58 protein-coding genes and 1 tRNA gene (2 of these 59 running past the window's edge) are annotated in these 57,462 nt (G+C 43.7%); 34 read left to right on the top strand and 25 right to left on the bottom strand.

Going from position 1 to position 57,462, the window contains the following annotated elements:
• A protein-coding gene (gene sucA, locus MST20_RS06385; RefSeq protein WP_243940885.1) for a 2-oxoglutarate dehydrogenase E1 component crosses the window boundary here: on the top strand, positions 1-1,113 show its end. Its footprint begins 1,722 nt before the window's first position; only the last 1,113 of its 2,835 coding nucleotides appear in the window; its start codon lies beyond the left edge, outside the window; it ends in the stop codon at positions 1,111-1,113.
• 14 nt (positions 1,114-1,127) lie between these two features.
• Positions 1,128-2,408: a 2-oxoglutarate dehydrogenase complex dihydrolipoyllysine-residue succinyltransferase gene (gene odhB, locus MST20_RS06380; RefSeq protein ID WP_243940883.1), complete on the top strand. Its 1,281-nt coding sequence runs from the start codon at positions 1,128-1,130 to the stop codon at positions 2,406-2,408.
• A 31-nt stretch (positions 2,409-2,439) separates the two neighbouring features.
• Here odhB and MST20_RS06375 read toward each other — a convergent pair whose 3' ends face one another.
• Complete coding sequence (locus tag MST20_RS06375; RefSeq protein ID WP_243940881.1) at positions 2,440-3,420, bottom strand: bile acid:sodium symporter family protein; 981 nt, start codon at positions 3,418-3,420, stop codon at positions 2,440-2,442.
• A gap of 214 nt (positions 3,421-3,634) precedes the next feature.
• Between MST20_RS06375 and MST20_RS06370 the strand changes: the two genes are divergently transcribed.
• A complete protein-coding gene (locus MST20_RS06370; RefSeq protein ID WP_065643858.1) occupies positions 3,635-4,975 on the top strand; it encodes a sodium-dependent transporter in 1,341 nt (446 codons plus the stop codon).
• Positions 4,976-5,201: 226 nt separating this feature from the next.
• Here the strand turns inward: MST20_RS06370 and MST20_RS06365 are convergent, their stop codons facing one another.
• From MST20_RS06365 to MST20_RS06355, 3 genes are all read right to left on the bottom strand, one after another.
• Positions 5,202-5,732 (bottom strand): stress response protein YvgO, encoded by a 531-nt coding sequence (locus MST20_RS06365; protein WP_481747886.1) that lies wholly within the window; start codon positions 5,730-5,732, stop codon positions 5,202-5,204.
• Positions 5,733-6,344: 612 nt separating this feature from the next.
• Positions 6,345-7,130, bottom strand: coding sequence for a superoxide dismutase (locus MST20_RS06360; RefSeq protein WP_243941185.1), 786 nt, complete (start codon positions 7,128-7,130; stop codon positions 6,345-6,347).
• 50 nt (positions 7,131-7,180) lie between these two features.
• Complete coding sequence (locus tag MST20_RS06355; protein ID WP_377924222.1) at positions 7,181-9,079, bottom strand: terpene cyclase/mutase family protein; 1,899 nt, start codon at positions 9,077-9,079, stop codon at positions 7,181-7,183.
• A 221-nt stretch (positions 9,080-9,300) separates the two neighbouring features.
• On the opposite strand from MST20_RS06355, the gene MST20_RS06350 reads away from it, so the two are divergent.
• Both MST20_RS06350 and MST20_RS06345 read left to right on the top strand, forming a co-directional pair.
• On the top strand, positions 9,301-9,702 hold the full coding sequence (locus MST20_RS06350) for a cytidine deaminase (protein ID WP_243940877.1): 402 nt from the start codon (positions 9,301-9,303) through the stop codon (positions 9,700-9,702).
• A 17-nt stretch (positions 9,703-9,719) separates the two neighbouring features.
• Positions 9,720-10,256: a GNAT family N-acetyltransferase gene (locus tag MST20_RS06345; RefSeq protein WP_243940875.1), complete on the top strand. Its 537-nt coding sequence runs from the start codon at positions 9,720-9,722 to the stop codon at positions 10,254-10,256.
• Between the two features lie 169 nt (positions 10,257-10,425).
• Here the strand turns inward: MST20_RS06345 and MST20_RS21245 are convergent, their stop codons facing one another.
• Positions 10,426-11,673 carry an MFS transporter gene (locus MST20_RS21245; protein WP_243940873.1) on the bottom strand — a complete coding sequence of 416 codons (1,248 nt, stop codon included), beginning with the start codon at positions 11,671-11,673 and terminating at the stop codon, positions 10,426-10,428.
• A 124-nt stretch (positions 11,674-11,797) separates the two neighbouring features.
• Positions 11,798-13,285 (bottom strand): aldehyde dehydrogenase family protein, encoded by a 1,488-nt coding sequence (locus MST20_RS06335; RefSeq protein WP_009328061.1) that lies wholly within the window; start codon positions 13,283-13,285, stop codon positions 11,798-11,800.
• Positions 13,286-13,543: 258 nt separating this feature from the next.
• Here MST20_RS06335 and MST20_RS06330 point away from each other — a divergent pair, with 258 nt between their 5' ends.
• From MST20_RS06330 to MST20_RS06315, 4 genes are all read left to right on the top strand, one after another.
• Positions 13,544-13,753, top strand: coding sequence for a DUF6501 family protein (locus MST20_RS06330; RefSeq protein ID WP_243940871.1), 210 nt, complete (start codon positions 13,544-13,546; stop codon positions 13,751-13,753).
• 431 nt (positions 13,754-14,184) lie between these two features.
• A complete protein-coding gene (locus MST20_RS06325; protein ID WP_020451808.1) occupies positions 14,185-14,529 on the top strand; it encodes a PH domain-containing protein in 345 nt (114 codons plus the stop codon).
• 114 nt (positions 14,530-14,643) lie between these two features.
• Positions 14,644-15,132, top strand: a complete 489-nt coding sequence (locus MST20_RS06320) for a TraR/DksA family transcriptional regulator (RefSeq protein ID WP_243940869.1) — start codon at positions 14,644-14,646, stop codon at positions 15,130-15,132.
• 121 nt (positions 15,133-15,253) lie between these two features.
• Positions 15,254-15,880 carry an FMN-dependent NADH-azoreductase gene (locus MST20_RS06315; RefSeq protein ID WP_145645766.1) on the top strand — a complete coding sequence of 209 codons (627 nt, stop codon included), beginning with the start codon at positions 15,254-15,256 and terminating at the stop codon, positions 15,878-15,880.
• 42 nt (positions 15,881-15,922) lie between these two features.
• Here MST20_RS06315 and MST20_RS06310 read toward each other — a convergent pair whose 3' ends face one another.
• The 4 genes from MST20_RS06310 to MST20_RS06295 form a co-directional block, all read right to left on the bottom strand.
• Entirely contained in the window at positions 15,923-16,438 is a 516-nt protein-coding gene (locus MST20_RS06310) for a DinB family protein (RefSeq protein ID WP_243940867.1), read from the bottom strand.
• 125 nt (positions 16,439-16,563) lie between these two features.
• Complete coding sequence (locus MST20_RS06305) at positions 16,564-17,019, bottom strand: YndM family protein (RefSeq protein ID WP_243940865.1); 456 nt, start codon at positions 17,017-17,019, stop codon at positions 16,564-16,566.
• Positions 17,020-17,040: 21 nt separating this feature from the next.
• Positions 17,041-17,166 (bottom strand): hypothetical protein, encoded by a 126-nt coding sequence (locus tag MST20_RS06300; protein ID WP_020451800.1) that lies wholly within the window; start codon positions 17,164-17,166, stop codon positions 17,041-17,043.
• Between the two features lie 101 nt (positions 17,167-17,267).
• Positions 17,268-17,873, bottom strand: a complete 606-nt coding sequence (locus MST20_RS06295; RefSeq protein ID WP_165427238.1) for a TetR/AcrR family transcriptional regulator — start codon at positions 17,871-17,873, stop codon at positions 17,268-17,270.
• 252 nt (positions 17,874-18,125) lie between these two features.
• On the opposite strand from MST20_RS06295, the gene MST20_RS06290 reads away from it, so the two are divergent.
• A complete protein-coding gene (locus MST20_RS06290; RefSeq protein WP_243940863.1) occupies positions 18,126-20,789 on the top strand; it encodes a phosphoenolpyruvate synthase in 2,664 nt (887 codons plus the stop codon).
• 171 nt (positions 20,790-20,960) lie between these two features.
• Positions 20,961-21,419 carry an NUDIX hydrolase gene (locus MST20_RS06285; protein WP_243940862.1) on the top strand — a complete coding sequence of 153 codons (459 nt, stop codon included), beginning with the start codon at positions 20,961-20,963 and terminating at the stop codon, positions 21,417-21,419.
• Between the two features lie 123 nt (positions 21,420-21,542).
• On the opposite strand, the gene MST20_RS06280 is transcribed toward MST20_RS06285, so the two are convergent.
• Both MST20_RS06280 and MST20_RS06275 read right to left on the bottom strand, forming a co-directional pair.
• A complete protein-coding gene (locus tag MST20_RS06280; protein WP_003182651.1) occupies positions 21,543-21,728 on the bottom strand; it encodes a type Z 30S ribosomal protein S14 in 186 nt (61 codons plus the stop codon).
• Between the two features lie 746 nt (positions 21,729-22,474).
• Positions 22,475-23,098, bottom strand: coding sequence for a LysE family translocator (locus MST20_RS06275; RefSeq protein WP_243940860.1), 624 nt, complete (start codon positions 23,096-23,098; stop codon positions 22,475-22,477).
• A 174-nt stretch (positions 23,099-23,272) separates the two neighbouring features.
• Between MST20_RS06275 and MST20_RS06270 the strand changes: the two genes are divergently transcribed.
• Positions 23,273-23,509: a CotD family spore coat protein gene (locus MST20_RS06270; protein ID WP_243940857.1), complete on the top strand. Its 237-nt coding sequence runs from the start codon at positions 23,273-23,275 to the stop codon at positions 23,507-23,509.
• Positions 23,510-23,590: 81 nt separating this feature from the next.
• On the opposite strand, the gene MST20_RS06265 is transcribed toward MST20_RS06270, so the two are convergent.
• Complete coding sequence (locus MST20_RS06265; protein WP_243940855.1) at positions 23,591-24,094, bottom strand: YoqH family protein; 504 nt, start codon at positions 24,092-24,094, stop codon at positions 23,591-23,593.
• A gap of 132 nt (positions 24,095-24,226) precedes the next feature.
• On the opposite strand from MST20_RS06265, the gene MST20_RS06260 reads away from it, so the two are divergent.
• The 5 genes from MST20_RS06260 to MST20_RS06240 all read left to right on the top strand — a co-directional run bounded on the left by MST20_RS06260 (position 24,227) and on the right by MST20_RS06240 (position 28,639).
• Positions 24,227-25,009 (top strand): alpha/beta fold hydrolase, encoded by a 783-nt coding sequence (locus MST20_RS06260; RefSeq protein ID WP_243940853.1) that lies wholly within the window; start codon positions 24,227-24,229, stop codon positions 25,007-25,009.
• A 620-nt stretch (positions 25,010-25,629) separates the two neighbouring features.
• Entirely contained in the window at positions 25,630-26,340 is a 711-nt protein-coding gene (locus tag MST20_RS06255; protein ID WP_243940851.1) for a DUF421 domain-containing protein, read from the top strand.
• Between the two features lie 125 nt (positions 26,341-26,465).
• A complete protein-coding gene (locus tag MST20_RS06250) occupies positions 26,466-26,717 on the top strand; it encodes a CotD family spore coat protein (RefSeq protein ID WP_020451792.1) in 252 nt (83 codons plus the stop codon).
• Between the two features lie 368 nt (positions 26,718-27,085).
• On the top strand, positions 27,086-28,435 hold the full coding sequence (locus tag MST20_RS06245; RefSeq protein ID WP_243940849.1) for an amidohydrolase family protein: 1,350 nt from the start codon (positions 27,086-27,088) through the stop codon (positions 28,433-28,435).
• Positions 28,436-28,483: 48 nt separating this feature from the next.
• Positions 28,484-28,639 (top strand): hypothetical protein, encoded by a 156-nt coding sequence (locus MST20_RS06240; RefSeq protein WP_243940848.1) that lies wholly within the window; start codon positions 28,484-28,486, stop codon positions 28,637-28,639.
• A 110-nt stretch (positions 28,640-28,749) separates the two neighbouring features.
• On the opposite strand, the gene MST20_RS06235 is transcribed toward MST20_RS06240, so the two are convergent.
• Together MST20_RS06235 and MST20_RS06230 are read right to left on the bottom strand one after the other, a co-directional pair.
• Entirely contained in the window at positions 28,750-29,601 is an 852-nt protein-coding gene (locus MST20_RS06235; RefSeq protein WP_243940846.1) for an SMI1/KNR4 family protein, read from the bottom strand.
• A 76-nt stretch (positions 29,602-29,677) separates the two neighbouring features.
• On the bottom strand, positions 29,678-30,115 hold the full coding sequence (locus tag MST20_RS06230; RefSeq protein WP_243940844.1) for a hypothetical protein: 438 nt from the start codon (positions 30,113-30,115) through the stop codon (positions 29,678-29,680).
• Positions 30,116-30,352: 237 nt separating this feature from the next.
• On the opposite strand from MST20_RS06230, the gene MST20_RS06225 reads away from it, so the two are divergent.
• Positions 30,353-31,555, top strand: coding sequence for a Ger(x)C family spore germination protein (locus MST20_RS06225; RefSeq protein WP_243940842.1), 1,203 nt, complete (start codon positions 30,353-30,355; stop codon positions 31,553-31,555).
• A gap of 358 nt (positions 31,556-31,913) precedes the next feature.
• Here the strand turns inward: MST20_RS06225 and MST20_RS06220 are convergent, their stop codons facing one another.
• The 3 genes from MST20_RS06220 to MST20_RS06210 all read right to left on the bottom strand — a co-directional run bounded on the left by MST20_RS06220 (position 31,914) and on the right by MST20_RS06210 (position 33,512).
• Positions 31,914-32,168: a YciI family protein gene (locus MST20_RS06220; protein WP_106071106.1), complete on the bottom strand. Its 255-nt coding sequence runs from the start codon at positions 32,166-32,168 to the stop codon at positions 31,914-31,916.
• A gap of 374 nt (positions 32,169-32,542) precedes the next feature.
• Positions 32,543-32,824, bottom strand: coding sequence for a YozQ family protein (locus MST20_RS06215; protein ID WP_106071105.1), 282 nt, complete (start codon positions 32,822-32,824; stop codon positions 32,543-32,545).
• A 409-nt stretch (positions 32,825-33,233) separates the two neighbouring features.
• Positions 33,234-33,512: a hypothetical protein gene (locus tag MST20_RS06210; protein WP_243940841.1), complete on the bottom strand. Its 279-nt coding sequence runs from the start codon at positions 33,510-33,512 to the stop codon at positions 33,234-33,236.
• A 344-nt stretch (positions 33,513-33,856) separates the two neighbouring features.
• Here MST20_RS06210 and MST20_RS06205 point away from each other — a divergent pair, with 344 nt between their 5' ends.
• The 3 genes from MST20_RS06205 to MST20_RS06195 all read left to right on the top strand — a co-directional run bounded on the left by MST20_RS06205 (position 33,857) and on the right by MST20_RS06195 (position 35,985).
• On the top strand, positions 33,857-34,249 hold the full coding sequence (locus MST20_RS06205) for a YwqH-like family protein (protein WP_065643880.1): 393 nt from the start codon (positions 33,857-33,859) through the stop codon (positions 34,247-34,249).
• 7 nt (positions 34,250-34,256) lie between these two features.
• The gene (locus MST20_RS06200; RefSeq protein ID WP_243940839.1) at positions 34,257-34,535 is read left to right on the top strand and encodes a YwqI/YxiC family protein; all 279 of its coding nucleotides are present in this window, start codon (positions 34,257-34,259) and stop codon (positions 34,533-34,535) included.
• A 787-nt stretch (positions 34,536-35,322) separates the two neighbouring features.
• A complete protein-coding gene (locus MST20_RS06195) occupies positions 35,323-35,985 on the top strand; it encodes a flagellar brake protein (RefSeq protein ID WP_243940837.1) in 663 nt (220 codons plus the stop codon).
• Positions 35,986-36,721: 736 nt separating this feature from the next.
• Here the strand turns inward: MST20_RS06195 and MST20_RS06190 are convergent.
• The gene (locus tag MST20_RS06190) at positions 36,722-37,867 is read right to left on the bottom strand and encodes a serine hydrolase (RefSeq protein ID WP_243940835.1); all 1,146 of its coding nucleotides are present in this window, start codon (positions 37,865-37,867) and stop codon (positions 36,722-36,724) included.
• 576 nt (positions 37,868-38,443) lie between these two features.
• Between MST20_RS06190 and fdhF the strand changes: the two genes are divergently transcribed.
• From fdhF to MST20_RS06175, 3 genes are all read left to right on the top strand, one after another.
• Complete coding sequence (gene fdhF, locus MST20_RS06185; RefSeq protein WP_243940833.1) at positions 38,444-41,401, top strand: formate dehydrogenase subunit alpha; 2,958 nt, start codon at positions 38,444-38,446, stop codon at positions 41,399-41,401.
• A complete protein-coding gene (locus MST20_RS06180) occupies positions 41,394-41,954 on the top strand; it encodes a helical membrane plugin domain-containing protein (RefSeq protein ID WP_243940831.1) in 561 nt (186 codons plus the stop codon). The genes fdhF and MST20_RS06180 overlap by 8 nt, the downstream gene beginning before the upstream one ends.
• Positions 41,955-42,941: 987 nt before the next feature.
• Complete coding sequence (locus tag MST20_RS06175) at positions 42,942-43,298, top strand: MmcQ/YjbR family DNA-binding protein (protein ID WP_243940829.1); 357 nt, start codon at positions 42,942-42,944, stop codon at positions 43,296-43,298.
• Positions 43,299-43,542: 244 nt separating this feature from the next.
• On the opposite strand, the gene MST20_RS06170 is transcribed toward MST20_RS06175, so the two are convergent.
• The 3 genes from MST20_RS06170 to MST20_RS21165 all read right to left on the bottom strand — a co-directional run bounded on the left by MST20_RS06170 (position 43,543) and on the right by MST20_RS21165 (position 44,281).
• A tRNA-Arg gene (locus MST20_RS06170) sits at positions 43,543-43,616 on the bottom strand.
• Between the two features lie 124 nt (positions 43,617-43,740).
• Entirely contained in the window at positions 43,741-43,917 is a 177-nt protein-coding gene (locus MST20_RS06165) for a YjfB family protein (RefSeq protein ID WP_374706248.1), read from the bottom strand.
• 229 nt (positions 43,918-44,146) lie between these two features.
• Complete coding sequence (locus tag MST20_RS21165; protein ID WP_261378973.1) at positions 44,147-44,281, bottom strand: hypothetical protein; 135 nt, start codon at positions 44,279-44,281, stop codon at positions 44,147-44,149.
• Positions 44,282-44,382: 101 nt separating this feature from the next.
• Between MST20_RS21165 and MST20_RS06160 the strand changes: the two genes are divergently transcribed.
• From MST20_RS06160 to MST20_RS06145, 4 genes are all read left to right on the top strand, one after another.
• Positions 44,383-44,904, top strand: a complete 522-nt coding sequence (locus MST20_RS06160) for a hypothetical protein (RefSeq protein WP_243940827.1) — start codon at positions 44,383-44,385, stop codon at positions 44,902-44,904.
• Between the two features lie 183 nt (positions 44,905-45,087).
• Positions 45,088-46,869 carry a DNA helicase RecQ gene (recQ, locus tag MST20_RS06155; protein ID WP_243940825.1) on the top strand — a complete coding sequence of 594 codons (1,782 nt, stop codon included), beginning with the start codon at positions 45,088-45,090 and terminating at the stop codon, positions 46,867-46,869.
• A gap of 236 nt (positions 46,870-47,105) precedes the next feature.
• Entirely contained in the window at positions 47,106-47,915 is an 810-nt protein-coding gene (locus tag MST20_RS06150; RefSeq protein WP_023855696.1) for a 3D domain-containing protein, read from the top strand.
• Positions 47,916-48,075: 160 nt separating this feature from the next.
• Complete coding sequence (locus MST20_RS06145; RefSeq protein WP_243940823.1) at positions 48,076-49,665, top strand: solute:sodium symporter family transporter; 1,590 nt, start codon at positions 48,076-48,078, stop codon at positions 49,663-49,665.
• Between the two features lie 33 nt (positions 49,666-49,698).
• Here MST20_RS06145 and MST20_RS06140 read toward each other — a convergent pair whose 3' ends face one another.
• Positions 49,699-50,664: a S66 family peptidase gene (locus tag MST20_RS06140; protein ID WP_243940821.1), complete on the bottom strand. Its 966-nt coding sequence runs from the start codon at positions 50,662-50,664 to the stop codon at positions 49,699-49,701.
• 44 nt (positions 50,665-50,708) lie between these two features.
• Positions 50,709-51,218, bottom strand: a complete 510-nt coding sequence (locus MST20_RS06135) for a GNAT family N-acetyltransferase (protein WP_243940819.1) — start codon at positions 51,216-51,218, stop codon at positions 50,709-50,711.
• 231 nt (positions 51,219-51,449) lie between these two features.
• Between MST20_RS06135 and MST20_RS06130 the strand changes: the two genes are divergently transcribed.
• From MST20_RS06130 to MST20_RS06105, 6 genes are all read left to right on the top strand, one after another.
• Positions 51,450-52,430, top strand: a complete 981-nt coding sequence (locus MST20_RS06130; RefSeq protein ID WP_243940817.1) for a hypothetical protein — start codon at positions 51,450-51,452, stop codon at positions 52,428-52,430.
• 152 nt (positions 52,431-52,582) lie between these two features.
• A complete protein-coding gene (locus tag MST20_RS06125; RefSeq protein ID WP_221660131.1) occupies positions 52,583-53,116 on the top strand; it encodes a DUF420 domain-containing protein in 534 nt (177 codons plus the stop codon).
• A gap of 161 nt (positions 53,117-53,277) precedes the next feature.
• Positions 53,278-54,486 carry a glycosyltransferase family 4 protein gene (locus tag MST20_RS06120; protein ID WP_243940815.1) on the top strand — a complete coding sequence of 403 codons (1,209 nt, stop codon included), beginning with the start codon at positions 53,278-53,280 and terminating at the stop codon, positions 54,484-54,486.
• A 14-nt stretch (positions 54,487-54,500) separates the two neighbouring features.
• A complete protein-coding gene (locus MST20_RS06115) occupies positions 54,501-54,914 on the top strand; it encodes a hypothetical protein (RefSeq protein WP_243940813.1) in 414 nt (137 codons plus the stop codon).
• A 211-nt stretch (positions 54,915-55,125) separates the two neighbouring features.
• On the top strand, positions 55,126-55,764 hold the full coding sequence (locus tag MST20_RS06110) for a papain-like cysteine peptidase (protein WP_243940811.1): 639 nt from the start codon (positions 55,126-55,128) through the stop codon (positions 55,762-55,764).
• A 51-nt stretch (positions 55,765-55,815) separates the two neighbouring features.
• A complete protein-coding gene (locus tag MST20_RS06105) occupies positions 55,816-56,802 on the top strand; it encodes a polysaccharide biosynthesis protein (protein ID WP_243940809.1) in 987 nt (328 codons plus the stop codon).
• 133 nt (positions 56,803-56,935) lie between these two features.
• On the opposite strand, the gene MST20_RS06100 is transcribed toward MST20_RS06105, so the two are convergent.
• A protein-coding gene (locus MST20_RS06100) for a lysozyme family protein (protein WP_347880855.1) crosses the window boundary here: on the bottom strand, positions 56,936-57,462 show its 3' portion. It continues 124 nt past the right edge of the window; 527 of the gene's 651 nt are visible here — the last part of the coding sequence; its start codon lies off the right edge, out of view; its stop codon occupies positions 56,936-56,938.

Here is a 57,462-nt window from a genome sequence, read left to right as displayed (position 1 = left end):
TTCGATAAGCTAAAGCGAATCCTCGAAAGGCGCGCCAAAGCGTTCGACGATGACCGAAAAGTCGACTGGTCGCTAGCAGAGGCAATGGCTTTTGCGTCCATTTTGAAAGACGGCACACCTCTAAGGCTGACCGGGCAGGATTCAGAACGCGGCACATTCGCACACCGCAACCTTGTCCTTCACGACAGCAAGACAGGGGACGAATTCATCGCACTGCATCACCTTGCAGATACGAAAGCGTCATTTGCGGTTCACAACAGCCCGCTTTCTGAAGGGTCCGTCCTTGGCTTTGAATACGGATATAACGTGTCTTCGCCGGAAACGATGGTGATCTGGGAAGCGCAGTTTGGCGACTTTGCAAACGCGGCGCAAGTGTACTTTGATCAGTTCATTTCTGCAGGAAGAGCGAAATGGGGACAAAAATCAGGGCTCGTTGTTCTCTTGCCGCACGGCTATGAAGGGCAGGGACCTGAGCATTCAAGCGGAAGAACGGAACGCTTCCTTCAGCTGGCGGCGGAAAACAACTGGACTGTAGCCAACTTGACGAGCGCTGCCCAGTACTTCCATATTTTAAGAAGGCAGGCGAAGATGCTCCTTCGCGAGGAGATCCGCCCGCTGATCATCATGACGCCGAAAAGCCTGCTGAGAAATCCGAATACCGTGTCAGAAGTGCAGGAGCTCAGTGACAGCAGCTTTAAGCCGGTCTATGAAATGTCAGGACTTTCCCATCAGTATGACAAAGTGACGCGCCTCGTCCTTTCAAGCGGTAAAGTTTCGATTGACATCAGCAGCCATTTCAATAAAATGGAAGGTGAAAAAGATTGGCTGCACATTGCACGGGTTGAAGAGCTGTATCCGTTCCCTGCAAAGCATATTAAAGCGATCTTCAGCAAACTCCCGAATTTGGAGGAGATTGTCTGGGTACAGGAAGAACCGCAAAATATGGGTGCATGGAACTATATTGAGCCTTATTTAAGAGAGATTGCTCCAAAGGACGTGAAGGTCCGCTATATTGGCAGAAGAAGACGTTCAAGTCCGGCAGAAGGAGATCCGACGGTTCATAAAAAGGAACAGGAACGCATTGTATCTGATAGCTTGACTCGCAAAAATTAAGGGGGAACTAAAAAATGGCGGAAATTAAAGTACCTGAATTAGCGGAATCAATTTCAGAAGGAACGATAGCCCAATGGCTGAAACAACCGGGAGATTATGTAGAACAAGGGGAATTCCTGCTTGAGCTTGAGACTGATAAAGTCAACGTGGAATTGACGGCAGAGCAGTCCGGCGTTCTTCAGGAAGTGCTGAAAGATTCCGGTGACACGGTTCAGGTCGGCGAAATAATCGGAACGATTTCAGAAGGCGAAGGAGAAGGAGGCAAATCAACGGCGCCTCAAGCTGACGCTCAAGAAAGCGCCGGCGCTTCGGAAGAGAAGGCAGCCTCGTCTGAAAAGACAGCCGAACCTCGCGAAAGCGCGAACGATGAGGCGGATACAGCCAAAACAAGAACAATCGCTTCTCCGGCTGCCCGAAAACTCGCCCGTGAAAAAGGCATCGATTTATCGGAGATTCCTACCGGTGATCCGCTCGGAAGGGTCAGAAAGCAAGATGTTGAATCTTATCAGAAGAACGAGCAGCCGCCAAAAGCTCAGCCTGCACCAAAACGTGAAACACAGGCGCCGGCCGCTAAACAAACCGAAGATACAGGTAAACCGGTAGAGCGTCAAAGAATGTCCCGCCGGAGACAGACGATCGCCAAACGCCTCGTTGAAGTTCAGCACACCGCCGCTATGCTGACGACATTCAACGAAGTGGACATGACGGCGGTCATGAACCTAAGGAAGCGCCGAAAAGATCAATTTCTTGAGCAGCATGATGTGAAGCTCGGATTCATGTCATTCTTTACAAAAGCTGTTGTCGCCGCGCTGAAAAAATATCCGCTCCTTAATGCGGAAATTCAAGGCGACGAGCTTGTGATCAAAAAATTCTATGACATCGGAATCGCTGTTGCTGCGCCGGATGGCCTCGTCGTGCCGGTCGTGCGCGATGCAGACCGCAAAACCTTTGCAGATATTGAAAGGGATATCGGAGAGCTTGCGAAGAAAGCGAGAAACAACAAATTGTCGCTCAACGAGCTTCAAGGCGGCTCCTTTACGATCACAAACGGAGGAACGTTCGGATCACTGTTATCGACTCCGATTTTGAACAGCCCGCAAGTTGGTATTTTGGGCATGCATAAAATCCAGCTGCGCCCTGTGGCAATTGATGAAGAGCGTTTCGAAAACCGCCCGATGATGTACATTGCATTATCGTACGACCACCGGATCGTCGACGGTAAAGAAGCGGTCGGCTTCCTGGTTACGATTAAAAATCTGCTTGAAGATCCTGAACAGCTTCTGTTGGAAGGTTAAATCAAGAAAAAAGCTTTGGCCGCATGTGCGGTCAAAGCTTTTTGTTTATCATCTGCGGGGCAGGAGAATGATTGTCATTCTTCTGCTTATTTGTTTTTTTGCCCCAATATGTCGCAAGCCATGAGCCTGAAAGGTTATGCCAGACACTGAAAACAGCACTCGGAACAGCGGAAAGAGGGGAGAAGTGCGCCGTTGCCAATGCCGCGCCGAGACCCGAATTTTGCATGCCGACCTCAATGGCTACAGCTTTTTGTGATGCATAATCCATTTTAAAGCACTTTGCCAAAACAAAGCCAAGGAAAAGCCCGAGGCCATTATGAAGAACGACGACCGCAAAAATCAACAGCCCCGATTGAATAATGTTTTCACGGTTGCCTCCGACGACCGCCGAGACGATGGCGACGATGCCGAGAACAGAGACGAGCGGAAGCACCTGCACAGCTTTTTTTACTTGTTTTTTAAAGAAAAATTGAACGATCAGCCCGGCGATAATCGGGAACAGCACGGCCTGCAAAATCGACACGAACAGCGAGCCCGGAGATACCGGAAGCCATTCTTTTGCGAAAAATAAAATGAGAAACGGCGTTAAAAAAGGCGCAAGCAATGTGGATACCGTTGTAATCGCCACTGACAGGGCGATATTCCCCTTCGCCAAAAATGTCATGACGTTTGATGCCGTTCCCCCGGGGCAGCATCCCACTAAAATGACCCCAACCGCTATTTCGGAGGGAAGACCGAGTCCATAGGCAAGTCCAAAAGCGAGCAGCGGCATGACCGTATATTGAACCATCACACCGATCAGCACATGCAGGGGACGTCTCAGCAGCTCTTTAAAATCGTCCGCTGACAATGTCAATCCCATGCCAAACATAATCACGCCAAGCAGGATGGTAATATAAGGGACGATCCAGGTGAACTGCGTCGGAAAGGCAAAGCCGAGAACCGCAAACAGAATCACCCAAATGGCGAACGTTTTTCCTGCAAATTGACTGATTTTGATCAAATAACTCATAAATCCAGCTCCTCACATCTGTAGAAAATATAACATTCTCTTATTATAATTAATATTCTGAATAATTCAATACTAGTAAAATGCCGATTTGTTTTAAATAATATTATTATGTAAACTGAAAGAAATGTTTGAAAACCTTGACGAATTCGTTTATGCTTTTTAAAATGATAGTTTGTAGCCATATGCAATTAGACCGAGAAGAAGAGGTGCTTAAGTGGAAAATAAACAAAATATATGGTCATCAAAGCTTGGATTTATCTTAGCTTCGGCCGGCTCGGCAATCGGGCTCGGCGCGATATGGAAGTTTCCTTATGTCGCCGGAACAAGCGGCGGCGGAGCATTTTTACTTATGTTTATTCTTTTTACTTTATTGATTGGGCTTCCGTTATTAATGGCGGAGTTCATTATCGGCAGAAAGACTCAAAAAGATGCCGTTGAATCCTATAAGGAGCTGGCGCCCGGCTCGCTTTGGCACTGGATTGGACGCCTCGGCATTATCACGTGTTTCATTCTGCTGTCTTTCTATAGTGTTGTCGGCGGCTGGATCATCATTTATATTATTAAAGGGCTGACCGGCGAACTGTCAAGAAGTACGGATTATGCCGGTCTTTTCGGGGAGACGATTGCAAATCCGTATCTCGTTCTTGCGAGCCAGTTTGCATTTATCATGATAACGATCCTTGTCGTTTCCAAAGGAGTCAGAAGCGGAATTGAAAAAGCGAGCAAGTTTATGATGCCTGCTCTGTTCATTATTTTTCTGCTGTTGATCATCCGTTCGCTCACACTTCCCGGTTCAATGGAAGGATTGGAGTTTTTCTTAAAACCTGACCTTTCCCATATCACAGCCAAAACGGTGCTGTTTGCGCTTGGACAATCCTTTTTCTCGCTGAGTGTCGGTGTTTCCGTTATGGTAACGTACAGCTCTTATTTATCGAAAAAAGAAAACCTTGTACAGTCGGCCGTTTCAGTGACTTTGCTCAATGTATCTGTAGCGATTCTTGCCGGGTTTGCGATTTTTCCGGCCGTTTTTTCATTCGGATTATCTCCTGATGCCGGCCCGATGCTGTTATTTAATGTGCTGCCTTCAGTCTTTCATAAGATGCCTTTAGGAATCGTCTTTTTATTGGCGTTTATGCTCTTATTTTTATTTGCTACACTGACGTCCGCATTTTCTATGCTTGAAATCCTTGTTTCTTCCTTGTCAAAAGGGGATCCTAAAAAAAGACAGGCTTTCGCTTGGGCCGGAGGAATTGCGATTTTCCTATTCGGAATTCCTTCAGCATTATCATACGGCGTGCTTCAGGATGTATCGATTTTTAATCTATCCATTTTTGATGCGGCGGATTACCTTGTCAGCAATATTTTAATGCCGCTCGGCGCTTTGCTCATCGCCGTTTTTGTGCCGCTCAAAATCCCGAAAGACGAGCTGTTTGCCGAATTGAAAGAGGGCTCTAAAATTAGCAGAAAATGGTTTGCGGCATGGCTTCTGCTGATCCGCTACGCCGCTCCGATCGTCATTATTGTCGTCTTTTTGGACGTCATTGGCGTATTCTAAGATTGAATGGTTTATAAGGCCGGACAAATCCGGCCTTTTTTTCATGCAGACAGTTTGAGTGCCGCTAATGATAAGCATCGCTTAGGCCACGGTATGATCGGTTTAATAAAGGGGGAAGGAAAAAATCAACTTTTTTCTGCGCAGACATATTAAAAAAAAGCCTGCCGGTGAATTCGTTTTTGACGATTTTACCGGCAGGCAGAAGAGGGGGATACTTTGACTTTGATTAAGGCATGCGGAATGTTACAGTTTGGCCGTTTCGATCAAACCAGCCTTTAAAGGCCCAGTTAATCCAGCCGCCGTCTCCTTGGTTTGTAAATTGTCCGCTTTCAAATACCCAAATGCCGTAAATCACGCCATGATAGTTGGCAGATCCATAAAATTTAACTCCTCTTAAACCATTTTGATAGCCTTGGCTTAAGTTGAATACCATGACATTATATCTTTGCCCTGCAGAGTAAAAAGCGGTTTCCATGCAGTTTTTGACGAAACCGCTGCGGTTATTGCTTTGAACGATAGCATCTCTAATCGAGTTTCCGATTCCTAAGAGATCGAGGCCGATGTTGAGGTTAATAGCGGAAGTTTTAAACTGTTGTTTTTCCTGGTCCAATGACTGATTGAGAGATGTGGGGATAGACATAGAAGGTAAGGTTGTAACAGCACTGTCCGTATGTTTTGATTCTTTCGCTTCTGATAAGTACGGGAGACAAGTCAAACCGAGCATGAAGGCTGTAAAGAAAGCAAACATTTTTTTCATGATTAACCCTCCTAAAATAAATTTCCATTTTTCAAAAAACTGACCAGCTGAATCAGACAAACATCGACACCTTGTTCATTTATTCCCTCCCTTCTTGTAGAATAGCTTAACGATTTTTAGAATTAGAAGAATGAGGAAAAACGACTATTTTCCAAATAAATCAAAAAATGTTCACATTTCATACTTAAGGCGCAAATTTGGGATATATTGATAGGGTATTGCGGATTCGCTTTTCCATAAGGGGATTATCATAATAACAGGTTCAAAAAGGTGTACGGATGCGGGATTTCTCTTCTGAATCCACTCAAGCATCTCCGTGTATCGGTTTTGAAAATCCTGAGAATAAACAGGAAACTTTTATACATTATCTCTTTACATATGATAGAGGAAACATGGATGCGGCATTGACAGTGATAAGGGATCGGTACTCGGCTCGATACGGCCGGTGTTGACGGCGCCTGGCGCCGAGAAGAGAAAGGTGCGAGAGAAAAAGCTCGTCCGCTTTTTGAGGCATGTCTTTTTCATCTCTGATGACGGGGAGGCCGATGTCCGGCGCAACTATCGAAACAAAACAGGACTTCAATAGTTGAAGTCCTGCCATTTGAATTTGTATCAGAAGGGCTCCCATAGAACGCGCTTTGCTGTCGCAAACCGCCTTTCAGGTTCTCTCCAGTCAACGACATTCCACCAATTATCGACGTATTTTGCCCTTTCATTTTTATATTGAAGGTAGTATGCGTGTTCCCATACGTCGAGCGGGAGAAGGGGGATCACATCCCATTGGCTCATCAGCTGATGTTTTTCTGCGATCAGAATTTCCAAGCGGTGTGAGCGAGGCGCCCAGACAAGGATCGCCCAGCCCACGCCTTCCACCTTTTTCGCCGCTTCGGAAAATTGTTCTTTAAAGGCCGAATAGCTGCCGAAAGAACGGTTAATCATCTCCAGCAATTCGCCTGTCGGCCGCCTTTTTCCTTTTGGGTGCATCGCGTACCAAAATATCGTGTGTAAATAGTGTCCGGCTCCGTGGAAGGCGAGCTCTCTTTCCCAGTGGTTGACAAGGTCGAACTGTTTGGTTTGCCTTGCTTTCTGCAGTTCTTTTTCAGCTTTGTTCAAGCCGTCGACATAGCTTTGGTGATGTTTTGTATGATGAAGAAACATAATTTCTTTTGAAATATAAGGCTCAAGGGCTGAATACGAGTAGGGTAGGCTTGGCAGGCGGTGGCCTCCGATCGGCACTGTTCTGAATGGCTGCCGGCCTGCTTGAGACGCATCACTGCGGGAGATGGCTTGATACACGGCTTCTGCCTGTTCATACCATTCCTGTTCGGTCGCACGGGGATCATCCAGTGATTGAAAAAGTTTTTCTAAATGACTTTCTAAAGAAGGATCATCTTTCATCTGGTCTTTCAGATCTTTGGCCCATGACGCTATTTTTTCTTTGTAAGCATTCAATATGTCTCCCTCATTTCCGCTTTTTTAATAAATGCGCTTGAAGCGAGCAATGAAAACACAAAAGGATAACTGTGATAGCGGATGTAGAATTGTTTCGGCAGCCCGATTCCCGTCGGGTATTCGAGTCGCTCAGGCGAGCTTTCGTGATCATCGGTGAGAAAACGAATCCCTTTTAAGATCTTAGGATCATCCGGACGCTCATATTGCAAAAGCGCCTCCAGCGCCCATGAAGACTGAACAACTGTTCCAAAGTGAAGAGGCACAAAATGCTTCACTTCACAGCTTTTGCAAGATTCTCCCCAGCTTCCGTCTTCGAGTTGGATCGATTTAAGCCAAGAGACCGCTTTTCTGACAGACGCGTGGTTGCGGGAAATCCCGACGGCTTTCATTCCGGTGATTGCGGCCCATGTCCCGTAAATAAAGCAGACACCCCATCTGCCATACCACGAGCCGTCAGCTTCCTGATGGTGATCAAGCCACCTTAGAGCGCGTCTGACCGCGGGATGGTCATCTGTCAACCGCTCTTTAAGTCCGAGCAGATGAAGAACGCGCCCGGTCAAGTCTGCAGTTGACGGATCGACCGCTGCGTCAGCGGCAGATTCGAGCGGCAGATTTCGGATGAGCGGATGGTCAACGTTTTTTTCAAATGCTGCAAACCCTCCGTCCTTGTTTTGCATGGATAAAAGCCAGGTGAGCCCCCGGTTCCAGGCAGCCGGACGCCTTTGAAACGGAATTGCTTTTAATGCCGCAGCGGTATCATCCAAATCGGGATTGTTTGTATTGATGTGTGAAAAACCCCACCCTCCCGGTGCCGCTTGAGGGTTTGAGACCGCCCAGTCCGCTTTTTTCACATGCTGTCTTTTGAGAAGGTAGTCCGCTGCCGATGAGATGGAAGAATGTTGTTCAGGTATTCCGGATTCCTGCATGGCATAGCTGATGAGCGCGGTGTCCCAGACAGTGGAAGTTGAGTTTTCCAAATGGAAGCCTTCCTCTCCGCATGATGAAATAAGGCTTTTGATTCCGCCGACTGCTTTTTTAACAACGGGGGCGTTTTTTGATATTCCCATCGCCAGCAGGCTGTAAATCATGAACATGGTCGCGCTCGCATAGCTGTATAGTGTTCCGTCTTCTTCGATTCTGTCCAGCATATATTTTTTGCCCGCTTCAAATCCGAGCTGATGGACATAAGCCGGCCATTGAAAGAGCTGTTTCCATTGCAGATTGAAAGAATAGAAGGTTCTCTCGTCAAAAGAGCGGATGTTCAGCCAGTCGAGAGGATTTTTTGACATGGCTTCATCCAGGTGCCGAAGCGAGCCGATTTGGTTGTTTTTTAAAGAGAATCGTCGATTAAACGTAATGGCCATCGGGACAAAATGAATTCTTGCGTATGTGCTGAAATGGTAAAAATGAAGCGGGAAATAGGGCGGGATCAGTAAAAATGAAAGCGGAATATAGGCTCTCGGCCATGGATACAGCCCGTTGGCAGCGAGCATCCACTTCGTCATAAAGTGCACATTCTTCAAACCGCCTGCAGCCTTAATAAAAGCCTCGGCTTTCTGCATATGCGCATCTCTCCGGTCGTAGAGCCCCGAAGCCAGCATCCCGGTATACCCCTGGACTGTCGCGGTCAAATTGCCTGCCGTTTCATCCGGATGATTGCGAAACGCACCGTCTCCGCTCTGCTTCGAACGGATTCGTTCAGCAAGACTTGCGATGAGAGAAGAGTCCTGATCGCCAAGTGAAGTCAGCATCAAAATGAAAAAGCTGTCTGTCATCACGGGCCCTTCAAAACAAAAACGCCATGACCCATCAGGTCTCTGTCTATTTTGAAGCTTTGCGAGCGTCTTTTGTCTGAAAGCTTTCACGTCTTCTAGTAAAGAACGCAATCTTCTCATCTCCTTCATTTTACTGTATTCATTCCGGAAATGTGTCATGCCAACCGGATGAAAACAGAAGAGCAGCGATTTTGAAGATGCGATGAGCATACAAGCATCCGTCAGCATGGGCATGCGTGAGCATGATCAGGAAATCATGAATATCTTCATTTACCTCCGTTCCATTATCAAGTATTGTAAAAAGAGAGACCTTAGAAACAATGTTTGGGGGATGTTGCTGAATGAATATTGAACAGATGCTGTATGACACCGCAGTCGAATTGATCAAAAAGAGGTATCCGACCGGATGGGGCGGGGCAGCCGCCATGTACACCGAAGACGGAAGAATCTTGACGAGCGTAGCGCCGGAAGTAATCAACGCTTCAACCGATTTATGCATTGAAACGGGCGCCATTCTCGAAGCCCATAAGTATCAGGCAAAAATTTCGCACTCCGTTTGTGTCGTGAGAGATGATGAACATTCCGAATGCAAGGTATTAACGCCGTGCGGGGTATGCCAGGAAAGACTTTTTTATTGGGGGCCGGATCTTAAAGCAGCTGTAACTGTACCGGATGGGCGTCTGGTCTATAAATCTTTAAAGGAAATACAGCCATACCATTGGTTTGCTGCGTATCAAATGTAGCAGGGGAGGGGCGTTCGATGTTCGAGAGCTGTAGAGTTTATCTCAGGCCTGTTGAAAAAGGCGATATGGAGAGCTTTTATAAAGCCGCTCAAAATGAAGACATCAGGTATATGACGGGCACGACACGTGAATTTGCGATGGAAGACCTTTATGAGCATTACGAGAGAATCACAAGCGATGAGACGCGCTATGATTTTGCCGTCTGCTTAAAGGAGGACGATCGTTTGTTAGGCGATCTGTCCATCGTTGAGATCGACCGGACAAATCGAAAAGCGGGGTTTAGAATCGCTTTGCACAGCCCCGCTTATTTGAACAAAGGCTATGGTTCTGAAGCGGTGCGGCTGGCCATGCAGTTTGCATTCGAAAGGCTCGATCTTAACCGCCTCCAGCTCGAAGTCTTTTCACACAATATCCGCGCGCTGAAAGCGTATGAAAAAGCCGGATTTAAAAGGGAAGGTACGGTCAGGGAGGCTCTTTATATGAATGAGCAGTACTCGGATGAAATCATTATGGGGATATTGAAGCGGGAATACGAAGAGCTGATATCCCGCTGAATCAGAAGGCGCGCAGCATGTTATTCTACTGAGCGCCGCTTTGTTCATTTGCTGAACGGCTGCAAATGCCGCCGAAAACAGGCCGCCGGCAATCGGCGCCATTGTCATCGAATAAGCCTCTTTTATTTCTAAAACGATCACTCCAAATATACCGTTGATGAGAAAAGCTTCATCCTTCTATTTCCTCTTTCGTGTGCTGCCTTGCAGACTGGCTGTACGTTCTCACATCCCGTACGAAAAATGTGACAGCGGCTGTTCCGGCATATAATACAGCGGCAGCGATAAATACGCTTTGCACTCCGATCAAGTCAGCCAAAGCCCCCATAATGGCGATAGTTAAGACAGACCATGCAGTCAAAATGGTATTTTTGGCGGCGGTGACCGGTGCGCGCTCTTCATCTGTCAACGTATCCTGAAGGATAACCGTCTGGCTGACGTCTCTTACTTGATAAAGCGGACCCATCATGATACAGAGGATGACCGAAAGAAGGGGATTTGACGAATAGGCGAATAAAAGCGTTGTGATTCCCATTGAAACAGAACCCAAGACAATCATGAGGCCAAGCCTTTTTTTGAGCTGGTTGGAAAAGAGCACAGCGAGAATGCCGCCCAAAATCGCTCCCAAAAAATAACCGGCATTGATGAATCCCCACCAAGCCTCCCCTTTATTCAGCACCTCTTTCGTAAAAGCCAGCAAAACGGCGGAAGTCCAGACCGCATTTGCTAAACCTTCTGACATGTCCATCATCGTAAGCAGCAAAACGGTTTTCTTCCTGTATACAGTCCGCCAGACTGATTGCGTGCGGGTTTTTTGGCGAGGGATAACCGCATTTTTCAAATCAGGCAATTTGATTAAAAACCCTGATACGAAAAAGAGTCCTGCTGTAAACACTGTCAGCGTGTGAGTCTGGGTCAAAACGGTTAAATAGCCGCCGAGCCCCCAGCCTGCTGCCTGAACAAACTGGTTGACCGTTACGATGCTTCCCGATGCAGCCACGTAATCGCGCTTTTTAATCGCTTGATACAGTAAACCTAATTGTGCGGGGGAATACCAGGAGCCGACAAAGCTTTGCAAAAACAGCAGCATATAAATGATATAAGAGGGTAAGCCCAGCGATTGGCATAAGCCGATGCATAATGCGCAGACCGCTCTGAACCATGTTGAATAAGCCGCTGTTTGCAGCAGGTCGAGGCGCTGAATAGCAAAAGCAGCCATCGCTCCGCCTAATACACTGCCGAACGAGGATAAAGCCAAGACCAGACCCGATCCGAATACAGAGTTCGTTTCCTTAAATACATCGACCATGACGATGATCGTCATCAAAATCGATCCGACAGCCTGTGCTGTTTGTGACGCCCATATGTATCTAAAGCTTTTTTGATTCCAGAGGGTTTTGCCAAGAGAGGAAGAATACACGATTCTATCATTCCAGTCGATTTAAACTATCATCTATTTTACCATATGTATCTATACATGTTTATTATTATAAAAAGAAAACCGCCCTGATCGACAGGGCGGCTGCAGAAACTCATGTCTTGCGTTATTCGCCTGTATGAATCCAGACGCTTTTTACTTCTGTATAGTTATCCAGAGCGTATGAGCCCATTTCACGTCCGAGTCCCGATTGTTTGTAGCCGCCGAATGGAGATGCAGCGTCAAAGGCATTATAGCAGTTGACCCAAACGGTACCCGCTTGCAGACGGTCGGCGATATAGTGGGCGTTTTTCAAATTTTCCGTCCATACGCCAGCAGCAAGGCCGTATTCGCTGCGATTGGCCCGTTCGATGACTTCATCTACCGTTTCATAAGGGATCGCCGCCAAAACAGGACCGAAGATTTCTTCTTTTGCTATTGTCATCTCGTCTTCGACATTGGTGAATACAGTCGGAGAAACAAAGTATCCCTGTTCATAAGGGCATGTTCCGCCGGCTGCGATTTTCGCACCCTCCTGACGTCCTTTTTCAATATACGAGAGGACGCGTTCGTGCTGCTCTTTGCTGACAAGCGGTCCCATTTGCGTGTCTTCATGAAGGCCAGCACCCTGGCGGAGCGATTTGGAATATGCGGCCATTTCATCGACGACTTTGTCGTATTGATCTTTATGGATGAACACGCGTGATCCCGCACAGCACACTTGGCCTTGATTGAACATGACGCCGGTTAGTGCGCCTGGAATCGCTTTCTTCAGATCGGCGTCAGGGAGGATGATATTCGGCGACTTTCCGCCGAGTTCAAGGGTCACCCGTTTAACGGATTTGGCCGCTTTCTCCATAATTTTTTTGCCGATTTCCGTTGATCCTGTGAATGCCAGTTTGTCAACAAGGGCATGATCGGTCAGAGCTTCTCCGGCCGTCTCACCGAAGCCAGGAATGATGTTGATGACGCCTTTCGGGAAGCCTGCTTCATCGATCAGTTCCGCCAAATACAGAGCGGAAAGCGGCGTTTGTTCCGCCGGTTTTAAGACAACCGTACATCCGGCTGCAAGGGCGGCTCCCATTTTCCACATGGCCATCAGAAGCGGGAAGTTCCAAGGGATAATTTGCCCGACAACTCCGACAGGCTCATGTCGTGTATAGTTGAAATAAGGTCCGTTAACAGGAATCGTCTGTCCGGTTATTTTCGTCGCCCAGCCCGCATAATAGCGCATATGTTCAATTGACAGCGGAATATCGCCTGCGGTCGTTTCGCTGATCGGCTTCCCGTTATCCAGCGTTTCAAGCTGAGCCAGTTCCGTTTTGTGTTCCTCCATCAGATCGGCGAGTTTGTACATCAGCCGGCTTCTTTCGGCCGGGTTCATCGTCCGCCACTCACCGCGGTCAAAGGCTTCCCGTGCAGCTTTTACCGCTTTGTCCACATCCTCGGGACCTGCTTCATATAAGGTGGCGAGCGTTTCACCAGTCGCCGGGTTTGGGGTCTCAAACGTTTTGTTTGAGGCGCTGGCTACAAATTCCCCGTTAATATAGAGCTTCTTTGTTCCCTGCAAAAATGACTCCAGCTTTTTACTGACCTGCATTGTTAATGAACTCATGTTTGTCAAACAAACCTCCTTTGAAATTTTGGTCTGTCTTCGGGTGAGTTGTCTTGATGCTGGTTTGTCTTTTGATTCGGTCATTGCGCGGATGAAAGAGGGATATATTTCTGATTTTGGAACTATACACCACCATTCTATAACAGGGAATGAAACCAAATCAATATTCAAAATCACATTCGCCTCCAGATCGCATTGCATTTCGGCGAAAAAACGCTACAATGGAAACTATACACGTATGAAAAAGGAGACATCCACATGATTCACGAAAAATGGCAGAACAATAAAACCATTAAAAAAGTAAAGTGCATACATACCGATGCCAAAAAGTACATTGTCAACAGAGCGCTGACCGTCGGTAGCGTATACGAGGTCAAAAACGAAACGGAAGAGTTTCTGTTTATCATCGATAATACAAACAAAGTCGGCGGCTATTACAAAGAATACTTTGAAGAAGTAAAAGCCTGAATCAATTCGCGCGGGTCATCAACAGCAATGAATGGTAGTTGAACAAAAACCGCACGCCTTAAAAAATCGGCTGACTGAATCAGTTGCGTGACCGAAGCAGGAACAAGTGCCTGATATGTACATAAAAGGCATAATAGTCAGAAGAGAACCGCAGAGGAAGAACACCTTGCTGCGGTTTTTTGTTTTATCCGTTATCCACCTTTTGATTGGTAGCAAACGAAAAATAAGCTGAAAAAACTGATAAAAAGTTGAAACCTCACGCGTCCGCCGGGCGTATTAATTGATAGTAAACACAAACATATAGCGTTAAAGAAATGTAATCTGCTCGTAATTGTTTATAAATCAGGGTTATCGTATCCTTATTAGTAACTGACAGCATACTTTGCCTTGTGCATAAACATAAATTGGACATACAGAAAGAGGGGTTTTGATTGGGCGTTTTTTCAGCAAGCAAGACAGCAGACGGCAAAAAATTTGAACCGCTGCTCATAGAAGGAGAAAAAATTGAATCGGTTTGCAGACTGAGGATAGATCAAATTTGTTTTACGAACAAGCGGATTATTTTTTTTGATAATAAACTGTTTTCCAAAAAGAAAGTCCGCGTCTTTCTGCCATACAGATCGATTGAAGGCTTTGCGATCAGAGAAGTCAGCATGTTCAATCCAGACAGTTCTCTTTCTCTGATGACCAGCAGCAAAATCTTTGACCTGGAATTTACGAAGGATACCGACATGCTTGAAATTCAAGCGCTGTTATCAAAATACTTATGTGCATAATCTCACCAGGCTGTTCAAACGCTATTTTGCGAACGAACGGTCTTTTTTTTGCGGAGAAATGCAGGTTTTCCCTTTCGGCAATCGGGTAATGAAAAAGAAAGGAGGATGATCAACATGGCATTGACAGAGGAACAAAAACAGCACCTTTACGATAAATTAATGAGCTTAAAAAACGAAATAACAGCTGCAAAGTCTGAGGTGCAGCCGATGAATGAAGAAACAGGCGAATTGTCAAACGGTATTGACAATCATCTTGCCGATCACGCCGGTGTGTATACCGAACGAATGAGGGACCAGGCTTTCCGGCAATCGGACGAAGCTTTGCTGAAAGAGATCGAAGACGCTTTAAATAGGATGAAAGACGGCACATACGGAAGATGTGAAGCAACCGGAAAAGAAATCCCTTATGAACGCCTTGAAGCGGTTCCATATGCGCGAAGAACGGCCGAAGCTCAAGCGGAAGCAGAAACAAGACATGAAGACCGCACAGGGAATGACCGGCAATTTACACGGCAGATGAAGGATTTGACGAATAAAGAAACGATGGATCAAAAGCATTCATACGTCTATGAACGGCTTGACCAGGAGCAGGATTCCAAATAAAGCGCCCAAACGGGTGCTTTTTTTTGGCCAGAAAAATAAATGAGTTGACTTTCTATTTAAAAGAAAGTAACATACTATTTGTAAGTAAATATTAAAACGTTAGCACCGGGAGGATATTAGAATGTCTAAAGTATTGTTTGTTAAAGCTAATGACCGTACAGTTGAAGAAGCTGTATCTGTAAAACTTTATGAAGCGTTTCTTAACAGCTATAAAGAAAATCATCCAAACGATGAAATTGTAGAGCTTGATCTTTACAAAGAAAACCCGCCGTACCTGGGCAGAAATGCTATTAACGGGACATTTAAAGCAGGAAAAGGCATGGAATTGAACGAGGAAGAAAAAGCAGCTGCAGCTGTAGCGGACCGTTACTTGAACGAATTCGTAAAAGCCGATAAAGTTGTTTTTGCTTTCCCATTGTGGAACTTTGCTGTTCCAGCTGTACTTCACACTTATGTGGACTACTTGTCCCGCGCAGGAGTGACGTTTACATACACTCCTGAAGGACCTAAAGGCCTGATGGGAGACAAGAAAGTTGCTCTGTTAAATGCCAGAGGAGGCTTCTATTCTGAAGGACCGATGGCTGCAATGGAAATGTCATTGAACTACATGAAAACCGTCATGGGCTTCTTCGGTGTTCAAGACCTGCATACCGTTGTCATCGAAGGACACAACGCTGTTCCTGACGACGCTCAAAAAATCATTGAAAACGGCTTAGCAGAAGCTAAAAAGCTTGCAGCATCATTTTAATTGTGAAACCCTTGTTCCGCTTTTGGAACAAGGGTTTTTTATTTATGTCGGTTGTTTCATGCTTAATAAATAATAAACATAGTCTGTCGGCACACCTGCTTCACCCATCTGTCTCAGCATCGCTGAAATGTTGCCTCTGTGGTACGTGCCGTGATTGACCACGTGGTGAAGGAGTTCGCTAACAGGCGTTTTGATTTCGCCGAGTGCAGGATGTGCAATCGTGATTTCACCATCGGGGTCTTCAAGATTTTCAAAAAATGTTTCATATTGACGTGCCGTGTCCTGAAAGATGGAGACGAAGTCATCGATCTTTTTTCCCTTTAACTCTTCTTTCAGCCGCATGCCGGTTTCCTTTGCTTCCTCGTAAGCGGCTCCGGATATTACTTTCAGCCACAAGGCATCAGCCATGCACATATGGGCAATGACCTCATAAACAGATGGAAAAACGCTTTGGATTTCCCGGGTGAACAGCTCTTCAGGCAGGCTTTTCAAGTGGCTGAGCATCCTTTGATTCGCCCAGTTGTGATAATCTAAATGCTTTAATGCGCGATGTGTCATATTTTTAGTCCTCCTCACTTTTTTAATATCATTTCGTGAAAAAGACGGATATTCCTTTAAACGAGGAAAAAAATACCTCGGGTCATAAAGAATAAAAAAACCTGCCGACCGGCAGGTTCTTGTGCTTAGTCTTCGTCCTGTTTTTTAGATGGGGTAACCGGGTAAAGCTCTTCCGATGCTTCACTTTGATACTGCAATGAGCCTGGCTTTTCCCCATTTTCGTTTTCCGTTTCGCCCAAAACGTTGGCTTCCATATAGCGGTGGAAGAAATATTCGAACACTGTGACGCCGATCGCTGACACGATTGAAGCTGCAGCTAGCGAACCATACGGCGGATTATTTTGCATGGCGAGAATCGCCCAGATCAGTACGAGTGAAAGTCCAAAATCTCCCATTGTCGCTGTTGTATTGTTTGTTCTCGGCAGCAGAAGAAGATCTCCGATCAGATAGGAGATCACACCTAAAAACAATGTCAAAACAAACATTTCGCCGAATGGAACGCCAAAAAACAGAGTTAGCACCACATATAAGAGGACAAGGCTCACAATGAATTTTAAACACAATGCTCTTACATGCTTCATTTCGTTTCCACACCTTTCAGCTTATTTTAAAGCATTCCTGTTTTGCTGCTGTTTATTGCTTTTGTTATCCTGCTGGAATGCGCTTTCTGTTTCGTGGTCGTTTTTCAACTGCTCGAGGCTGCTGTTTTGAATGCCTTTCTTCTGCATGGTCTCACCACCTTTTTCACTATATTTTGGATTGTTTTTGATTTCTTATACATACCACCAAAAAAGCAAAAAAGAGGGTCGATCCCTCTCTTGAAAGCCTGTCATTTTTTTCTCAGTCCTGCTGCGTATGCAGGGCCCATTCCGGTTATTTTTGATAAAATGAGCGCCATATCATGCGGCGTCTCTTTCATGCCGTTTTCCAGCCATTGCTGCATGACGCTGATATGAGCGCCGGTTATATAGGAAATCAAGTAGTCCTCCGGTACGATCGGATCCGTTTTGATCGCTTTTTTCAGCCGTTTTAAATTGATGCTCAAAACCGATTTGAATTTCAAACGGAAAGAACCCGGGCCTTTAGGGCCTAAAATTGCTTTCATAAAAACTTCGTTTTCTCTTATATATTGAAAAATGTCGACGACGAACGTCAGCGGATGGTCAATCACATCCTGATTTAATGTGTCCATTGAGTGAATCGAGCGTTTAGCAATGTTATTGATCTCTTGGATAATTTCCTCCTCGCTTTGCTCCAGCAAATCGTATTTATCCTCGTAATGCAAGTAAAACGTGCCGCGGTTAATATCGGCTTTCGTTGTAATGTCCGTGACGGATATCTCTTCAAACGTTTTATTTTTCATCAGTTCAGAAAGTGCGTCTCTAATCATTTTTTTCGTGCGCTTTACCCTGCGGTCTTTTTTTTGTCCAGTCATACAAATCCTCCTGACGGTCCATGATAATCAACAATGTCCATGTTTGTGTTGAGAACTTAACATTTGCTGATTGATTGTTCATTGCATTCGCCTCTTGTGCAATTATAATAAACATGATGAATATTAATCAACACAGTGTTCAAAAGCATGCCTCTTAAGACAAAGTGTGTTGAAAGTCAGGCCAAGGCAAAATAAATCGTCCAATATGAGGCGTGGAATTGCTGCAAAAAGCGGATCTAAGGAGAGGATAGAATGGAGAAATATGTGCTGTATTTCAATGAAATCGATCAATTTGCTTTGCCCTATGTCGGCGGAAAGGGGGCGAACCTCGGGGAAATGACAAAAGCGGGTTTTCCCGTTCCAAAGGGATTTTGCCTATCAACTGCCGCCTACCGCGCGTTCATACAAACAAGCGGCATCATCGACAGCCTGCTCGATCAGCTTGGACAGCTCAAGCATGATGATCTTGAACAGATTCGGATTGCGGGGAAGCAGATTCGCGAGCATCTTGCCCAGATTCCCATACCTGACGAGATCAAATCGGCGATATTGGAAGGCGTTGATACGACCGGCAAAGATAAAGCCTATGCCGTCCGCTCCAGTGCTACGGCAGAAGACCTGCCGACGGCTTCATTTGCGGGGCAGCAGGATACCTTTTTGAACGTCTGCGGAGAAGATCAGCTTCTTGATGCAGTGAAACAATGCTGGTCCTCTCTGTTTACGGACAGGGCGATTTCCTATCGCGCGAAAAACGGTTTCGATCACCGCTCTGTCTTTCTTGCAGTTGTCGTGCAAGAGATGGTTTTTCCCGAGGTTTCCGGAATTATGTTCACTGCGGACCCGATCACGGGGCACCGCAAAACGGTTTCCATCGATGCCAGCTTCGGTTTAGGTGAAGCGTTGGTGTCCGGAATTGTGAGCGCTGATCTGTATCAGGTTCAGTCTGATGAAATCGTCAAAAAACAACTTTCGAAGAAGGAATCGGCCATTTATTCAGTGCCGGAAGGAGGGACCGTTCAGAGAATTCTCTCTCCGGAAGAACAACAAACACAGGCTTTGCCGGATCCAAAAATCGTCGAATTGGCAGAACTGGGGCGCAAAATCGAGTCTCACTACGGCAAGGAACAGGATATAGAATGGGCTTTTGCCGGCGGCAGTTTTTACATTCTTCAAAGCCGGCCGATCACATCCTTATACCCGGTCGTACACGTTTTTGATGAAAAGCCGCACGTATTGATTAATTTTGGCTATATTCAAATGATGACCGATCCGCTGAAACCATTGGGTGTATCGGTGATCAGCCAAGTTCTCCGATTTTTAAAAAAAGACCCTTCGACACAGCAGATTCTTCGCGAAGCGGGAGGAAGAGTGTTCGCCGATATTACGGGTGCTCTTTCCCTCAGATTCGCCCGGAGCCGGCTGCTTAAAGTATTAAATGGTATGGATCAGCTGATGGCATCTGCTGTATCGGAGGTAGTCAAGCGCAAAGAACATCAGCTTAATTCCATATCGATAAAAGGCATGTTTCATATTGCCGGGAGATTGGCGCCGATTTTGATTCCGGCAGCATTAAAGGTCGCCGGAATCCTGCTGATGAAAAACCCCGATAAAGCCGAGAAAAAAGCGGAATGGATCATTGAAGCGATCGTGACGGACACCGAGGAGAAGCTTAGCCGGACTTCCGGCACTGAGACGATCCGCGTCATCCAAAAAGGAATGGAAAGGATGTTCCAAGACGTGCTTTCAAAAGTCGCTGTATATGTCTTCAGCGGAATGATTGCAGCCGGATCGCTCGAAAAAAAGCTGAAAAAAGAGCTGGGGAACGAGAAAAGTGCTATTTTACTGGGGAAATTGTATAAATCTCTGCCTCATAATGTCACAACGGAAATGGGGCTTGAGCTAGGGGATCTTTCCGATCAGGCGAGGAAGTATCCTGAAGTCATTGACTATTTCAAGCGTGCAGACAGCGAAAACTTTATGGAAGAGCTGCTCAAAATCCCCGGCGGCGCCGAATTGAAGTCCAGTTTAGATGGTTTTCTCAAAAAGTACGGGATGCGGTGCGTGGGAGAAATCGATATGACAAGGCCGAGATGGGCAGAGGCTCCGGTTCAGCTCGTTCCGTCCATACTCAGCCATATTCGGACGACTGCCCCAGGGGAACACAGGAGGAAATTTAAACAAGGCGAAATGGAAGCGGAAGAGGCAAAAAAGGAAATCATCTCTCAATTTCGTTTTCCGGAAAAAAAGAGAGTCTCCCGGCTCGTTCATATGTATCGAAGCTTGATGGGAATGCGGGAGCATCATAAATTTACACTTGTCAAATTGATGTTTTTATACAAAAAAGCCATTCTTAAAGAAGCCCGCACCCTCGTAGAAAATGGAATCCTCAATTGTGAAGACGATGTTTTTTACTTTACGCTTGAAGAGCTTATTGCACTATTAGAGAATCGCGGCATCGGGGATATTCCGGAATTGTTAACAGACAGAAAACGGCAGCATATGTCCAATCAAAAGCTCACATCCCCCCGTGTGATGACAAGTGAAGGGGAAATCATTACAGGGAGGCTGCGAAATGCAAAAAGTCCCGAAGGAGCTCTCACAGGGACACCGGTTTCTGCGGGCATCATCGAAGGGACCGCCAGAGTTGTGAAGAGCCCTGAAGACGCGAAGCTGAATCAAGGGGACATCTTAGTGGCACCGTATACTGATCCGGGCTGGACTCCGCTTTTCACTTCAGCGGCCGGACTGATTACGGAAGTGGGCGGCATGATGACTCATGGTTCAGTAGTGGCCAGGGAATACGGCATTCCTGCGGTCGTCGGAATCGACAAAGCGACAGACATTATAGAAGACGGCGCCTACATCCGAATCGACGGAACAAACGGGTTTGTTCAAATATTGAACAGTGACGGCTGATGAGCGCTTATATTGATATTTGATGTTTATACGAATCCCTGATATAATTAAAATGGAACAAGTGTTCGATTTGGGAATCAAGGTGAGCAAAGCGTTGAGCAGCTTTCAATGAACAAGGCAGATTCATGAAAGAAGAAGCTAGTCAAACCAATGAAAATGAAGGAGAAATGGATGTCGCAAAATGGAATTGTTTTAGTAGCCAGTGTATCAATCTTACGTGAAGATAAAGTCTTGATGATAAAAGAGAATAAGCCTACCGCCGTTCATAAGTGGAACTTTCCGGGCGGACGTATCGAATATGGAGAGGACATTCTCCATTCAGCTCGAAGAGAAGTTAAAGAGGAAACTGGATTGGACGTAAAGCTGATTGCCGCTGCTGGCGTATATAATTTTATCAGTAGGACGAAGAATCAAGTTATTTTATTTCATTTTATTGGTGAAGTTACCGGAGGTTCTTTCAAACTCGAAGAAGATGAAATTTCAGACAGCAAGTGGATAAAAGTAAGTGACCTTGTAACATTTGAGAACGAAGACTTACGAGAACCAAATGTAATAAAGCAAATCATTGATAACTTATTAAAAGAGAATGTACACTCAATGAGCGTGTATAATGAGCAACTGATTCAATAGTTACAAGAATGGAGGAAACCCTAATCAGAGGATTTCCTCTATTTTCATGCAATATCAACATTAAAATTCAACAGAGCCTAAATAAAAAAAGCCAGCCTCTTGGAAAGGCTGACGAAGTCGTTCTTACCAGCTTGCTTTTTTAACGCCGGGGATATGCCCTTTGTAAGCAAGCTCGCGGAAGCAGATGCGGCACAATTTAAACTTCCGAATCACGGAATGCGGTCTGCCGCAGCGTTCACAGCGGGTATACTCTCTGACTTTGAACTTTTGTTCCCGTTTTTGTTTGACAATCATTGAAGTCTTGGCCATCTTTTTACCTCCTTCATTTTAAATTCATCGATTTATATAAATAAAAATAGATTTTATTTCTGTAAACAATTTATTATAACATTTAAAATATCATTTGTAAATAAATTCAAAAGACTCGCTTTGCTGATAAAGCGAAAATGAATCTCATTGATTAAAGCAAAACGGAACAGATACACGAATCAAACGATCCCCTTTTAACTCAGGTAAGCGGCATATTCTATCAAAAAAGACCCACGCCCAACAATTGACTGATCTGCCGTCCCTAAGATCGACGTGTCCGCTTGATTCGATCTGATGATTTGGATTGAGCGGAAAATAACCGATTTGCATCATTACGAAGCAGCGGGAAATTTGTATACTGGCTTCAAAGAAAGGGGGAGGATAGAGAACAACGGTATTTAGATTTTTGTCTCATTGTCTGGCACTCCACTATGCAATGAAACGAAGGAAGAATCAAACACAGCAAGAAAGCGCTGCAGAATTTGACAGTCTTGTGATTCGACTCCATCCAAAGAAACAAATCACTTCGCTTCCGCAACACCAGATCCCGCTCTAAACGATCAAGTTGAAAACGAATAACGGAATGCAGGGCTGTTCTTTTCACATGAACCTCGATGTTTGAGGGATGATATTGCCGCTGTGTCCATGAAAGCGGTGCCGACGGCGAAAATGGTAAACGCGTCAAATGTTATAAGTGGTAAAATCGGGAAAAGGTGTGCTGGCTGCACACCTTTTTTTCAGCGGCGCTACCTTTGGCTGACCGCTATTTTAAGTCCGATTAAAGCAAATAAAGACCCTTCCAGCAAATGAACTTTTTTGGCGGCTTGCGGACTGCTGCGCAGCCGGCCTCCGACTTTTTCCGCAAACTGGCTGATCATCACAAAGATCACAAACGCTTGAATTAAAAATAACATGCCGTAAACGAGCATTTGCGTTGTCATGCTGAAGGTGCCGGGGTGAATAAATTGCGGAAGAAAGGCAAGGAAGAACAATGAGACCTTCGGGTTTAATAGATTCATCACAACGCCTTTTTGGTATAAAGCCCTGCGGTTCAATGAATCTTTTGCTTCAAGATTGAAGCCGGCGCTTTTTTGCCGGAAAGACTGGTAAGCTAAAAACAACAGATAGGCTGCACCTGCATATTTCACGATCGAGAAGGCGACAGCTGATTGATAGATCACAGCAGAAATACCTGCTGCAGCCGCCGAGATGTGGACGACTAACCCTGTGCATAGTCCGCATGCGGTTGCTATACCTGCTGATTTTCCCTTTGAGATGCTCTGTGCCAAAACGAACAAGTTGTCAGGGCCCGGCATAAGTGTAAGCAGTACAGCCGCACCCAAAAACGAAACGATCGATATCACATCCATCTGTCCAACTCCATTTTCATTAGTATTTTTTTATTATACTATCAGAGAAACTCTCTTTTGAGTGAAAAGGCGGGGAAAATGGACGGATTTTTAGTTTCTTGTATTAGTACAAGTTTGTGCTAATCAACATATTTTGATAGTGAAGAATGAAACTCAAGGAAGGGAGAAGTGCTTATGTCTTACTGCAAAACGCGCGTTCTGCCGCCAGTTGTGCATCCTACCAGGTACTGTGAGGATCACAGATACTCTAAAACGATCGTTCCTCACATCCATCCGCAGCATATTAAAAAAGTGGATCATCAGAAATACGAGCATGTTCACTATTATCCGCATTCTTATTCAAGCTATAAGCCGGTTTATCATGATCACTCTTACTGCGGTAAACCTTGTAATCGCTACGAAAAATACTAACCTTTCCGGAAGAAAAAATTCTTCTCATGAAAAAAGGCCGTAAGAAGCGTCCTAATGGAGCTTTTGCGGCCTTTTTTTGATTTAGTTCCTGCATCCTTGCAAAGTCCCCTGCAAAACAGCGCGGCCGGCCTTTTTCGTCTTCGAATTGAAAGGACGCACTTCGACTCGGGTATTCACAGTCAGCTCCGACGATATTTCGTCAAATTTGCCCGCCCAAGGATTTCCGCCAAACCAGCTTGGCACGTCTTCCCGGACGAGATGCATGGTGAAGCGCCAGCTGATCTGGTCCGGTATCCGGGCCATTCCTTCATATTGATCATAATCTCCAAATGAAGCAGGAGCTGGAAGCCAATCGGCGTAGATGCCGACGCTCCGCCGTTCCCTGACTGGACTTCCAGGGGCTTCGGTATACGGTTTCTTCACTTTCGCAATTAAAGCCGTTCCGCGGGCATTGGGAATATCCTGGGCTGGATGAAGAACGACGCTGCATGGATAAGGTACTGGTGCGGCAGGCTGCGCTTGGATCGCCGCCGCAGGCAGCATGAGGACAAGCGATATCGCCAGACTTCCCAAGCGTTCCATCATTGAACCACCTCCGTATCTTGAAATAGTCTAACCAGTCACACCTTTTCAAATTCTTCACGTTCAGCCGTCGGGACATTCACCTCTTGACATCCTGGGCGTACCTTATGGTAAAAGATGATTGGGGGCGACGGCATGGGATACTTTGTTCAGGCAGAATCAGGCGTTAACCTGTACGTTGAAGATATCAATCCTCAAAGCCGCAAAACAATTGTATTTTTGCACGGCTGGCCATTAAGCCATCTGCAGTTTGAATATCAATTTGACGATCTTTCACAAAAGGGATACCGCTGTATCGGCATTGACTGGCGGGGATTCGGGCGTTCGGATAAGCCGGCGGCGGGCTACAATTACAACCGTTTGGCTGACGATATCCGCGTTGTCGTTGAGACGCTTCAACTAAACCGCTTCACGCTTGCCGGTCATTCAACCGGCGGCGCCATAGCACTTCGCTATATGTCGCGATACAGGGGTTCCGGGGTCTCAAAGCTGGTTTTGATCGATGCTGCGGCACCTGTGGGATTTACAGAAGAGACGGCAGCCAAATTGCTCCAGCAAGCGGCTCACGATCGTCCTAAGATGATGCGTGAAGTGACCGACACATTTTTCTTTCAATATATTACACAACCGTTCTCGGACTGGTTTTTTCAATTGGGATTGCAGGCGGCAGGCTGGTCGACAAAAGCGGTCATCGACATGCTGAGAGACGAGAAACTGTATGATGATCTTGGAAAAGTCGCTGCTCCGACCTTAATCATTCACGGTGTTCAAGACAAGGTGATACCGTTTGCACAAGCAAAGGAACTCAACCGCAAAATAAGAAATTCATATCTTGTTCCGTTTCAATACAGCGGACACGGCCCTTTCTGGGAGGAACGCGAAATGTTCAACCGTGTGTTAACGCAATTTATCGGTTGATTTTATCCGTGAGGACAACAGCCCTAAATGAAGTGATCGTGGTTTCACGAGAAGCGCATGTTCCAATTACGGGTATAACCAATCCGATAATAAAGCGCAACAGTCAACACCTGGAATCTTCAGGAAGAGAACTTCCGCGCCAACGAAACGTGTAGAAAACAAACTTATTATAAATGTACAAACACGAATTGATGGAAATCGATGTAAAATGTAAGAAACGCGAAGGGGGAGGATATTTTGTCGGACCCAACATTGAATCGTCATTATTTCTCAGGCATTTATTCACTCGGTTTTCGTCAGTACCCTGTATACCCGCTGACTTATGTCTATAATCCAAGCCTACATCAGGGGCATAGTGTATATTATCCGTATGGTTTTGTATTACCCTTCTCTCAAATCGGGGGATTCGGTTTAGGGCACGCCCACGGGAGCCACGTTATCGTTGGTGGCTCTCACGGGTTTGCGGGAGGCTTTCACAGGTTTGCCGGAAATCATTTCAATAGACAAAGTTAAGAAGTGGTGCCATCTGAAAAATTACCTTTTATCAAGTGCACAGTATATTTATTGTTTATTTTGTATAAGATGTTTTTGACTATTTTGCAAAAAGGGCGGTGAAATCAATGAATGAACTTGTTGATGTTATGTTCCGCTCAGTTCTTGCCTTCAGCATGTTGCTGATAGGATCAAAATTACTGGGTAAGCAAACGATATCACAAATGAATATTTTTGATTTTATTGCGTCCATCACCCTGGGAGCCATCACCGCCAATTTGACTTTTAATACATCTTTTAAAACGATGCATATGATTCTTGCTTTTTTTATATTTGTGTTTGTCATCTTATTAACCGCTTACTTATCTCTCTGGAATCAAAAAAGTCGCACATTTTTCGCAGGAGATCCAACTGTTGTGATCCAGAATGGAAAAATTCTTGAACATAACATGCGGAAAATGCGCTATACGATTGACTATTTAAACCAGCAGCTAAGGGAAAAAGACGTATTTAAAATGGAAGAAGTGCTTTACGCTATTGTGGAAACCAACGGAACATTAACGGTTTTAAAAAAAACTCAATATCGGAGTGTCACCAAAAAGGATTTATGGCTTGCAACTATACCTGAAAAAAAGCCTCCGATCGAGTTGATCATGGATGGGAAAGTAAGGGAAGAAAATTTGAAAGATAATCAGCTGACATCCGAGTGGTTGAATGCTGAGTTGCAAAAACGCAATCTTACTGTTGAAAAAGTTTTCTATGCTGTACGATCTCCTAACGGAAATATTTATGTAGATACATATGAAGATCATATACACTCTTCTTTTGATAAAGAATAGTCGCGGCGGGTTGATTCTCGGGGACAGCCGAAAAAAGGGACAAAGTATAGGTACTTATGCAGTCAGGCTTTAGCTTTTCAGCATAATGTACTAGTGAATCTATAAAATGAAAGGAGCGTGTACACATGTACTGCAAAAAACATCATGAGCCGCATGTTTACCCTACGAAATATTGTGAGGATCATAAGTATTCAAAATCTGTCGTTCCTCATATTCATCCGCAGCATACTAAAAAAATTGACCATCACAAATATGAACATGTTCATTACTATCCGCACACTTATTCACATCATAAAGACGTTTCGCATGAACATTATCATTGCGGAAAACCTTGCAAAGGCTATGAAAAAAAGTCGGACTATGGCCATTGCTATTAATAAAGTGATTGTACCTTATTTTGACCGCAGTTAAATATACGTTCACTCATTCACAGGCCGTAGAAATACCCGAGAGGGGCTTTTTTATGGTCTGTTTTCATTTGGAGAGGCAGTAACCGCAAAAAGTGAGAACGAACAGTATGAAAGCAGAATTTACGATAAATACACACCGCATCACTGCAACATAAACAACCGCTGTTTTCCGCAATTCGCCTTTCTTCTTTTTCCAACGTGATCGTGTATTGCATCTCTTCCATCGGAGTTCCAAGTCGCGCAATGCATATTAATATCATTTATACCTTTTTTATTTTAAAATGGTACATATAGGATGATTTTCTTTAGTTGGCTGGGAAGAAAGGAGAACCGTTATGCAAAAAACACTTTTTCAAAACGCAACGATTGTAACTCTTGATCCGCAGCTTCATACAATCGAAAAAGGGGACATGCTGATTGAAGGCTCCGTCATTCTGGACGTTGCCGAGTCGATTGAAGCGGGAGACGCAGAGATTGTTGATGCCTCCAATATGCTGATCATGCCTGGATTTGTCGATACACACCGCCACGTATGGGAATCTGTGATCCGCGGAATCGGAGCTGACTGGTCCCTGCAAACTTATTTAAACCGGATTTATTATGGGAATTATGGATCGATGAGAAGGCCTGAGGATGATTGGGTCGCGAACTATTTAGGAGCGCTTGAGGCGCTCGATGCAGGGGTCACAACTTTGCTGGACTGGACGATGATTGAATCGCCTGATCATACGGACCAGCTGATTGCGGGACTGAAAGACGCCGGCATTCGCGCAGTATTCGCTTTCGGAACATCCGGTGATGCGGAATATTGGGACAGAGACAGCGATCTTTCGAATATGGACGAAGCGAAACGGGTAAAAAAAGCATATTTTCAATCGAAGGATCAGCTTTTGACGATGGGACTTGCAATTCGCGGACCGGAGTTTTCTTCATGGAAGACATCTGTCTTTGAAATCGAAACGGCCCGGGAACTGGATGCCTTGAGCAGCATGCATATTGCGTTTGGCAACTGGGGAGCGAAAGATCGTTCGATTGAGAAGCTGAATCAAGCCGGGCTGCTCGGTCCCGATTTAAACATGGTGCATGCCAATGCGATGAGTGAAGAAGAAATGAAAATGCTTGCCGCTCACGGAAGCTCGATTTCTGTGACACCAGAAATTGAGATGATGATGGGGCACGGCTATCCTGTTACAGGGCTCGCCCTAAAAAACGGGGTTCTTACTGCACTTGGGGTTGATGTTGTCACATCGACGGGAGGAGACCTTTTCGCACAGATGAAATTTGCCCTTCAAGCAGAGCGTGCAAAGCACAATGAAGAGCTGCTGAAAGAAGGGATCATGCCGGGGCCCGAATTGAGCATATCGGCCGAACAAATCCTGAAAGCGGCCACCATTGACGGGGCGAGGGCCTTAAGGCTCGATCACAAAATCGGCTCGCTTTCCCCCGGCAAAGAAGCTGATTTTATCATGGTGAAAACGGACAGCGTCAATTTGCTCCCTTTCACTGATGCGGTGGGGGCTATCGTCCAAAGCGCGCACACCGGAAATGTAGACTCCGTATATGTCGCAGGTAAAGCGGTGAAACGAAACGGCCGATTGGTTGATGCAGATCTTGAAAAAGTGAGACAAAAAGCGCTGGAAGCAAGAGACCATATTTTATCCCGGTCCCCTGAAGGCGCCTTTTAAGAAAAACAGCCCTGTGATACACCTGCGGCAAATAGGGCGGTTGTTTTGATGGATAAAGAAGGCTCACGAGATGACAATACATCTGCTGAATGTGATGCGATTTTTGACGCCGTTGATCGTCTCCCGGGAGAAGAGGCGAAAGCGCTTCTCAAACGAATGTATGCCCGATTGGATATGCAAAAAAACGGGTTCGGGAACTATTAAGAAAAGGCGTGCATCAACGAGATAGACCTGCCGCGTATCACCCGAAAATTAAAACGTTAAAAAACAGATGCTCACAAGACCAGCCCTTGATTGACAGGGGCTGGATCTTTTTAAAATAAATCTCGAATTTGAGATAAGAATATGTCCACATCAGCGTCATTCAATCTCTCTAATATCACCACGATGTCGCGGACTAACCTTCTTGTTTGTTCATGTTCAAACGTTAATTTTTTATAGTAAGAAACGATCGATTCCAAAGCGGCGGCAAGTTCCAAACCAATGTCACGGTCTGCTTTTAAAGCGGATTGTTTCATTTTTGTCAAAAACCATTTTAAATCATCGATACTTTCAATAGGGTAGTAATGAATCTGATACAGATCGGCTGCCGAATTTTCAGTCAGAATCTGTTCCGCTCTTTCTTTTGTGATGGCATCTTCCGGATAGACATAGGGAATATCTGCATTCTCAGGATGTATGCCTTCCGTATGTTCGCAGCTGTCAACATCAATGGAGTCATCTGTATAAAGTTTAGAGAGAAATTCTCCAAATGAACCGGCTAATCTAAAATCCTCTTCAAGTTCTGAGTCAAAATAGTGAACGGGCGGATTTTCTTTCGTCTCCCTGTAGTCAAGCGCTATCCACGTATGGCCGTCACCATGAATAAGGACCAGGTTGTCGGGCAGTCCCCATTCTTTAATAAAGGCTTTACTCTCGAGAATTCCTTCCTTTTTTCCTAAGCCTAATAAGTAGTCAAACTGGACATGATCTTTAGCCCAGGAGGTGGGCCGTTCAGAAGGGAAGGCATTAAAATTAATATAGCCGCCGTTTTGTTTAAGTATAAGCGCTTTGTATTCCGCCGGAAGTTTCACACCTAACTTTTTTTCAGCTTTCAGAATGCCTCTCTCTGATATGCTTTTTAAAGTGTACGGATCTTCGTCTTCGTATGTCCAAAAGTTTTTCAAATGATTCCCCCACATCCGTTTGTAGTCAGTAAAGGCCTCTATTCTTCTATTGCCTTCCTGCAGTCTTTTATAACGGCTATCTTTGGCTGAAGGACGAGAAATGATCATACGTTTGCGGAATAGCTCCGTACGTTCCTTTAATGCGAATATCCTTACATTCACCTTCGGTATTCTCAAAATAAAGTCTGTAAGTCCTAGGCATCAATGTGATGACGTCTTGAGCAGTTCGATCAGGCCAGTTACCTTCAAAATCTTTAATGCTTAAACTCATAAATCTGCCGGAAAGGTGCATCATCTGAATTTTAATCGTTGTTTTGCAGTTTTCTGCATTGAAAATCGTAAACTTGTAGCCAATATGCCAGTGAGAAACGTTAGAGTCGCTATAGGGAATGTCCTCCACATGAGTTCCCGTAAACGTTAGATTCAGCTTGTGCGGGAACGAATAAGCTTCAGCACTGCTCCCAAAACTGAAAAATCCACAAACCAACACCGTGATCAGCAAAAAGCGTTTCATTCCATATCCCCTCCTTTTTTCCATTTTATTGTAGCATAGCTGAGTTGAAAAAGATGGAAGTTTTTTGAGAGAGAAGCACAAACTGAAAATCGCGTACGATTTTGATCGGTGTAGAAGCCTCTCCGATATGGTTTCAATTACCATATATATAAAAATTGATCCAAGGGAAAATTAGGATCAGCCCTAGTTAGATCCATTGTAATTCTGTTTATTTTTTTTCATGTGAGGAGCGGAAACATGAAACTTAGCACTTATAAGATCTGCTTTTTATTTTCCATCATCATTCTTTTTTTAACCGGATGCTGGAGCAGCCATGAAATTGAAGAAATTGGTTTGACTTTTGCTCTAGGGGTTGATGAAGGCCGAGCGACTGCCCTTGAAAAAAATTTTACTAAAATAGGCGGTAATTATCCAAAGAAAGATCGAATCACTTTGACATACCAATATGTTAGTCCGTACACAGCAGGGGTTAAGATTGCCGGGGGAAGCAGCAGCAACGCAAAAGCTTACATTAACGTATATGAAACGGGTGATTCCTTTCAGCAAATAGGCACTGAAGTAGCGCTCAGACAGGACAGGCCGGTCTTCAGCTCCCACTTAAAGGTGATCGTCATTGCTGCGGATTTGCTTCGTACATATTCACTGAAGGAATTGCTTGATCAGTCTCTGAGGGACAATGAAATCAGGCTGAGTACGCTTGTCCTTATCACAAGAGGAAGAGCAAGCGATGCACTAGAACTGAAAGACGGCTCAGGGGAAATACCCGCGTTTCACCTGAGCAGAATTATTCACAATGACTTTAAGGCGAAAAAGATTCTTCCTCCGATCACACTTGCCAAACTACCGGGCATGATGAATGCTGGAACGAGCTATTTGCTTCAAAACGTTGTCGGTGTCAATGGGGAAATCAAATATGCAGGAGCTGTAGCCATTAACGGAAAAACAAACAAGCTCCTTGGTTTATTAGATGAAAAAGATTTGGACGGGATCATGTGGATTAAAGGACAAGGGATAGGCGGTACCATCAAAAACTATGATCCGAAAACAAAAAAACTGACGGCTTTGGCTGTTGATCATATAAAGAGTGAGATCAAGCCAGTCGTTAAAGGAAACCGCCTTTCGTTTAAAGTGAAAATTGAGTCAGAGGCACGCCTGGCCGAAACCTGGAATACTGTCGACGCAGAAATTAACAAAACATATTTGAAAAGGAAGGAAGCATATGCGTCACAAACAGTGAAACAGCTGGTTGAGCAGGTTACAGAAAAAATGCAGAGGGAATATAAAGCCGACCTTGCCGGCTTCGGTGATGAAATGAGGATTCAACATCCCTCTCTTTGGAAGAGGCTGAAGAAAAATTGGGATGAAGTGTTCACGGAGATTCCCATTCAATATGATGTGAACATCACGATTAAGGAATTTGGATCACAAAGCAGACATTAGCTTTTTAAAAAGGTTTATAAAAAGACAGTGGAACGGATAGAAGGCATGGATGAGAACGCTCGGTCATAAACAGCAATGGATGTTCACTAATAAGACTTTTAAAGACATTGAATTACTTTTTCAGTTTGATAAATGAATCGGGGACGCAGGGACTGCTGTTTCACTTTTGCCCCTAGATTGTTCGTGGCAAGGAATAGTCTCATGCCCTTACGACGGAATAATGGGATTGTGGGTTCAAAAAAATCTGAGAATTAAAATTGGTCGGCTTTTTATGATTCTCCTTTAATAGCGCTTCCGGATGTAAAAAAAACCCTCCCTTGTTATGGAGAAGGCTTATGAAGAATATATAGAATAATATTTATTTAATCTGCCATTCTTTAATGACAAGTGTGGAAGATCCGCTGTCAATAATCGGATCGGAATTCCCAATCTCTTTTGCTTCCTTGAGAGACTCTGCGCTGATAAGATAAGCGCCCCCAGAAGCATCGCTAAAAGGGCCAAACATTTCCAAGCGGTTCTCGGCTTTCAGCCTGTCCAAAAATTCATAATGAGCTGGTACATATTGATCATTAAATTTCTCGGTTCTGGTCGTTATAAGTAAATATTTTTTCATCGTAGCCTTCCTTTCTGTAAAAAGATGACTTTATCTTAACACAAATAGATAGAAGATTCATATAAGAATCCAATCGACGGATGGCGTTGCAGTTCAGCCACTTTGAGCAGCTGATTTCCTTTTGACCGGCGGGATTGGATTTTACGAAAGAGTGACATGGATATTAATGGAAAAATAAATTGAGAAAGATAAAATATTATATAACAAAGAGTCTGGGGATACAAAACCAGCGCAATCATGTGTTCCCTTTTTGTCTTTTTTATTTTAAGGAAGGGCCAATCACTTTTTTAAAAGGTCAAGGTCATTGAGAATACCAAAGCTAATTTAACGATTAAGGAACTAACTTTACCTTTCAAGTTAGTTCCTTAAAATCGTTAGTCTAAATTTTGATCGATCGTTCCTTCAAAATAGTCATCACTGACCTGTTCATGAGTTTCAGCCAATCCTTTTTCCAACTGCGTGGCTCCTTCATAATCCGAGGGGTCAAAATATTTTCCAGCCACATCCGTGCTGTCATTTATGTTTTCTTTGTTATCAGTTTCAGCGTTCTCTGTCTTAGCATTGCTGTCTAACGATTGCTGAGAATCGTATTCCTTGTCTGCTGAAGAAAATCTTTTGTAATCATCGGGTTTGTCTGCTCCATTTTTTTGCATCACGTTTATCACTCCATATCATTGAATTTTATAATAAGAAAGGGGCATCTGAAGACCATTTCAGTTTGATAATTATTCAATACAATGGTTTCACTCCTTTTGTGAATTGTGCTGAAATATCAACTCTTCTTATTTTGTCTGTTGAGGCGGTATTCATTCGCTTTTTCGGGAAATCAAACTTCAACCCTATATCAAGGGAAAGAGAACAGGCGCAAAAAAATTATAAAGTAAAGCCGGCGTGCAGGAACGACGACGATCCTTTCAATGGCAGACATCAAACAGGATCACTTCCCATTCGATGATTAAGGCTTATGTATTTAAGGACATGTGAACTTGCATTGGGCGCCTCATCCGGGGGATAAAAGCGGAAAAAAAGCGAATTCAACTCTGGAATATATATTTTCATGCCTGTTTATGTTTTTTTGTTTCTATATGATGAAATGGTTGTTTTCAATGATGCATATGAACCAATAGCTGCGTAACCATAGAATCCGCCCATAAATACTCCAGCTATGAGGCTGTGCCGATGGCTTATGCAAACAGATATGATTAAGCCTAGTGCGAGCGCAATTGATGGGACATACTTTTTGGGAACCTTGAGAAAAACTTTAATGACCTGTGTGACGATCATAATAATTGGCACTGCTATAACAGCATCCCAAAAGTTTGTATGAATGATTGGGAAATCCAAATAAACACCACCTTTTTCATCAGTATTTCTTGATTTGCTGAAAAATATTTAACCCGAGCAGCAGAAAAGCTCACCGATCGAATAAATGAAGCAGTATACCAGCTTCATGATTTTGTTGTTTAGCTTAGAAATAAGTTTTGAATGATCTTTTTGCAGTCGTTACATTAGCGGCATTTTTTATGCGCTTGAAACTCTCGGTTAAAGAATAGGTTTATTGGCCTGATCTTAAAGATGCATTTTGTTGGATTGAAAGGATTTATTCACCAATTCCTTTCCGTATAGTGGTAAACTCTTAGTTGGTTATTACTTTTGTCATACATTTTTCGGGAAACGAGGTGTTGCATATGATCGGTTCAATACTTGGAGAAACGCTGGCTTTAGATATCATGAAAGTTGATTTATCGATGAAGAAAGAATTTTTGGCAGAGCTGAAAGCTTGCCGCAAAGAGCTAGAAAAAGACAAAACGGAGTTTTCTGATTCCAAAAAGACGATCACCGAACCACAGTTGTCGTCTCATACATGGCAAGGCAGTCTTGCTGACTCCTTTGACCGTATTCGCGGCCTGATGAAGACTGCCTACAATGACATCAGCGGAAAACAGCTTTCTGATGTTTTAAGCAAAATCGATGAACGAATCAAATCTTTACAAGAGGATATTCACTCGCTCAGCCAGGAGGTTCGTTCTTTAGAGAAAAAGATTGAAAACGCGAAGCGAGAAGCGCGAAACAAGGAGTAAATGAAAAATGGGTCAAGAAATAAAAGTGAATACCGGGGAAGTCAAACAAGCGCTTTCTAAATTAAAGCATTCCAGCCATTCAATGAAAGCGGCGGTTCCGACAGATATCAAGGGTCAGAATCAGCTTGTTGCGACGAAGAAGATAGAGGAATTGAATCAGACGATTAATAAGATCGCTTCTTCCTATGCCTCCGCCTTCTCAAAACAAGCCGTTCAAACGGAATCAGCAGTCGAAGCAATGACGGACACCGACAAACAGCTGGCTTCATCGATGAAAACAAAATAGGAGAATGCCATGAAGACTCTGGATGTTCAGGCGTTGCACAAAGCCATTGATCAAACGTTGGAACAATTAAAACAACAACAAAAAACATGTAATATATCGGCTGGAAGTTGATGTAATTGAGGCAGAAGAGAGATTAGAAAAAAATTTCCTAATGAACTAAGAGAGTTTTATTTAAGAGTAGGGTATGGTTTTATTTGTAATCTTGATAAAACCTATAGAGATAGAGTAATGGACCCTCATAGTTACTCATGAGGATGATTTTATAGATCCAAGCATTAGAGAACTGTACCCAGAGAACATGTTAGTGTTTTTGAAGTTGGTGAGGTTACATATCTTACTCTAGATTTAGAACAGGGAGAAGAGAACGGTGTTTGTCCAGTATACTATTTTGACAAGAAAATTGCGCATCACTCGAAGAGTTTTTGAAGAAAATGGATGAAGAACCAGACTATTATATTCATGCCTAAATTGACTCGAGAATTGATTAACCTTGAAGAATTACCTTGATTGGCTATTGCCTTTCAAGGTTTTTATATTTAATCTAAAAAAAGTGGCATAGAATGAGAGACACACCTTTCCATAATCGAATGATGATGAAGATCGTCAGGGTTACTGAGACGTGGCTGGAGTCTATGCAGTATTGCGAGTGATTGTCAACACAAGGCGGTAAGATCCCGTTGATATGATAAGTCTTTCAATTTCTTCAACGCCTACTTCTTTTCTTTTTTTAAATTATGTGTCATAGTACCGATATAATGATTAAGTAGAATTGAAAGAGTGATGCCCATTGTTATCTTTAGGAAATACCATAACAATAGAATTTGAAAACGAAATTCAAGAGTATGTCCTTGCGAAAAGCAAAGTGTTATCTATTGAAGGCAATGTTTTAAGAGTGCATTATCCTGTGGATGAAGAAACGGGGAGAACCGTTATTATTCCAACAAATACAATGGCCACGGTTCACTTTATAAGTGAGCAACAAGCCCCATATAAATTCACTAGTGTAATACAAGGCCGAGAAATCTATCAGGATATACCTGTATTAAATATATATTTACCTGAAGAAGATCAAATGACAAAAGTTCAAAGACGACAATTTTTTAGAGTCAATACAACGATTCCTGTCACTGTTCGCCCATATGGATCCGGCTCAATGTTTAAAACATATACAGCAAATATCAGTGCTGGAGGCGCTGCGTTAATCATTGATGAGACGCAAAAACACGAACCGGAAGATGATTTGAATCTAAGTATCCATCTGCCAAATGGACATGATGAAGATGTGATTGCCGTCCATGCTCAAGTCAAACGCACTTACATTGATCCCAGAACAAACAAACAGTTCATGACAGTTGAATTTATCAAGATGAATGAACATGACGAACAAACACTTGTACATTATTGTATAAAATTGCAATTGACAGAAAGAAGGAAATTGAAAACTGATTAAAAGGAAGTTTAGGAAGACAGTGATCTGCCTAAAATTTCTTAATTAATTCAGAGGAGATGTTTCGTCCCCCCGCCATATACATTTATGGAAACCCCTGTTGGCGAGTTGCGTCCAACTCTGCCAACAGAAGTCATAAACTGCACTGAAGTGTAGTGATCCTTCGCATGTAACAGATATTCTGCATGAAAACGGCAGATCGACAAGCAACATCGTCGGTGAAGCAGTCGAATCCTAGGTTGCGCCGGCCGTTTTCAAGGTCGAAAAAGAAGCATGAGTTCTTGTCGCATAAGCCTGGGGTGAGCTATCAAAAAAGGTGACATAACCGGGATTCACTGGCCACGACCGCTGAAACAACGAAAAAAAAGAGAAGCCTTTTTTCTTCTGCCAATGAAGAAAAAGGGCTTTTTAATTTGCTGAAAAACTTCTTTTTTAGGCAAAGCACCAAACACCAGTAGAAAAAGGCGGTCGTAAGATTTCTGTGTCTAACTTAAATCAAATTAAAACAGCTTATGCAGCTCTCGTCTGGCAGAAGTCAATGAGAGGAATACGAATTGAAAAGATTGAGAAATTGCTTAATGACAAATTGAATCCGATCGAGACTTATTGAAAAAGAAACAGAATCGACGCCAGACGAGTCACAGGAGATATGATTCTTGATTTCGAGAAACCAAGAATTGAAATTATATTTTGGCCAAATCGGCAAAGACCGCGAGCGCGGTATTCCGATGGGGGATAGTCATGAAAGTGAACCAGGCAAATCTAAATTAGGTAATTCTTTTTTGATATGGGCGCGGAAATTAGAGTCTTTTAAAAATTTCAGCAGGAACCCATTCATATTTCGAGAAAGTTTTGCTTTCTCGAATGAAGTTAAATCATTTGCAAAAAATGCAATATCTGTCTGGTTTCCATCTTTATCTGTCGCATACATTGCAATTGTAAGAATAAACGCAGTAGATCCTCCCTTTTGTCCCGCATGAACAAGCCATTCACAATTGTTTGGATTTCTCATTATTTGTTCCATTACCGGATCAAGATATTGATATACATTTGCACTAAAATATACTTTGCTGTTTAGCTTTTTCATAATAGATACATAATCTCTAGTCGTTGATCGGGGCAAACGGTCGGACCAAATTTTTTGAAAATCCTTGTCCAAAGTTTTTCTTAATTGTTTTTTTTCTTGATCAGTTAGTGGTTGGCTCAGCCATCTATTATGAATTTCAACCGCTTTATTACGGTATTCATGCATATCCATGTTTTTCATTACTTCTAGGATTTCTTTTTTCGATAAGTTCTTTTCATTCATCAGTTGGGCAGGTATATAGAGTGCACTTACAATGGGATATATAGGCTCATGCTTTAACATATCTAAGCTCTTTGGAACATGATTGATGTTTTGAAGCCCCAGCACCTCAATTAAGTATTCAGTATTTGCATTAGAACTGTAAGCAATCATCCCGTTAACTACCTCACATAATGGAACACGATCTATCTCTTTGTTTTTTTTCAATTGAGTAATCCAAGTCTCATGCGCACCGCCGTCTGTTTTTGGAATATAGAAATTCTCTAATTCCTTTAATCTTACTTCTTTTTGCGGATCGATTTTCCCTGCTGCCGCTTGTTGTGCATATTCAATGGCTAAGATGATTTTTACAGTACTTGCCAGAGGGAGTTGCTCGTTTACGTTAACATCAACCCAATTCTCATCATTGTGCTTTATGGATAATGAGACATTTCCGCTTCCTGATTTTGCTTTAACAAACTGTACAATATACTCTGGATTTAACTTTTTTATTTCCCTCCGAAACATAAGAATACCGATTGCTATTACTAAACCAAGAGAAAATATTATACCTGCAATAATCCATAGTGCAATCTTCAATTTAACACTCCCTATAATGTTCAAATTACTATAGATACGAATTAAATAATGTAAGGTTTCAATTTCTTCACACCAGCTCTTATGATACGCAGTCCAGAAACCTCTTCTCAGGATTTCCGGGCATGATTACTTTGATACTTGAGCCGGAATCATAAGACCAGCGCTTTTAAGCAAGAGCAAACGTCATTTCTGCCTTTTTGATAATTTCCTTTTAAAATAAATCGTCCCAAACGGGGTTTAGTCATAAGAGCTCACCTAGGGCGTTATGATAAAAGAGCCGCAGACTCCCGGATAATCGATATGAAATTGGGGCACCAAAAACAGGAAGATTTGCTTGCGAGCTGGCAGTGGTAATGAAAAAGTGCTTGGATGCCGGCAGCACATTTGTAGAAAAAATCAGAAACAGCGCGGCGGCTGATTGGTTTGTGTTTTCAGAGAGCGAGGTTGTTTGAGACGGCGTTTGCCGGCGTTGATGCAATAAAACATATGAGTGCGCTTTGTATGTTTGATTGATCCCTTGCAAGGGAAGAGAAATGGGTAATTCGGTATATACACAAGCAAGAAAGGGGAATGGAGATGGCTGAACAGAAAAAAATCACAATAAACGGCGTTGAAATGGAAGCGTCCGAGGAACAGACGGTGCTGCAGCTTTTGAATAACAGTTCAATTGAAGTGCCGCAAGTTTGCTATCATCCCAGCTTAGGGCCGATTGAAACATGCGATACGTGCATCGTCAGCATCAATGGCGAGCTGAAGAGGTCGTGCTCCGCTGAATTAAAGGATGGCGACGTCATTGATACGCTTTCGTCTGATGTGAAAAAAGCGCAGGTCATCGGGATGGATAAGATTTTATATAATCATGAGCTTTATTGTACAGTTTGCGATTACAACAACGGGGGATGTGAAATACATAATACGGTGAAAGAAATGAAAGTCAATCACCAAAGCATCCCGTTTGATCAGAAGCCTTACCATAAGGATGAATCAAATCCGTTTTACCGGTACGATCCGGATCAATGTATTTTGTGCGGACGCTGTGTCGAAGCGTGTCAGGATGTTCAGGTAACTGAAACACTGACCATTGACTGGGAGCGGAAACGCCCGCGCGTCATTTGGGATAATGATGTGCCAATCAATGAGTCATCTTGTGTATCATGCGGCCACTGTTCTACCGTCTGTCCATGTAATGCGATGATGGAAAAAGGAATGGAGGGGGAAGCCGGATATTTAACAGGAATCGATGACGAAACGCTGCGTCCGATGATCGAGATTACAAAAGGCGTAGAAACAGGTTACGGCTCGATTCTCGCCATTTCCGATATGGAATCTGCCATGCGTGATGAACGAATCAAGAAAACGAAAACCGTCTGCACATACTGCGGAGTCGGCTGCAGCTTTGATGTCTGGACAAAGGGCAGAGACATTCTGAAAGTCGAGCCGCAGGAGGAAGCACCGGCCAACGGCATTTCTACTTGTGTAAAAGGAAAGTTCGGCTGGGATTTCGTAAACAGTGAGGAACGCCTGACAAAGCCGCTGATCCGCGAAGGCGACCGTTTCCGTGAAGCGGAGTGGGAGGAAGCGTTATCGCTGATTGCCAGCAAGTTCACGGATGTAAAAGAAGAGTTTGGCCCCGATTCACTTGCCTTTATTACCTCTTCTAAATGTACAAACGAAGAATCCTACCTCATGCAAAAGCTGGCGAGAGGGATCATCGGCACAAATAATGTTGACAACTGCTCGCGCTATTGCCAATCTCCTGCGACTGCCGGCCTGTTCCGGACAGTCGGCTATGGCGGTGACTCAGGGTCGATTACAGATATCGCGGAAGCGGACCTTGTGTTGATTATCGGTTCGAACACGTCTGAGTCGCATCCGGTTTTGTCCACTCGCATTAAACGGGCTCATAAGCTGAGAGGGCAGAAAGTGATCGTAGCGGATATCAGAAAACACGAAATGGCAGAACGCTCTGATTTATTTGTCCAGCCGCGTGCCGGATCAGATATCGTCTGGCTGAATGCGATCGCTAAATATTTAATTGAAAACGGCAAAGCCGATGAACGCTTTTTGCAGGAAAGAGTGAACGGACGGGATGAATATGTGAAAAGCCTAACGCCGTACACACTTGAATATGCCGAGGAGAAAACCGGAATTGATCAAGAAACCCTCATCCAAATGGCAGAGATGATTGGTCAGGCTGACAGTGTGTGCGCATTGTGGGCGATGGGCGTGACACAGCATATTGGCGGAAGTGACACGAGCACAGCAATTTCTAATCTGCTGCTTGTGACAGGAAACTACGGAAAACCGGGAACAGGCTCTTACCCATTGCGCGGCCATAACAACGTGCAAGGAGCAAGTGACTTCGGAAGCATGCCTGACAGAATGCCGGGGTATGAAAAAGTGACGGACGAACAAGTCCGCCAAAAATACGAGCGGGCGTGGGGTGTGCCGCTGCCGAAGGAGCCGGGCATGACCAACCACGAAATGATCGAAAAAATCCATTCCGGCCAGCTGAAAGCGATGTATATAAAAGGTGAAGAAATGGGTCTTGTCGATTCCAACATCAATCATGTACACGCCGCATATGAAAAGCTTGATTTCTTTGTGGTGCAGGACATTTTCTTTTCACGTACAGCCGAGTTTGCTGATGTGGTGCTTCCTGCGAGTCCGAGCCTTGAAAAAGAGGGAACCTTTACAAACACAGAACGCCGGGTTCAGCGGCTATATCAGGTGTTTGAACCGCTTGGCGAATCAAAGCCTGACTGGCAGATTATTATGGAGGTTGCCAATAAGCTCGGTGCTGACTGGCACTATGAGCACCCTGGAGACATTATGGAGGAAGCAGCCATGCTGTCGCCGATTTATGCCGGCGTCACCTATGAGCGCCTTGAAGGCTACAACTCCCTACAATGGCCTGTAAGCGCTGATGGAAAGGATTCGCCTTTACTTTTTACTGAGCGTTTCCCTTTCCCGGACGGCAAAGCCAAACTCTTCCCTGTTCAGTGGACAGAACCTGAAGAGTTCGGTGAGGAATATGATATCCACGTCAACAACGGTCGGCTCTTGGAGCATTTCCACGAAGGGAACCTGACCTACAAATCAAACGGCATTTCGAAGAAAACACCGGAAGTGTTCTTAGAAATTTCTCCTGAACTCGCGGCAGAAAGAGGAATTCAGGACGGAACCCTTGTCAGACTCACATCGCCTTTCGGAAATGTCAAAGTGAAGTGCTTGATCACTGATCGTGTCAAAGGGAAGGAAGTATATCTGCCAATGAACGATTCAGGGGAAGCCGCGATCAACCTGTTAACAGGCAGCCATGCCGATAAGGATACCGATACGCCTGCATACAAAGAAACATCGGCCAAATTGGAAATTTTGAAGCGGGACGGAAGCAATCCGCTGCCTAAGATCAATCACCGCAACGGCAATCCGCAGCCGCAAATCGGTGTTCAGGTACAAAAAAAATGGGCGCGGAAGGATTATATTTTCCCTGGCGACGCAGTGAAAAGGGGGATTGGGCATAATGGCTAAAGCGATTAAACGAATTCAGAAAATCGAGATAACCGAAGAGGAACAGAGAAAGCGTGATATGAAAGAAATAGAAGATGCATTAGTCGAAAATAAGGAAGCCATTCTTGAAACGCTGCATATGATAGGCCACATGAACGAGCGCGGTGTTTTGCCAATGCTCCGCGGCTTTTTTGGCCAAGGAGATAAAGTTCTTGACATCTTAGTGAAAAAGGTAGATACAGAGGAAACGGCCAATACACTGAAAAATCTGCTTCTTCTGTTCGGAACGCTTGGCATGCTGGATGTAAAACAGCTGGAACCTCTCATTTTGAAAGTGAATGCGGGGGTGGCAAACGCGGTGGAACAGAAGGACAGCGAAGAGAAAACAGGTTATTTTGATATCATCCGCTCGCTCAAAGACCCGGAAATCAACAAAGCAGTTACACTGCTTTTCTCCTTTTTAAAAGGAATGGGACAAGATGCAAAGGAGCTGGAACGCACGACTCAGCCTCCGGAGCACCAAAAACATCATCAGGAACCCCGAGAGAAAAAGGGGATGAATAAGAGGGATTGACCACCCGCCCGAGCCGGCTGTTGCCAGCTCGGGTTTTTGCGAAAAGATCTTATGGACCGGTTAAAATGATCAAATACTAGAAAGAAGTAAGTTTGCAGACTTAGCTATTTAGACAACACCGGAAACATTCCAGGTAGGTCCATTCGGACTTGGCGCAGCAGATGGCTTTAGAATCGGTCACCGGCTGTGATATGTTCGCTAATAAGGGAAAGAAGCTGAAATTTCGCTTCCTACCGTGTTAAGAAAAAGGGATATGGATATTTCTGTTCGAAGTGTTTGAACTTCAGGTGAAGTCATTTGAACACATGCATTAAAGACCAAATAGTCAGAATAAGCGGACCTCCATGGGCATTTAAAAACTCTTGTATTTGAAAACCCCCTTCTATTAGTTTGGATAAAAAGGATTCCTTACCAGAAGGGGGGGTTATTTCACTCTAAAAGAGTTCAGTTTTCCAAGACTTTTTAGGAGCGAAGAACCACAAATTCCAAAAGTCATCCTTTGATTTAACCGCATATCTATAGATTGTTGTTGACTTTGAAGCGGATGGAGCACTTAAATAAAATTCATGGTTCGGAGCCTTGTCATGTTTGCCCGAAATGGATGCCATACTCTTCGTTAGCATTACATTATAACTGTAGTCAATCTTTGGATAATAGCTTCCGAATGGTATTCCAACTGCATGTGTTACAGTCCAATAGAGGTAATCGCTTTTTTTGCTAGTGATATGCAGCTTTGGATATGGTTTGTCAAAAAGGGGTTTCTTATGGTAAAAGAAGTATATACGGCAAAAGGTCAGACTGTTTAATATAAAAGAAAAATGAAGTTAAATTCCAATGGAAATAACAACAGATCAAAATAAAAGCCTTAATATTGACAGTTAGTAAAACATGTCTACTTCACATCGTGACTTCAAAAAATTCATCATTGTCCCATCTGGATCGGCAATTGCCGAAAATCTATTTAAGTTGTTGGAGGAATTGTTCAGTATGTTAACAAGAGAAGATATCTTTAAGCACGTCAAAGAAAAATTCGGTACATCGCCAGATTACCCATTTCAAAAATTTCCAAACTATGCTGCTTTAAGACATGAATCTAACGAAAAATGGTATGGTCTTGTAATGAATGTTCTCCCAGATAAGTTAGGTTTAGATGGAAATGATGCAATAGATATTCTGAATTTAAAATGCCCTCCCGAAATAAGTGGTAGTTTAAGAAATGGAAAGAGTATTTTACCTGGATATCATATGGATAAGGAAAATTGGATATCACTTGTTTTAGAACGTATAGATTCAGAAGAAGAAGTTTATAACTTAATTGAGCAAAGCTTTATTTTAACCAAGTAAATCATGAAATTATCGTTTCGTAAAAGGAACCAGAAAATGTTCAAATTTTTTTATAAAACCGAAATTTAAATTCGTTGGATAAGAATCCGTTTTGATCAATCTTTATTTCAAAATGGGTTCTTTCTATAATATGTGGGCTCTAATGATGTTTTTGATCAACTTTATTTTAAAGCAACAACAACAAGGCCATTAACAAAAGAGGCAAACCCTTATGTACTAAGGGTTTGCCTCTTCTCATTTAAAACGTCCCAGGAGAGATTCGAACTCCCGACACACAGCTTAGGAGGCTGTTGCTCTATCCACCTGAGCTACTGGGACACAGAACAATATTATAGTGCAAAAACCAGAAAAAATAAAGAGGTTGCAGCGGTTTTTTTTAAAATTTCTTCGGGAAAACATACATCCGGCAGACTTCGCAGCCTGCTGAATGTATGTTTTGGCCTTAACCTTTCAGGTCAATATGATGTCCTGAAACCGGATGTGGGGCCTGCACCATGTCTACGAGCTGCTGTGCGCTTTGTTCAGCGGTGTCCAAAGCCGTCTTTGTCAGCGACATTTGCACGTTTTGATGAAGAGCGGCCTGACTCATGGCCATTGATAAAACAGCAATATCCAACATAACCACCTCCTTAACATGTGTATCGGTTAGAGAGGAGAGGACTTTACTCATATTTACTAATCTGAATATTCAATTTAATATGGTTGTAGACCGATCCCAGCGGCATCTTAAACAGCATAAAAAAGAAGCCGTTTCTCAATACGGCCACTGATCGGTTCCTTGTTTATCTATGAATAAGGAGAGGGGCTGTTTTGTATCTTCCGCGATTCTTCAATTCCAGAGCATTTGTCTAATGTTTGTTGTTGATTTCATTCTCAAAGAGGCTGATGATTCTATCATTCTGCTTGACAATCGTGCGCAACATGGCGACAATGTTTCCTGCAAATCCGATCAATATGATCATCAGTATGATGATGATCCACATGGTAAACCACACCCCTTTATGCACAAAATTTTCCTTTCGATTCCACATTACCACCGGATCTTTCACAAAACAACTTTCCTTTTGAAACGGAGGCTGATTTTATGGATTGGCTTGAATTTGTTTCGGCGACGGTTCAATCATTGGCATGGCCAGCTACTTTGATGATGTGCGTTTTGCTGTTAAAGGAGCCTTTGTCTGAACGGATGAAGGAATTGATCAAACTGAAATACAAGGACTTTGAGTTGGAGTTTGACAAAAGGCTTCAGGAGCTCGTCTCCGTACGGGAAAAAAGGTTGTCGGGACTGACTTCTGTACGGTCGGTGCCGGCAGGGGAAAACATGATCGAAAGCGCTTGGTCTGATGTTCACAACGTTCTGCGGGAAACAGCCTCTACATTTGATCAAAATGCGCTCCGCCTTGAAAGCGATGAATTGATTCAAATGCTGCATGACCGCGGAATTATACAAGACGACGCAGCATCTGTGCTGTCAAAGCTTTCCGCTCTGCGCCGGGATGCATCGGACAGAGCGAGCATTACCGGAGCCTTGGCATACAAAACACTTTGCTTGGAGGAAGCGAAGCGTTTGCGATTATTAGCTGAACAACAGACTGCGATTAAATGAAAGGCGAAACTATTCATTTAATACTCTGACGCTTTACATCAGCGCCGGAGTTTCTTGTATTTGAGCTAAAAATGAATTTTCTTTATCGAATTGACGATTTTACGGAGAGAGGCTGCTTGCCGGTTTAAATATGATATCATGGTGGACAGGAAGAAGTTTATGATAAGAGAGGGTTTCATTTATATGCTAGAGAAAGCTGAAGCTATATTGCAGCACTATTATGGCTATCCTTCACTGCGTCCGGGCCAGAAGAAAGCCATTCAATCGGTCGTTTCTGAAAAACGAGATACAGCATGCATTATGCCGACGGGCGGAGGCAAATCAATCTGCTACCAAATTCCCGCGCTCCTTATGGAAGGGACAACCATTGTGATCTCTCCTTTAATTTCCTTGATGAAGGACCAGGTGGATGCTTTAAATCAGCTTGGAATTCAAGCTGCGTATGTGAACAGTTCTTTAGGCCATGGCGAAATCGCTGAGCGGCTTTCCGTTTTAAAGGAAGGCGGCTACAAGCTGTTTTATGTCACACCTGAGCGGCTGACATCTCCCGATTTTATTCGCGTGATTTCCAACATTCATATCCCGCTTGCAGCGATTGATGAAGCTCATTGCATTTCACAGTGGGGCCACGATTTCAGGCCGAGCTACAGACATATTGAAAGCTTTTTAAATAGCCTCGGCACCCGTCCGGTCGTATTGGCATTGACGGCTACCGCAACGCCCGAGGTTCATGAGGATATTTGCACACAGCTCGGGATCGAAAAAGAGAGCACGGTTTTCACCGGTTTTTCACGGGATAATTTGACGTTTAAAATTTTAAAAGGCGAAAACAAGGATCGTTTTATCGAATCATATGTGGAGAAAAACCGCTCAGAGGCGGGAATTATTTATACAGCGACAAGAAAGGAAGCCGAAAGAATATCAAGCCGCCTGTCTCAAAAAGGAATTGCGGCCGGGTGCTATCACGGCGGGATGAATGATGAAGAAAGGGATCGGCAGCAGGATCTCTTTTTAAATGACGAGATCAGTGTGATGACAGCAACCTCAGCATTCGGAATGGGCATCGATAAATCCAATATCCGCTATGTGATTCATGCTCAAATTCCAAAGAACATGGAGAGCTATTATCAAGAAGCAGGACGAGCCGGACGCGACGGTCTTGACAGCGAGTGTATTCTGCTATTTTCTCCTCAGGACATCCGGCTTCAGCGGTTTTTAATCGAACAGTCGACAGAAGATGAAGACATTCGGGCGCAAGACGTGAAAAAGCTCAGGCAAATGGTTGACTTTTGCCATACTGAAGGCTGTCTTGAACGGTTTATTCTTTCTTATTTTGGAGAAGTTTCGACTGAAGACTGCGGCAGGTGCAGCAGCTGTCTCGACACCCGAAGCATCACCGATGTGACGAAGGAAGCACAGATGGTACTGTCCTGCATCATCCGCATGGGAGAAAGGTTCGGAAAAACCATGGTGGCGCAAGTTCTGGCAGGTTCCAAAAATAAGAAAGTGACCGAAAACGGCTTCCAGCAATTATCGACTTACGGAATTTTAAAGAACCGGTCTATTGCCGACATCAGCGATTTTATAGAGTTTTTAATCGCAGATGAGTACATCCAGATGTCCGACGGAACATATCCCGTTCTCTTTGTCGCCAACAAGGGGCGAAACGTTTTGCTCGGCCGGGAAGCGGTGATGCGCAAAGAAAAAATGCAGACAAGTCAAATTGTTAAAGATGACGAATTGTTTGAACGGTTAAGAACGCTGCGCAGAAAGCTTGCCCAGGAACAAGGCGTGCCTCCTTTTGTCATATTCTCTGACGAAACGCTGCGGGAAATGAGCGGGAAAATTCCCCTGACAGACGAAGAACTTTTGTCAGTCAAAGGAGTGGGAGAACAAAAAAGAGTAAAATACGGCGCTGTATTTCTACAGGAGCTTCAAGCCTATAAAACTGAGAAAGAAGCATAAAAAACCCAAAAACATCATATGTAAAAAGTTTTTTAGTAAATCTCCTATTGCAGATGAAAAAAGATTGGAACCCTTGATACACCTGAATTTATGCCGATTTTTGGACGGCTGAAAATCCTCCTCGTAAAATAACTGTAATCAAAAACAAATTGTTTTGTTATTGATTTGACATTTTCATATGTTACGATTGCTCCTGTTAGCCGGACAATAAAAAGCTAACAAGGGAGGATTTACTTATGAAGAAGACGTTTATGTCCTTTGTTGCAGTTGCAGCATTATCTTCAACTGCATTCGGAGCGAGTGCCTCTGCAAAAGAAGTAACAGTCCAAAAAGGTGACACCCTTTGGGGAATCTCGCAAAAACAAGGGGTAAATCTGCAGGACTTAAAAGAATGGAATCAGCTTTCCTCAGACCTGATTATTCCAGGACAAAAGCTGAACGTTTCTGAAAAACAGACAGAAGAAAAGAAACAATATACCATTAAAAAGGGAGACACTCTCTGGAAAATCGCCCAACAATTCGGCGTTTCCGTGAACGACCTTAAAAATTGGAACAACATAAAATCAGATATCATTTACCCGAATACATCCATAACTGTTGACGGACAGGCGACGGTTCAAGCTGCTGCGGCGCAGCCTGCGGAAACAAAGCCTGCCGTACAAAAAGAAGCGAAAGTTGAGAAAGCTGCGCCTGCACCTAAGCAGGAAAAAGAAACGGCTTCCCGTTCAAACGAATCTCAAAGCTCTCAAAGCGCTGCAAAAGAACTGACGGTTACCGCGACGGCATATACTGCTAATGACGGCGGAATGACAGGCGTGACAGCTACGGGTTTTGATCTGAACGCCAATAAAAACGCCAAGATTATTGCAGTGGATCCAAACGTGATCCCGCTTGGATCCAAGGTGTATGTTGAAGGCTACGGAGAAGCGACTGCTGCCGACACCGGCGGTGCGATCAAAGGGAACAAAATCGACGTATTTGTTCCAAGCAAATCCGCGGCAAAAAACTGGGGCGTTAAAACGGTTAAAGTAAAAGTTTTAAAATAATAAGTTTTACCATTGATGGACACTGACCATGGAGATGATCAGTGTCTTTTTTCTGTTTTCTGCATCTTTTTTTCGATTTAGATGTTTTTTTAGATTGGCAAATGGGTAGTTCAATAGATATGTACATATCAGCTGATTTAGAAAAGGAGATGTAGAAGTATTGCTGTGGATTATCATGACATTTTTATTGATTAATGCAGGGATTTTTATTTTTTCTTATCTGAGGACAAAAGATATTAATTTGAAAACGTCAGACGGTTATTTTCTCGGCGGGCGCAGTCTCACTGCTCTCTATATTGGAAGTTCGCTGCTTTTAACCAATTTGTCGACGGAACAAATGGTTGGGTTAAACGGACAAAGTTATTCGGGAACGATGAGTGCCATGGCTTGGGAGGTTACAGCACCGCTTGCGCTCATTATGCTTGCATTTGTCTTTTTACCGAGGTATCTCAGTTCCGGAGTCACGACGATACCCGATTTTCTTGAAAAGCGTTATGATCAGAGAACTCGGCAAATCGTCTCGATTCTCCTGCTTCTGGGATATGCGACCTCATTTTTACCAACCGTTTTGTACTCCGGGGCGCTCGTACTCGATCAAGTGTTTAATATTTCCTCCGCGCTTGAAATCAGTACGTTTGCGACTGTTTTTTTCATCTCGCTTGTGATCGGGGCCGCAAGCTGCTGCTACATATTTTTCGGGGGGCTCAAAGCTGCGGCATCGGCTGATGCCATTTATGGCGCCGGTTTAATTCTTGGCGGTCTGTTCATTTTTGTGCTCGGAATCATGGCAATCGGCGACGGCAGTCTCTTAAACGGCTATACAGAGCTGACGAGTGTACATAAGGAAAAGCTGAATGCCATTACAGCGGACAACGCTGCAGAAGTCCCGTGGCCGACGATTTTTACGGGACTGCTGGTGAACAACTTATTTTATTGGGCTGTTAATCAGTCGATCGTTCAGCGGGCGCTCGGGGCGAAAAACTTGGCTGAAGGGCAGAAAGGCGCATTGCTGGCCGGTGTATTTAAGACGATCGGTGTGTTTTATCTCGTTCTTCCCGGGGTTATTGCTTATCATCTTTACGGAGGTCATATTCAAAATGCTGACACCGTTTATCCTAAGCTGATCGTTGATTTGCTGCCGACTGCACTTATCGGCGTCTTTGCCGCAATTTTATTCGGAGCGATTCTCAGCTCGTTTAACGGTTCGCTGAACAGCACGATCACGTTGTTTACATTGGATTTGTACAAACCGCTCTTCAAGCCTGAGGCAAAAGAAGAAGAGCTTGTGAAAACGGGAAGGATCTTTGTGGTGATCCTTGCCGCGGTATCGATTATCATCGCGCCTTTTATTCTGTTTGCGCCGTCCGGTCTTTACAATTATTTGCAGGAAATGTTCGGTTTCTTCAATGTCCCTGTATTGGCTGCCGTCGTCGTTGGATTCTTTACGAAAAAAGTGCCGGCGCTTGCCGTGAAATGGGCGATATTCGCACATATCGTGTTGTATACCATCTCTAAAATCTATTTCGGCCATATTCATTTTCTCTATATATTGGCTGTTCTGTTTCCGTTTTCCGTCCTCTTGATGCTTTTCATCGGAAAATTGAAGCCAAGGCAGTCGGAATTCAAGCTCGAGAAAAATACCAAGGTTGATTTGCGGCCATGGAAGCATGCCAAACTTGCCTCTGTTCTTGTGATTTGTCTGATGGTCTGCATGTATCTGTTATTTTCGCCTTGGGGTCTTGCCAAATAAAACAAGGCAGGGGATGTGCGTTCATCCTCTGCCTTAATGTTTTGTGATACAAAGTGATACCTGTTCTTTCTGTGCGTCGATCCGGCACCGTCCGCCAATCGGAAATGTAAAGAAAGGGGTTGTATGGCCGAAATCTATATTCGCGATCACGGGTATTCGGGAAAGCTCTTTTTTTGTTTGCACAATTTGTCTGAGGCGCTCAAGCGATACGGCTGATGCTGTCTGAAAACGGCCAATGAGAACAGCTTTGACACCGGGAAAATCGGGCAGATGAAGCAATGACTGCAGATCGCGGTCAAAAAACGCTGCCGGCGATTCCCAATCATCCTCAAGAAACAATACGGCGTTCTTGATGTCAGGGAAATATTCCGTACCTTGCAATAGGTTCAATGTGCACAAATTCCCTCCTATGATCTTGCCTTCAGCTGAGCCTTCATTGATCACAACAGGGCCGCTGTTTTGTTTGGGACATTCTTCAGTTTCGATTTCTTCACACCACATCGATGATGGTTCAACATCGTAGACGCCGCTTGCGCAACAGCACTTCAAAAAGTAATCTGTCATATAGTTTAGTCCATACCCCATTGAAAAGCTTGAAAAATGAGGTCCCGAATAGGTGACAAGCCCGGTTTTTGCATAGATCGCCGCTGAAAGGGCGGTAATATCTGAAAAGCCGCAGAACACTTTTGGATTGGCCTTTATGAGTTCATAATTCAAATGTGATAACAACTGATTGCTGTTATATCCGCCGAGCACAGTGAGTATTCCTTTGACGCGTTGATCGGAAAAGGCATCATGGAGATCGCTTACTCTCGATTTGATGCTGGAGGAAGAACATTCATCAATTTCATTAGCATGTGCGGAAAAAGAGATTCGAAATCCGAGATTGTTTAAAACCGTTCTCGCTTTTTCGATCTTGTCGGTGTTGAGAAGGGACAGGCTTCTCGATGGGGCAATCACCCTGATTTCGTCACCTGGCTGTAGTTTATCTGGAAACATGAACAGGCACACCTTTCATTGTTTCTATCTATTTCACCATACTTTTAAAGATCCTGCCACTCTATTTCGCCGGATTTTGAACCGGGATCGATCGTTACTTCAAAATGATGCTTTTCATAAAAATGAATCAGCCGGTCCACATGGTCCCAATCCCTTTCAGCAATGTCCCCCATGATGACCGGTATGTTGTGCTCGCGGGCTTTTTCTTTTAAATACTTCATGCAGATGGACCCATAACCGTAGCCTGCCGGCCCTTTAATATCCGCGATATGGATCGCACGTTTTTCTTCTTTGTAGGAAGCGACAAGAGAAAAATCACATCTCCCGCGGTACGGCGACTGGCAATCGCTTAACATGATCTTGCATGTCCGGCCATCATCAATCGAATGGACAATCATCCATTCATCGTCTTTCGATTGATCAATACCGAGCACTCGCGAATCTTTGGAGATATCCTTCATATTTTCACGCATCCGAAACAGTTGAAATTGCAATTCATTCAATTCCTTCTGCAAGCCGGAGCTGTCTTTTTGCAGTTCTTCATCCGTTATCATAAAACTTGCTCCTTTCCATTAAAACATACAGTTTTCGATTATAGTAAAAAGAACAGCAATTTGCAAATGGGTTGCTAGAATTAAATTTTAATGTAATTTTAAACAAAAATTTCACATTCTACGATTTTTTTTGTGATAGAATTCTTATGACTTCTGGTATATTTACCTAGGATACGAGACAATGGATCCTCCTAAATCCCAGAAAGATCATGACAAAAGGAGCGTACGGTTTTGAAAAAAAGAATTTTTTCTCTATTGATGCTGATGTCAGCTTTTGTTCTTGTATTAGCTGCATGTCAGCAGGCTGATCCAAAAGGATCTTACGCAGCGGCTTATAAAAAGCTGATTTCTGCGAAATCATACGAATTTTCAAGTGATATCGGCTTGAAAGTTGACGCATCCAACCTTGGAGCGGAAGATAAGCAAGTCGCTGATATGCTGAACGATGCAACATTAACGATCAGCGGAAAAACGAATGCTGAAACGAAACAGTCTGAGGCTGTGATTAAAGCGAAGCTGAAAGTCCAAAACATGTCGCTTGATTTCGATATTCCGGTTTATATGGACGAAAAGAAACAAGTCGGCTACATTAAAATTGACAGCATTCTTGACAGCTTTGGCTTCTTCCTTGGAACAGCCGGCATGAATTTTGACAGCGTCAAAGGCAAGTACCTTGAATTCCCGCTTGAAGATGACAAAACTTCATCTCAAGACACGGATGAACTTCAAAAACAATTGATGGAATCCATCAAAGAAGCTGCGGACAATCTGCCTGCAGATAAGTTTGAAAAAGCGGATCTGACGGATAAAGAAAAAGAGCAGGGCGCAGCTCAAAAAGTCGCTTTCAGCTTTAGTGACAAAGAAATTAAAGCTGCGGTCGTCAAGTTTATCGAAATCGCCGGAAAAGCGAGCGGAGAAGCTGTTCCGAAGAGCGAGCTGAACAAGATTAAAGACGGACTGAAAGACGTCACATTCAAAAAGTTTGATGTGACATCAACAATCGATGACAAAGAAAATCTTCTGACTGAAAATGCGGATATCTCTTTGTCTGTTGACAGCAAAAAAGCCCCTCAATCTTTAGGCATCACGGCATCAACGACGTACAAAAATATCGATGGTGACGTAAAGTTTGAGCATAAACCGAATAAAGAAGATATCGTAACTGAAGAAGAATTCGAAAAATTAATGGCTAAAGATGCTATGAATTTCTAAGGCATCCGCCTTGGTTCCCTTCCTCGTTCTAGAGGAGGGGAATTTTTGTATATTCTGTGACTAAATTCTGACGAAAAGCCGAAAACGTTGACATTCCTCCTGAATTTGAATACGATTTTGATAGCTTGCACAAATAGGAGAGATTGCCCGATATGACACATACACAAAAAAATAAAAACTATACAGGCATTGTTGTTGCTCTGACGATTATCATAAACGGTGTCATTGCCTTCTTGTTTTTCATGCCGAAAAGCGACAAATTCGCTCATTTGGATTTGACTTTTCTGCCGCTTTTGAACGCAGTCTGCAACAGCTTCACATTCATTTTCTTAGTGGCTGCACTGATCATGATTAAACAGAAAAACATTAAGGCGCACAAACGGTTTATTTTTGCCGCTTTTACGACAACGTTCATCTTTCTCGTTTCATACTTAACTTATCATTCCTTGATGCCTGACACTCATTTTGGCGGGGAAGGGATCATAAGACCGATCTACTATTTTATTTTGATCACACACATTGTCTTGTCCGCTTTAATCGTTCCCTTGGCCTTGTTTACTCTGTTCAGAGGCCTGAGCATGCAGGTGGAACGCCACCGCAAAATCGCCCGCTGGACGATGCCGCTTTGGCTGTATGTCAGCCTGACAGGTGTTCTCGTCTATATGATGATTTCCCCCTATTACTAAAAGAAAAATCCGTTCTCTTATAAAAGGAGAGCGGATTTTTTTCTTTTAGCAGCCTCTTGAAAAATAATCTTTTTGAATTGGATATCCGTCCTACACAAGATATGACAATCACCAATATAAATAATTAGAGCATTGGATAGAAATGAAAAAGGGAGATGCTTATGAAAATTCTTCTTGCCACTTATTGGAGTATTCCGCATGTAGGTGGTGTATGGACATATATGATCCAGCTGAAAGAATCGCTTGAATCTATGGGACATGAGGTCGATTTGCTTGGATATGGAGAGGAGAATCAGATTGTTCATATTGTAAATGAAAATCGCAAGGTCGAAAAAGAACAGCTGATGCCTATGATTGAGCAATCGGTCAATCAACAATCTTTTCCGCAAATATTTGACAATCAATTGATTCACTTTACAGAGATCCAGCGCTATGTTTACGAATTTGCAGCCATTTATTTAGGATTGGAAAAATACGATCTGATCCATGCCCAAGATGTCATCTCAAGCGGCTGCCTGAAACGGGTAAAGCCAAAAAACACACCGCTTGTCGCAACGCTTCACGGGAGTGTAGCCTATGAAATCAGACACCAGTTGACAACGATCCACAGAAGATCTAATTCTGACGTTGCAAGGGCGTACTTCGACCATCTTGAACGGGTCGGCGCGGTTTCGGCTGATGCCACAATCGTTGCCAACAATTGGTTGAAAAATCTGTTGACTAAGGAATTTGATACACCGGAGAAACAAATCAGTGTTCTCCATTATGGCTATGATATTGATAGCTTTCTAAAACGAAAGGATATAAAGTCAGCGGAAATACCGCAAACAGATAAGAAAATTATCCTTTTCACAGGTAGGCTCGTTGAAAACAAAGGTGTTCAGCATCTGCTTACCGCGCTTTCACATTTAAAAGAGGTTCGGGATGATTGGGTATGCTGGATTGCCGGCGACGGAGAGAGAATGGCGGGACTGCGAATTCTATGCGGACAGCTCGGTTTGGAAAATGATGTCGTGTTTATGAAAAAGCGCGATGATGTCCCTTATCTTCTTTCAATTGCTGATGTGTATGTTTTGCCGAGTCTTCTCGAAAATCAGCCGCTGTCTGTTATAGAAGCACAATTAGCCGGACTTCCTGTCATTGTCAGCGACGCCGGTGGTCTTCCTGAAATCGTCGAACACAATGTGACCGGTATGGTTACCCCTAAAGGAGATGCACAGGCCATATGCAACTCCATCCATCAGTTGTTGGAAGATGAGACGCTCAGAAAAACTTTAGGATCCAATGCGCACAAGTTTGCAATGGAATATTGGAATATGGAGGAAGCTGTCAACAAGGTTTTGAAAATTTATCAGCAAACTTTAAAATAAAGGAGACATGTCATATGAAGTCTGAAATTAAAAAGCATTTGTTTGAACTTCTGACGAAAGAGGAAGTGGATATCGATTGGTGGGATAAATATTTGGATTTGCTTTTCGAGTTTCGAAAAGCAAAAGCTGAAGCACTAGCTCAAAAGGCCGCTCCGGCGAATTCTGCAGCAGATTCAGCTGCTGAATCAAATGAACAGCCGGTTGAAACCACAGAGGTCTTACCGAAAGAAAGCTCAACGAATGTAAACAGCAAAAATGAAGTATTAGACGAATTATCTACGAGCTTTGAAGAAATGAACAATAAAATTATAGAAAGCAATAACAAAGTGCTTGAAGCGATCAAAGAGTCGCTTCCGGAAAATTATACACTTCCAAATAATGCTACATTAAATTTCTTTAAAACACTAGATCAAACAAAAACAGAATAGTTTTATTCCCCACAATTAACCTTCGGAGCTCCGAAGGTTTTTATTAAGCCTTTAAATCTAACAAGGCTGATTGAATTTAGGAGGCCTTGTTAGGTGATTGTCTTTTACCAATTTGTTACACCGACATACTATGTTATAAAGCCAGATGCTCTTTCCTATCATTAGCTACTTATAATGATTATTTTTGTCAGTAAGTATAAGGAGTGAGAATATGAATTTAAAAGAGATACAGGGCGAATATGATGCGATTTTTGGCTTAGGGCACTTGTGCCTGACAGCTCTTCAGCTGAGAAAAATGAATATAAGGCCGTATGCAGGCCCTTTTGATTGGGTCGGCACCTCGTCGCTGCCGGACCTGTGCCGACTGATACGGAACCGATTTGAAGGCTTTATGGATCCTATAAATTTGAGAGTGACGGGGTATTCCACAGGAGTTGCCACTAAAGATCCTTTTATTTCCGTTACGGATGATTATTATTGCATTGACTCGGCACACGATTTTAAAACGGATCGAAATACACTCGACAACCTGGCTACCTATCATGAAGTGAAAGAAAAGTTTAACAGGAGATTTAACAGATTTTTAGAAAAGACATCGACTGCACAGCGCGTGTTGTTTGTGAGAACAAGCGGCACAATGCAGGAAGCAAAAGAACTTGAAGAAGTGCTCTCTGATTTGGTTACAAACGATTTCAGCATTCTTCTGATCAATCACACAAATGTATCGGGTATTGTTGAAAATCACTGGCCGTTAAAAAACGTATGCGCTGTCGAACTTCCTGATCAAGAAATTTGGCAATCAAATGACCCGTATTGGAGAGAAATGTTCCAAGGCATAACGATTCGTTAGTTTTCGCCGATGAGAATGATTGATCAAGGCACAAAGGGAGAGAAAAAGCGGATGTTTGAAAATAAAACGATATTCATTACTGGAGGAACAGGCTCATGGGGCCGGGAACTCATTCTTCAGCTGCTATCCTTAAGCCCTAAAAAGCTCATTGTATTTTCCAGAAATGAAGAAAGACAAGTTCAAATGAGAAGGCAGATTGAAGATCCAAGGCTGACGTTTTTCATCGGGGATATCAGAGATCGGAAAGCGCTGAATACAGGATTAAAAGGTGTCGACTATGTCTTCCATTTAGCTGCGCTGAAGCATGTGCCGGTTTGTGAAGAACAGCCCCTTGAAGCATTAAAAACGAATGTCACAGGGACGGAAAACGTCATTGAAGCAGCGATCGAAAACGGCGTTAAAAAAGTCATCAACGTCTCGACTGACAAAGCGGCTGATCCTGCCAACTTTTACGGAATGACGAAAGCGATCGGCGAGAAGCTGATCGTATACGCGAACCATCTCTATTCAGACACGGATTTTATTTGTGTAAGGGGAGGAAATGTGCTCGGAAGCAGCGGAAGCGTTCTTCAGCTATTTAAAGACCAGATCAGGGAAAAGAACCAGGTCTCCATCACAGACAAAAGAATGACCCGTTTCTTCCTCACGAAGGAAAAAACGATACGGCTTTTATTAAAAGCGGCTGAAAGCGGCCAAGGCGGGGAAATTTTCATTATGAATTCGCCGGCCTGCAGAATTTTAGACATGGCTGAAGTGCTGATCGAAGCTTACGGAAACGAAAAAACGTCCATCGCAGAAACGGGGGCAAGGCCGGGGGAAAAGCTTCATGAGCTGCTGATTTCACCTCATGAACGGCAGCATGCTGTTTCATTTACAAATGAACTCTCGGTGGTGCTGCCTGCAATCAAAATGCCTGAACTTCATAAAAAGTATGCGGATTGTCAGCCTTTAGAAACAGATCACTTGAGCTCAAAAGACTTTTTAATCTCAAAAAAGGAAGTAAAAGAAATGCTGAAAGAAGGCGGTTTTTTGCAGTAGAAGGATGGAACGAAGCGTTCACGGAGAATGCGCGAACTGATGACAAGCATGGCATGCGGCTGCAGGCGATGCTTCTGTTCGCTCCTCGAAAACAGGACAAGCCGGACGAAAACTCACCCGGCTTGCCGTTTTGTCAATGTTCAAGTGTTAACCCTTCGATATGTTCTTCGACTTTTTTTGTGCGTTCCATTACTTTATCCGTGTAAGAGTAATCCCCGTAGCAATAAGGGTAGCGGAAATTGTTTGTATCTCCGCCGCAATTATACAGATCGGGGTTCTTTTTGACTTGTTCCTCGGAAAATGCCTTTGCCAGCTTCTCTGAGTGCTTTCCGCCGTGTTTTGAGACATAGTCGATATAACCCGATCCCATATTATAGCTCTGGATGATCGTTTCAATATCGACGCCTTTTTTCTGTCCCTTTTGATACATTGCTGTAAAGTGGCGCACACCCTGCTTAATGCTTGCTTTTGGATCGTCAATCTCATTTCGCTTCATACCGAGAGATTCCGATGACTGCATCGGATCACCGCCTCTGCCTTTCGACTCCTGATACATCATGCCCAATAAAAGAGCGGTGTATTGTGAAAGATCCTGTTCATCAAGTTCTTCTTCAACAAGAGGTTTGTAATCTTTTAATCTCTCAAGAATGTTAGATTCAG

The organism is Bacillus sp. B19-2 (genome assembly GCF_022832475.1).
Taxonomy (GTDB): Bacteria; Bacillota; Bacilli; order Bacillales; family Bacillaceae; genus Bacillus; species Bacillus paralicheniformis.
This window is presented reverse-complemented; position numbering and strand designations above follow the sequence as displayed.

Bases quoted from the DNA above. Each gene is read 5' to 3' on its own strand.
- odhB (WP_243940883.1), top strand. From the start codon at position 1,128: ATGGCGGAAATTAAAGTACCTGAATTAGCGGAATCAATTTCAGAAGGA.
- MST20_RS06375 (WP_243940881.1), bottom strand. From the start codon at position 3,420: ATGAGTTATTTGATCAAAATCAGTCAATTTGCAGGAAAAACGTTCGCC.
- MST20_RS06365 (WP_481747886.1), bottom strand. From the start codon at position 5,732: ATGAAAAAAATGTTTGCTTTCTTTACAGCCTTCATGCTCGGTTTGACT.
- MST20_RS06360 (WP_243941185.1), bottom strand. From the start codon at position 7,130: ATGAAAGATGATCCTTCTTTAGAAAGTCATTTAGAAAAACTTTTTCAA.
- MST20_RS06355 (WP_377924222.1), bottom strand. From the start codon at position 9,079: ATGAGAAGATTGCGTTCTTTACTAGAAGACGTGAAAGCTTTCAGACAA.
- MST20_RS06350 (WP_243940877.1), top strand. From the start codon at position 9,301: ATGAATATTGAACAGATGCTGTATGACACCGCAGTCGAATTGATCAAA.
- MST20_RS06345 (WP_243940875.1), top strand. From the start codon at position 9,720: ATGTTCGAGAGCTGTAGAGTTTATCTCAGGCCTGTTGAAAAAGGCGAT.
- MST20_RS06335 (WP_009328061.1), bottom strand. From the start codon at position 13,285: ATGAGTTCATTAACAATGCAGGTCAGTAAAAAGCTGGAGTCATTTTTG.
- MST20_RS06330 (WP_243940871.1), top strand. From the start codon at position 13,544: ATGATTCACGAAAAATGGCAGAACAATAAAACCATTAAAAAAGTAAAG.
- MST20_RS06320 (WP_243940869.1), top strand. From the start codon at position 14,644: ATGGCATTGACAGAGGAACAAAAACAGCACCTTTACGATAAATTAATG.
- MST20_RS06315 (WP_145645766.1), top strand. From the start codon at position 15,254: ATGTCTAAAGTATTGTTTGTTAAAGCTAATGACCGTACAGTTGAAGAA.
- MST20_RS06310 (WP_243940867.1), bottom strand. From the start codon at position 16,438: ATGACACATCGCGCATTAAAGCATTTAGATTATCACAACTGGGCGAAT.
- MST20_RS06305 (WP_243940865.1), bottom strand. From the start codon at position 17,019: ATGAAGCATGTAAGAGCATTGTGTTTAAAATTCATTGTGAGCCTTGTC.
- MST20_RS06300 (WP_020451800.1), bottom strand. From the start codon at position 17,166: ATGCAGAAGAAAGGCATTCAAAACAGCAGCCTCGAGCAGTTGAAAAAC.
- MST20_RS06295 (WP_165427238.1), bottom strand. From the start codon at position 17,873: ATGACTGGACAAAAAAAAGACCGCAGGGTAAAGCGCACGAAAAAAATG.
- MST20_RS06290 (WP_243940863.1), top strand. From the start codon at position 18,126: ATGGAGAAATATGTGCTGTATTTCAATGAAATCGATCAATTTGCTTTG.
- MST20_RS06285 (WP_243940862.1), top strand. From the start codon at position 20,961: ATGTCGCAAAATGGAATTGTTTTAGTAGCCAGTGTATCAATCTTACGT.
- MST20_RS06280 (WP_003182651.1), bottom strand. From the start codon at position 21,728: ATGGCCAAGACTTCAATGATTGTCAAACAAAAACGGGAACAAAAGTTC.
- MST20_RS06275 (WP_243940860.1), bottom strand. From the start codon at position 23,098: ATGGATGTGATATCGATCGTTTCGTTTTTGGGTGCGGCTGTACTGCTT.
- MST20_RS06270 (WP_243940857.1), top strand. From the start codon at position 23,273: ATGTCTTACTGCAAAACGCGCGTTCTGCCGCCAGTTGTGCATCCTACC.
- MST20_RS06265 (WP_243940855.1), bottom strand. From the start codon at position 24,094: ATGATGGAACGCTTGGGAAGTCTGGCGATATCGCTTGTCCTCATGCTG.
- MST20_RS06260 (WP_243940853.1), top strand. From the start codon at position 24,227: ATGGGATACTTTGTTCAGGCAGAATCAGGCGTTAACCTGTACGTTGAA.
- MST20_RS06255 (WP_243940851.1), top strand. From the start codon at position 25,630: ATGAATGAACTTGTTGATGTTATGTTCCGCTCAGTTCTTGCCTTCAGC.
- MST20_RS06250 (WP_020451792.1), top strand. From the start codon at position 26,466: ATGTACTGCAAAAAACATCATGAGCCGCATGTTTACCCTACGAAATAT.
- MST20_RS06245 (WP_243940849.1), top strand. From the start codon at position 27,086: ATGCAAAAAACACTTTTTCAAAACGCAACGATTGTAACTCTTGATCCG.
- MST20_RS06240 (WP_243940848.1), top strand. From the start codon at position 28,484: ATGGATAAAGAAGGCTCACGAGATGACAATACATCTGCTGAATGTGAT.
- MST20_RS06230 (WP_243940844.1), bottom strand. From the start codon at position 30,115: ATGAAACGCTTTTTGCTGATCACGGTGTTGGTTTGTGGATTTTTCAGT.
- MST20_RS06225 (WP_243940842.1), top strand. From the start codon at position 30,353: ATGAAACTTAGCACTTATAAGATCTGCTTTTTATTTTCCATCATCATT.
- MST20_RS06220 (WP_106071106.1), bottom strand. From the start codon at position 32,168: ATGAAAAAATATTTACTTATAACGACCAGAACCGAGAAATTTAATGAT.
- MST20_RS06205 (WP_065643880.1), top strand. From the start codon at position 33,857: ATGATCGGTTCAATACTTGGAGAAACGCTGGCTTTAGATATCATGAAA.
- MST20_RS06200 (WP_243940839.1), top strand. From the start codon at position 34,257: ATGGGTCAAGAAATAAAAGTGAATACCGGGGAAGTCAAACAAGCGCTT.
- fdhF (WP_243940833.1), top strand. From the start codon at position 38,444: ATGGCTGAACAGAAAAAAATCACAATAAACGGCGTTGAAATGGAAGCG.
- MST20_RS06180 (WP_243940831.1), top strand. From the start codon at position 41,394: ATGGCTAAAGCGATTAAACGAATTCAGAAAATCGAGATAACCGAAGAG.
- MST20_RS06175 (WP_243940829.1), top strand. From the start codon at position 42,942: ATGTTAACAAGAGAAGATATCTTTAAGCACGTCAAAGAAAAATTCGGT.
- MST20_RS06165 (WP_374706248.1), bottom strand. From the start codon at position 43,917: ATGTTGGATATTGCTGTTTTATCAATGGCCATGAGTCAGGCCGCTCTT.
- MST20_RS21165 (WP_261378973.1), bottom strand. From the start codon at position 44,281: ATGTGGATCATCATCATACTGATGATCATATTGATCGGATTTGCAGGA.
- MST20_RS06160 (WP_243940827.1), top strand. From the start codon at position 44,383: ATGGATTGGCTTGAATTTGTTTCGGCGACGGTTCAATCATTGGCATGG.
- recQ (WP_243940825.1), top strand. From the start codon at position 45,088: ATGCTAGAGAAAGCTGAAGCTATATTGCAGCACTATTATGGCTATCCT.
- MST20_RS06150 (WP_023855696.1), top strand. From the start codon at position 47,106: ATGAAGAAGACGTTTATGTCCTTTGTTGCAGTTGCAGCATTATCTTCA.
- MST20_RS06140 (WP_243940821.1), bottom strand. From the start codon at position 50,664: ATGTTTCCAGATAAACTACAGCCAGGTGACGAAATCAGGGTGATTGCC.
- MST20_RS06135 (WP_243940819.1), bottom strand. From the start codon at position 51,218: ATGATAACGGATGAAGAACTGCAAAAAGACAGCTCCGGCTTGCAGAAG.
- MST20_RS06125 (WP_221660131.1), top strand. From the start codon at position 52,583: ATGACACATACACAAAAAAATAAAAACTATACAGGCATTGTTGTTGCT.
- MST20_RS06120 (WP_243940815.1), top strand. From the start codon at position 53,278: ATGAAAATTCTTCTTGCCACTTATTGGAGTATTCCGCATGTAGGTGGT.
- MST20_RS06115 (WP_243940813.1), top strand. From the start codon at position 54,501: ATGAAGTCTGAAATTAAAAAGCATTTGTTTGAACTTCTGACGAAAGAG.
- MST20_RS06110 (WP_243940811.1), top strand. From the start codon at position 55,126: ATGAATTTAAAAGAGATACAGGGCGAATATGATGCGATTTTTGGCTTA.
- MST20_RS06105 (WP_243940809.1), top strand. From the start codon at position 55,816: ATGTTTGAAAATAAAACGATATTCATTACTGGAGGAACAGGCTCATGG.